At 61.5% G+C, this 57,671-nt stretch carries 51 protein-coding genes, 2 tRNA genes and 2 pseudogenes (1 of these 55 only partly in view); 20 read left to right on the plus strand and 35 right to left on the minus strand.

What is annotated here, in order from left to right:
* Position 1 precedes the first annotated feature (1 nt).
* The 9 genes from msrQ to mrcB form a co-directional block, all read right to left on the minus strand.
* A complete protein-coding gene (gene msrQ / locus IWW33_RS07455) occupies positions 2-616 on the minus strand; it encodes a protein-methionine-sulfoxide reductase heme-binding subunit MsrQ (RefSeq protein WP_174142441.1) in 615 nt (204 codons plus the stop codon).
* A complete protein-coding gene (gene msrP, locus IWW33_RS07460; protein ID WP_046788178.1) occupies positions 616-1,629 on the minus strand; it encodes a protein-methionine-sulfoxide reductase catalytic subunit MsrP in 1,014 nt (337 codons plus the stop codon). The genes msrQ and msrP overlap by 1 nt, the downstream gene beginning before the upstream one ends.
* A gap of 76 nt (positions 1,630-1,705) precedes the next feature.
* Positions 1,706-2,557 carry a CDP-diacylglycerol--serine O-phosphatidyltransferase gene (gene pssA / locus IWW33_RS07465; protein ID WP_012312687.1) on the minus strand — a complete coding sequence of 284 codons (852 nt, stop codon included), beginning with the start codon at positions 2,555-2,557 and terminating at the stop codon, positions 1,706-1,708.
* A gap of 150 nt (positions 2,558-2,707) precedes the next feature.
* Positions 2,708-3,724, minus strand: a complete 1,017-nt coding sequence (gene ilvC / locus IWW33_RS07470) for a ketol-acid reductoisomerase (protein WP_012312686.1) — start codon at positions 3,722-3,724, stop codon at positions 2,708-2,710.
* A gap of 54 nt (positions 3,725-3,778) precedes the next feature.
* The gene (gene ilvN, locus IWW33_RS07475; RefSeq protein ID WP_003250040.1) at positions 3,779-4,270 is read right to left on the minus strand and encodes an acetolactate synthase small subunit; all 492 of its coding nucleotides are present in this window, start codon (positions 4,268-4,270) and stop codon (positions 3,779-3,781) included.
* Between the two features lies 1 nt (position 4,271).
* Entirely contained in the window at positions 4,272-5,996 is a 1,725-nt protein-coding gene (locus tag IWW33_RS07480) for an acetolactate synthase 3 large subunit (protein WP_174142442.1), read from the minus strand.
* Between the two features lie 414 nt (positions 5,997-6,410).
* Complete coding sequence (locus IWW33_RS07485) at positions 6,411-6,737, minus strand: YqcC family protein (protein ID WP_012312684.1); 327 nt, start codon at positions 6,735-6,737, stop codon at positions 6,411-6,413.
* Entirely contained in the window at positions 6,737-7,525 is a 789-nt protein-coding gene (locus IWW33_RS07490; RefSeq protein WP_046788177.1) for a tetratricopeptide repeat protein, read from the minus strand. Before IWW33_RS07490 ends, IWW33_RS07485 begins: the two co-directional genes overlap by 1 nt.
* A gap of 15 nt (positions 7,526-7,540) precedes the next feature.
* On the minus strand, positions 7,541-9,862 hold the full coding sequence (gene mrcB, locus IWW33_RS07495) for a penicillin-binding protein 1B (protein WP_174142444.1): 2,322 nt from the start codon (positions 9,860-9,862) through the stop codon (positions 7,541-7,543).
* A gap of 117 nt (positions 9,863-9,979) precedes the next feature.
* Between mrcB and IWW33_RS07500 the strand changes: the two genes are divergently transcribed.
* Together IWW33_RS07500 and IWW33_RS07505 are read left to right on the plus strand one after the other, a co-directional pair.
* Positions 9,980-11,542, plus strand: coding sequence for a bifunctional aminoglycoside phosphotransferase/ATP-binding protein (locus tag IWW33_RS07500; protein WP_119688260.1), 1,563 nt, complete (start codon positions 9,980-9,982; stop codon positions 11,540-11,542).
* A 177-nt stretch (positions 11,543-11,719) separates the two neighbouring features.
* Positions 11,720-11,998, plus strand: coding sequence for a TfoX/Sxy family protein (locus IWW33_RS07505; protein WP_012312680.1), 279 nt, complete (start codon positions 11,720-11,722; stop codon positions 11,996-11,998).
* Between the two features lie 201 nt (positions 11,999-12,199).
* Here IWW33_RS07505 and IWW33_RS07510 read toward each other — a convergent pair whose 3' ends face one another.
* The 4 genes from IWW33_RS07510 to IWW33_RS07525 are packed head-to-tail and all read right to left on the minus strand — an operon-like array spanning position 12,200 to position 15,785.
* A complete protein-coding gene (locus IWW33_RS07510) occupies positions 12,200-13,087 on the minus strand; it encodes a ChaN family lipoprotein (RefSeq protein WP_174142446.1) in 888 nt (295 codons plus the stop codon).
* Positions 13,088-13,099: 12 nt separating this feature from the next.
* On the minus strand, positions 13,100-13,867 hold the full coding sequence (locus IWW33_RS07515) for a heme ABC transporter ATP-binding protein (RefSeq protein WP_174142447.1): 768 nt from the start codon (positions 13,865-13,867) through the stop codon (positions 13,100-13,102).
* Positions 13,867-14,850: an iron ABC transporter permease gene (locus tag IWW33_RS07520; protein WP_196914444.1), complete on the minus strand. Its 984-nt coding sequence runs from the start codon at positions 14,848-14,850 to the stop codon at positions 13,867-13,869. The genes IWW33_RS07515 and IWW33_RS07520 overlap by 1 nt, the downstream gene beginning before the upstream one ends.
* Before the next feature lie 50 nt (positions 14,851-14,900).
* Positions 14,901-15,785 carry an ABC transporter substrate-binding protein gene (locus IWW33_RS07525; RefSeq protein ID WP_115273552.1) on the minus strand — a complete coding sequence of 295 codons (885 nt, stop codon included), beginning with the start codon at positions 15,783-15,785 and terminating at the stop codon, positions 14,901-14,903.
* A gap of 149 nt (positions 15,786-15,934) precedes the next feature.
* Between IWW33_RS07525 and IWW33_RS07530 the strand changes: the two genes are divergently transcribed.
* A complete protein-coding gene (locus tag IWW33_RS07530) occupies positions 15,935-16,252 on the plus strand; it encodes a Rieske (2Fe-2S) protein (protein ID WP_115273551.1) in 318 nt (105 codons plus the stop codon).
* Here IWW33_RS07530 and sfsA read toward each other — a convergent pair.
* Positions 16,242-16,955: a DNA/RNA nuclease SfsA gene (gene sfsA / locus IWW33_RS07535; RefSeq protein WP_039604039.1), complete on the minus strand. Its 714-nt coding sequence runs from the start codon at positions 16,953-16,955 to the stop codon at positions 16,242-16,244. The two genes, IWW33_RS07530 and sfsA, sit on opposite strands and share 11 nt — an antisense overlap.
* On the minus strand, positions 16,955-18,127 hold the full coding sequence (locus IWW33_RS07540) for a pyridoxal phosphate-dependent aminotransferase (RefSeq protein WP_046788168.1): 1,173 nt from the start codon (positions 18,125-18,127) through the stop codon (positions 16,955-16,957). Before IWW33_RS07540 ends, sfsA begins: the two co-directional genes overlap by 1 nt.
* A 210-nt stretch (positions 18,128-18,337) precedes the next feature.
* Here IWW33_RS07540 and dksA point away from each other — a divergent pair, with 210 nt between their 5' ends.
* The 15 genes and pseudogenes from dksA (at position 18,338) to IWW33_RS07615 (ending at position 37,202) form a co-directional block, all read left to right on the plus strand.
* Positions 18,338-18,781 carry an RNA polymerase-binding protein DksA gene (dksA, locus tag IWW33_RS07545; protein WP_039604811.1) on the plus strand — a complete coding sequence of 148 codons (444 nt, stop codon included), beginning with the start codon at positions 18,338-18,340 and terminating at the stop codon, positions 18,779-18,781.
* A gap of 63 nt (positions 18,782-18,844) precedes the next feature.
* Positions 18,845-19,732 carry a tRNA glutamyl-Q(34) synthetase GluQRS gene (gluQRS, locus tag IWW33_RS07550; protein WP_119688257.1) on the plus strand — a complete coding sequence of 296 codons (888 nt, stop codon included), beginning with the start codon at positions 18,845-18,847 and terminating at the stop codon, positions 19,730-19,732.
* Positions 19,733-19,976: 244 nt separating this feature from the next.
* Entirely contained in the window at positions 19,977-20,153 is a 177-nt protein-coding gene (locus IWW33_RS07555) for a hypothetical protein (protein ID WP_003250005.1), read from the plus strand.
* Complete coding sequence (locus tag IWW33_RS07560; protein ID WP_012312670.1) at positions 20,137-23,112, plus strand: sensor histidine kinase; 2,976 nt, start codon at positions 20,137-20,139, stop codon at positions 23,110-23,112. Before IWW33_RS07555 ends, IWW33_RS07560 begins: the two co-directional genes overlap by 17 nt.
* A 4-nt stretch (positions 23,113-23,116) precedes the next feature.
* Positions 23,117-24,556: a sigma-54 dependent transcriptional regulator gene (locus tag IWW33_RS07565; RefSeq protein ID WP_174142449.1), complete on the plus strand. Its 1,440-nt coding sequence runs from the start codon at positions 23,117-23,119 to the stop codon at positions 24,554-24,556.
* Positions 24,557-25,333: 777 nt separating this feature from the next.
* Positions 25,334-26,722 carry a polynucleotide adenylyltransferase PcnB gene (locus IWW33_RS07570; protein WP_115273547.1) on the plus strand — a complete coding sequence of 463 codons (1,389 nt, stop codon included), beginning with the start codon at positions 25,334-25,336 and terminating at the stop codon, positions 26,720-26,722.
* Positions 26,719-26,799: pseudogene (locus IWW33_RS07575) on the plus strand (2-amino-4-hydroxy-6-hydroxymethyldihydropteridine diphosphokinase); the annotation flags it as partial. The gene IWW33_RS07570 and the pseudogene IWW33_RS07575, both read left to right, overlap by 4 nt.
* A gap of 2 nt (positions 26,800-26,801) precedes the next feature.
* Positions 26,802-26,996, plus strand: a pseudogene (locus tag IWW33_RS07580) (polynucleotide adenylyltransferase PcnB); the annotation flags it as partial.
* Positions 26,993-27,472: a 2-amino-4-hydroxy-6-hydroxymethyldihydropteridine diphosphokinase gene (gene folK, locus IWW33_RS07585; protein WP_012312667.1), complete on the plus strand. Its 480-nt coding sequence runs from the start codon at positions 26,993-26,995 to the stop codon at positions 27,470-27,472. The pseudogene IWW33_RS07580 and the gene folK, both read left to right, overlap by 4 nt.
* A gap of 263 nt (positions 27,473-27,735) precedes the next feature.
* Complete coding sequence (gene panB, locus IWW33_RS07590; RefSeq protein ID WP_046788164.1) at positions 27,736-28,536, plus strand: 3-methyl-2-oxobutanoate hydroxymethyltransferase; 801 nt, start codon at positions 27,736-27,738, stop codon at positions 28,534-28,536.
* Positions 28,533-29,396 (plus strand): pantoate--beta-alanine ligase, encoded by an 864-nt coding sequence (gene panC / locus IWW33_RS07595; protein WP_119688255.1) that lies wholly within the window; start codon positions 28,533-28,535, stop codon positions 29,394-29,396. Before panB ends, panC begins: the two co-directional genes overlap by 4 nt.
* Positions 29,397-29,538: 142 nt before the next feature.
* Positions 29,539-31,203, plus strand: a complete 1,665-nt coding sequence (gene pgi / locus IWW33_RS07600; protein ID WP_012312664.1) for a glucose-6-phosphate isomerase — start codon at positions 29,539-29,541, stop codon at positions 31,201-31,203.
* 135 nt (positions 31,204-31,338) lie between these two features.
* Entirely contained in the window at positions 31,339-33,273 is a 1,935-nt protein-coding gene (gene acs / locus IWW33_RS07605; RefSeq protein ID WP_174142451.1) for an acetate--CoA ligase, read from the plus strand.
* A gap of 42 nt (positions 33,274-33,315) precedes the next feature.
* Complete coding sequence (locus IWW33_RS07610) at positions 33,316-34,185, plus strand: oxygenase MpaB family protein (RefSeq protein WP_174142452.1); 870 nt, start codon at positions 33,316-33,318, stop codon at positions 34,183-34,185.
* A gap of 80 nt (positions 34,186-34,265) precedes the next feature.
* Positions 34,266-37,202 carry a DUF748 domain-containing protein gene (locus IWW33_RS07615; protein WP_174142454.1) on the plus strand — a complete coding sequence of 979 codons (2,937 nt, stop codon included), beginning with the start codon at positions 34,266-34,268 and terminating at the stop codon, positions 37,200-37,202.
* A 134-nt stretch (positions 37,203-37,336) separates the two neighbouring features.
* Here IWW33_RS07615 and IWW33_RS07620 read toward each other — a convergent pair whose 3' ends face one another.
* Positions 37,337-37,750 carry a VOC family protein gene (locus IWW33_RS07620; protein WP_046788159.1) on the minus strand — a complete coding sequence of 138 codons (414 nt, stop codon included), beginning with the start codon at positions 37,748-37,750 and terminating at the stop codon, positions 37,337-37,339.
* Positions 37,751-37,810: 60 nt separating this feature from the next.
* On the opposite strand from IWW33_RS07620, the gene IWW33_RS07625 reads away from it, so the two are divergent.
* Positions 37,811-38,113: a putative quinol monooxygenase gene (locus IWW33_RS07625; RefSeq protein ID WP_046788158.1), complete on the plus strand. Its 303-nt coding sequence runs from the start codon at positions 37,811-37,813 to the stop codon at positions 38,111-38,113.
* A 76-nt stretch (positions 38,114-38,189) separates the two neighbouring features.
* Here IWW33_RS07625 and IWW33_RS07630 read toward each other — a convergent pair whose 3' ends face one another.
* The 16 genes from IWW33_RS07630 to rlmE form a co-directional block, all read right to left on the minus strand.
* Positions 38,190-38,543: a BON domain-containing protein gene (locus IWW33_RS07630; RefSeq protein ID WP_039603841.1), complete on the minus strand. Its 354-nt coding sequence runs from the start codon at positions 38,541-38,543 to the stop codon at positions 38,190-38,192.
* Between the two features lie 264 nt (positions 38,544-38,807).
* Positions 38,808-40,913 carry a polyribonucleotide nucleotidyltransferase gene (gene pnp, locus IWW33_RS07635; RefSeq protein WP_046788156.1) on the minus strand — a complete coding sequence of 702 codons (2,106 nt, stop codon included), beginning with the start codon at positions 40,911-40,913 and terminating at the stop codon, positions 38,808-38,810.
* A 251-nt stretch (positions 40,914-41,164) separates the two neighbouring features.
* Positions 41,165-41,434: a 30S ribosomal protein S15 gene (gene rpsO, locus IWW33_RS07640; RefSeq protein ID WP_012274241.1), complete on the minus strand. Its 270-nt coding sequence runs from the start codon at positions 41,432-41,434 to the stop codon at positions 41,165-41,167.
* Between the two features lie 146 nt (positions 41,435-41,580).
* A complete protein-coding gene (gene truB, locus IWW33_RS07645; RefSeq protein WP_046788155.1) occupies positions 41,581-42,498 on the minus strand; it encodes a tRNA pseudouridine(55) synthase TruB in 918 nt (305 codons plus the stop codon).
* A 3-nt stretch (positions 42,499-42,501) separates the two neighbouring features.
* Positions 42,502-42,900 carry a 30S ribosome-binding factor RbfA gene (gene rbfA / locus IWW33_RS07650; RefSeq protein WP_012312655.1) on the minus strand — a complete coding sequence of 133 codons (399 nt, stop codon included), beginning with the start codon at positions 42,898-42,900 and terminating at the stop codon, positions 42,502-42,504.
* A gap of 116 nt (positions 42,901-43,016) precedes the next feature.
* Entirely contained in the window at positions 43,017-45,548 is a 2,532-nt protein-coding gene (gene infB / locus IWW33_RS07655; protein WP_046788154.1) for a translation initiation factor IF-2, read from the minus strand.
* 27 nt (positions 45,549-45,575) lie between these two features.
* A complete protein-coding gene (nusA, locus tag IWW33_RS07660; protein WP_046788153.1) occupies positions 45,576-47,057 on the minus strand; it encodes a transcription termination factor NusA in 1,482 nt (493 codons plus the stop codon).
* A 59-nt stretch (positions 47,058-47,116) separates the two neighbouring features.
* Positions 47,117-47,575 (minus strand): ribosome maturation factor RimP, encoded by a 459-nt coding sequence (rimP, locus tag IWW33_RS07665; RefSeq protein ID WP_042111874.1) that lies wholly within the window; start codon positions 47,573-47,575, stop codon positions 47,117-47,119.
* 130 nt (positions 47,576-47,705) lie between these two features.
* Positions 47,706-47,782, minus strand: a tRNA-Met gene (locus IWW33_RS07670).
* A 98-nt stretch (positions 47,783-47,880) separates the two neighbouring features.
* A tRNA-Leu gene (locus IWW33_RS07675) sits at positions 47,881-47,966 on the minus strand.
* A gap of 21 nt (positions 47,967-47,987) precedes the next feature.
* Positions 47,988-48,380: a preprotein translocase subunit SecG gene (gene secG / locus IWW33_RS07680; RefSeq protein WP_012312651.1), complete on the minus strand. Its 393-nt coding sequence runs from the start codon at positions 48,378-48,380 to the stop codon at positions 47,988-47,990.
* A 4-nt stretch (positions 48,381-48,384) separates the two neighbouring features.
* A complete protein-coding gene (gene tpiA / locus IWW33_RS07685; RefSeq protein ID WP_039603947.1) occupies positions 48,385-49,140 on the minus strand; it encodes a triose-phosphate isomerase in 756 nt (251 codons plus the stop codon).
* A gap of 66 nt (positions 49,141-49,206) precedes the next feature.
* Positions 49,207-50,547 carry a phosphoglucosamine mutase gene (glmM, locus tag IWW33_RS07690; RefSeq protein WP_046788152.1) on the minus strand — a complete coding sequence of 447 codons (1,341 nt, stop codon included), beginning with the start codon at positions 50,545-50,547 and terminating at the stop codon, positions 49,207-49,209.
* A gap of 16 nt (positions 50,548-50,563) precedes the next feature.
* On the minus strand, positions 50,564-51,415 hold the full coding sequence (folP, locus tag IWW33_RS07695) for a dihydropteroate synthase (RefSeq protein ID WP_046788151.1): 852 nt from the start codon (positions 51,413-51,415) through the stop codon (positions 50,564-50,566).
* An 8-nt stretch (positions 51,416-51,423) separates the two neighbouring features.
* Positions 51,424-53,328, minus strand: a complete 1,905-nt coding sequence (ftsH, locus tag IWW33_RS07700; protein ID WP_012312647.1) for an ATP-dependent zinc metalloprotease FtsH — start codon at positions 53,326-53,328, stop codon at positions 51,424-51,426.
* Between the two features lie 203 nt (positions 53,329-53,531).
* Positions 53,532-54,158: a 23S rRNA (uridine(2552)-2'-O)-methyltransferase RlmE gene (rlmE, locus tag IWW33_RS07705; protein WP_012312646.1), complete on the minus strand. Its 627-nt coding sequence runs from the start codon at positions 54,156-54,158 to the stop codon at positions 53,532-53,534.
* Between the two features lie 102 nt (positions 54,159-54,260).
* On the opposite strand from rlmE, the gene yhbY reads away from it, so the two are divergent.
* On the plus strand, positions 54,261-54,569 hold the full coding sequence (yhbY, locus tag IWW33_RS07710) for a ribosome assembly RNA-binding protein YhbY (RefSeq protein ID WP_003249945.1): 309 nt from the start codon (positions 54,261-54,263) through the stop codon (positions 54,567-54,569).
* 12 nt (positions 54,570-54,581) lie between these two features.
* On the opposite strand, the gene IWW33_RS07715 is transcribed toward yhbY, so the two are convergent.
* The 3 genes in view from IWW33_RS07715 to carB are tightly spaced (each overlapping or abutting the next) and all read right to left on the minus strand, a layout consistent with a single transcriptional unit that may run on beyond the window.
* Positions 54,582-55,031, minus strand: a complete 450-nt coding sequence (locus IWW33_RS07715; RefSeq protein WP_012312645.1) for a hypothetical protein — start codon at positions 55,029-55,031, stop codon at positions 54,582-54,584.
* The gene (greA, locus tag IWW33_RS07720) at positions 55,009-55,491 is read right to left on the minus strand and encodes a transcription elongation factor GreA (RefSeq protein ID WP_012312644.1); all 483 of its coding nucleotides are present in this window, start codon (positions 55,489-55,491) and stop codon (positions 55,009-55,011) included. Before greA ends, IWW33_RS07715 begins: the two co-directional genes overlap by 23 nt.
* On the minus strand, positions 55,488-57,671 hold the 3' portion of the coding sequence (carB, locus tag IWW33_RS07725; RefSeq protein WP_012312643.1) for a carbamoyl-phosphate synthase large subunit. 1,038 nt of this gene lie beyond the right edge of the window; 2,184 of the gene's 3,222 nt are visible here — the last part of the coding sequence; the start codon falls outside the window, past its right edge; the stop codon is at positions 55,488-55,490. Before carB ends, greA begins: the two co-directional genes overlap by 4 nt.

A 57,671-nucleotide genomic window follows, 5' to 3' on the forward strand; every position in this document is an offset into this window, starting at 1 on the left:
CCTAGGAAGCCACCCTTCCCCGACGCCCCATGATTCGAGGCACTCGCCGCGCCACCGCCGGCACCCGCAGCACCATCAACACGCCAGCAATGGCCGCGTAGATCGCCCACTCACGCAGATCGGAGCGCACAATCCACAGGAAGTGCAGCAGGCCCAAACCGAGAATCACATACACAAGCTTGTGCAGTTTCTTCCAGCGCGCGCCCAAGCGCCGCTGACTGTAACGATTGGAAGTCACCGCCAACGCCAGCAAGCAAAGAAAGCCGAGCGCCCCCACAATGATGTACGGCCGCTTGCGCAGCTCGACGGCAAACTGCCCCCAATCCAGCCCCAGGATAAAGAACAGGTAGCAAAGGAGGTGCAGCACGATATAGGCAAAACACCACAACCCCAGTTGCCGACGCACAACGATCCACCCCGACCAGCCTGTCAGCTTCTGCAGCGGCGTCATGCTCAGCGTGATCAAAAGGAAGATCAACGCCCCCAGCCCAAGCCGATCCATAAGGATCTTCCCCGGGTCCGGTCCGAGCAGGTTCATCGCCGCCTCATACAACCACCACAGCGGAAACAGACAACCCACTATAAAGATAGCCAGGCGCAGCCAGGGATAACGCATCAATAGTTCTTCCGCAGGTCGAGGCCAGCGTACAGCGACGCCACTTCATCGGCGTAGCCATTGAACATCTGTGTCTGTCGCACGTTGGGGCTGAACAGGCCACTGGGCAGGCGCCGTTCGCGCGCCTGGCTCCAGCGCGGGTGATCGACCTCGGGGTTCACGTTGGCATAGAAACCATATTCATCAGGCGCAAGACTCTCCCAGGTCGTGCGCGGCCGTTCGGCCACCAGGCTGATCCGCACGATCGACTTGATACTCTTGAACCCGTACTTCCACGGCACCACCAGGCGCAGCGGCGCACCGTTCTGGTTGGGCAACTCGCGCCCATACATGCCGACCGCCAGGATGGCCAGCGGGTTCATCGCCTCATCCAGGCGCAAGCCCTCTTCGTACGGCCAATCGATCAACGCGAAGCCCGAACGCTGCCCCGGCATGTGCTGCGGATCCTGCAGGGTCTCGAACCGTACATAACGCGCTTTTGAGGTCGGTTCAACCTGCTTGAGCACTTGCGCCAGGGGAAAGCCCAACCAGGGGATGACCATTGACCAGGCCTCCACGCAGCGTAACCGATAGATACGCTCCTCAAGCGCGTAGGGTTTGACAAAGTCTTCCAGCGCATAACGCCCGGGCTTGCCAACCTCACCATCGACCACCACCGACCAGGGTTCGGTCTTCAGGCTCCCGCCATTGGCGGCGGGGTCGCCTTTATCAGGCCCGAACTCATAGAAGTTGTTGTAATGAGTGGCATCCTTGAAGGGCGTGATCGCCTCGTCTTTTACCGTCACCGCTTGCCAACGCGTGTCAGCCAGCTTGCTGGTGAACCAGGCCGGTGCGTTACCTGCCTCGACATCTGCGTAACGCGATGTTTGGGCCGCGCGCGCCGCAAAGGGCATCGCACCCAGCGCAACGCCGGCCATGGAGCCACCCAACAGGGTACGACGGGAAAGGTAGATGCTTTCGGGAGTGATCTCCGATGCCTTGCAATCGGAAGACCTGGGAAGCTTTATAAGCATGACGGCTCCACAGCACTGGTTAACGGATGTACCAGTAAGACTATGGAGCCGCAGGGTTATTCCATCATTAAATCATTCAGGATTTACGATGGCGGCCTTTGAGCAGGAACTGGATCGGACCAGAAGCGGCGTAGGCAAGGAAAATCAGCAGCAAGATGCGCGGCGGGTCGCTGAATACCACGGCAAACACCAGCACCACCGCCAGGATCGCCACGAACGGCACGCGGCCCTTGAGGTCGAGCTCCTTGAAGCTGTTGTACTTGATGTTGCTGACCATCAACATACCGGCGGCGGCAACCAGCAGTGCCACCAAAAACGACAACTTGGAGCCCTGGATACCATAGTCGCTGAAGGCCCATACGGTACCGGCGACCACACCAGCGGCAGCCGGGCTGGCCAGGCCGATGAAGTAGCGCTTGTCGGCAGTACCAACCTGGGTATTGAAACGCGCCAGGCGCAGCGCGGCACCGGCCACATAGATGAAGGCGACCATCCAGCCGACCTTGCCCATGTCGCCCAGCGCCCAGCCAAAGGCCAGCAGGGCCGGGGCCACGCCGAAGGCGACCATGTCCGACAACGAGTCGTACTCGGCCCCGAAGGCGCTCTGGGTGTTGGTCATGCGGGCGACACGGCCATCGAGGCCGTCGAGCACCATGGCCACGAAGATGGCGATGGCGGCAAATGCAAAGTACTTGCTCGCCTCGCGCGGGTCGCCAGCACTCAGGGCGCTCTGCGCGCTCATCGAGTTGATGATGGAATAGAAACCGGCAAACAGGTTGGCGGTGGTGAACAGGTTGGGCAACAGATAGATACCGCGATGGCGCACCTTGCGCCCTTCGGCATCATGCCCTTCTTCAACGTGCTCATCGACAGGTAGCAGGCTTTCGGCGTCGGAGGGCTTGTTCGGCTCTTCGGGACGTTCGCTCATGGAGGGTACCTTGCAACAGGATGGAAAATGTTCGACACGGGCCCGCGAAACAGGTTCTGACGGCAGGCCACTGGTCTGCTTTATACCAGAAGCTGAATGCCAGAACGAAAAAACGCGGCCGAAGCCGCGTTTTTCATCATTCGATAAGACTCAGTTCTTGGTCTTGTCGACGATTTTGTTAGCCGAGATCCACGGCATCATCGAACGCAGTTGCTCGCCGATGACTTCGATACCGTGAGCGGCGTTGTTGCGACGCTTGGCGGTCATCGATGGGTAGTTGGTGGCGCCTTCGGAGATGAACATCTTCGCGTACTCGCCGTCCTGGATGCGCTTCAGAGCGTTGCGCATGGCCTTGCGGGATTCTTCGTTGATGACTTCCGGACCGGTGACGTACTCACCGTATTCGGCGTTGTTGGAGATCGAGTAGTTCATGTTGGCGATGCCGCCTTCGTACATGAGGTCGACGATCAGCTTCAGCTCGTGCAGGCACTCGAAGTAGGCCATTTCCGGCGCGTAGCCAGCTTCGACCAGGGTTTCGAAACCGGCTTTGACCAGCTCGACGGTACCGCCGCACAGAACGGCCTGCTCACCGAACAGGTCGGTTTCAGTCTCGTCCTTGAAGGTGGTTTCGATGATGCCGGTACGGCCGCCACCAACGCCGGAAGCGTAGGACAGGGCGACGTTCTTGGCGTTGCCGGAGGCGTCCTGGTAGATAGCGATCAGGTCAGGGATACCGCCGCCTTTGACGAACTCGGAACGCACGGTATGGCCCGGGGCCTTCGGCGCGATCATGATTACGTCGAGGTCGGCACGTGGAACGACCTGGTTGTAATGGATCGAGAAACCGTGGGAGAAGGCCAGGGTGGCGCCCTTCTTGATGTTCGGCTCGATTTCGTTCTTGTACAGAGCGCCCTGGAACTCGTCCGGGGTCAGGATCATGACCAGGTCGGCAGCAGCGACGGCGGTGGCAACGTCGGCCACTTTCAGGCCGTGAGCTTCAGCCTTGGCAACGGTAGCCGAACCTTTACGCAGACCGACGGTAACGTCTACACCGGAGTCCTTCAGGTTGCACGCTTGGGCGTGGCCCTGGGAACCGTAACCGATGATGGCGACTTTCTTGCCCTGGATGATGGAAAGGTCGCAGTCTTTATCGTAGAAAACTTTCATGAAATACCCCTGGTTATATCTCGGCCCCTGCGGAGCCATCGCTAATTTTTGAATTCAGATGCTGAGCACTTTGTCGCCACGGGCAATGCCGGTGACGCCACTGCGCACGGTTTCGAGAATCGATGCAGTGCCGATGGCCTGGATGAAGCTGTCCAGTTTGTCGCTGGTACCACTGAGCTGTACGGTGTACACGCTGGCGGTAACATCGACGATCTGGCCACGGAAGATGTCCGTGGTGCGCTTGATCTCGGCACGCTGGGCACCGGTGGCCTTGACCTTGACCAGCATCAGTTCACGCTCGATGTGAGCGCTTTCCGACAGGTCGACAAGCTTGACCACTTCGACCAGCTTGTTGAGGTTCTTGGTGATCTGTTCGATCACTTCGTCATGGCCAACGGTGGTCAGCGTCAGACGCGACAGGGTCGGGTCTTCGGTGGGCGCCACGGTCAGGCTTTCAATGTTGTAGTTGCGCTGGGAGAACAGGCCGACCACGCGGGACAGAGCACCGGGTTCGTTTTCCAGCAGCAGGGAAATGATGTGCCGCATATCAGGTACGCTCCGTCTTGCTCAGCCACATGTCACGCATCGAGCCATCCTTGATCTGCATCGGATAGACGTGCTCGGTACGGTCGACCGCGATGTCGATGAACACCAGGCGGTCCTTCATCGCGAAGGCTTCTTCGAGCTTCGGCTTGAGGTCCTTCAGGCTGGTGATGCGGATACCCACATGGCCATAGGCCTCGGCCAGCTTGATGAAGTCAGGCAGCGACTCGACATAGGAGTGCGAGTGACGGCCGTTGTAGGCCATGTCCTGCCACTGACGGACCATGCCCAGCACGCCGTTGTTCAGGTTGACGATCTTCACCGGCAGGCCGTACTGCATGCAGGTGGACAGCTCCTGGATGTTCATCTGGATGCTGCCTTCGCCAGTCACGCAGGCCACGTCCTGATCCGGGAAATTGAGCTTGATGCCCATGGCTGCCGGGAAACCGAAGCCCATGGTGCCCAGGCCACCGGAGTTGATCCAGCGGTTCGGCTTGTTGAAGCGGTAGTACTGTGCTGCGAACATCTGGTGCTGACCGACGTCGGAGGTGACGAAAGCATCGCCGTTGGTCACTTCGCACAAGGTCTCGATGACGGTCTGCGGCTTGATGACGCTGCCGTCGCCCTTGTTGTAGGGGAACAGGTCGCCATTACCGCGCCACTCGTCGATCTGCTTCCACCAGGCTTCGGCCGCGGCCTTGTCTGGCTGCTCGCCGATTTCCTTGAGGATGCCGAGCATCTCGCTCAGCACGCTGTCGACCGGGCCCACGATCGGCACGTCGGCCTTGATCATCTTGGAGATCGACGCCGGGTCGATGTCGATGTGAATGATCTTGGCATTCGGGCAGAACTTGGCCGGACCATTGACCACGCGGTCATCGAAGCGCGCGCCGACCGCGAAAATCACATCGGCATTGTGCATGGCCATGTTGGCGGTGTAGCTGCCGTGCATGCCGAGCATGCCGAGGAACTGGCGGTCGGTACCCGGGAAGCCGCCAAGGCCCATCAGGGTATTGGTGACTGGCAGGTTCAGCGACTTGGCAATTTCGGTCAGCGCTTCGGAGCCACCACCGAGAATCACACCGCCACCGGCATAGACGATCGGACGCTTGGCAGCCAGCAGCATCTCGGCAGCCTTGCGGATCTGGCCGGAGTGGCCACGCACTGCCGGGCTGTAGGAGCGCAGCTTGACCTTCTTCGGATAGACGTATTCGAACTTCTCGGCCGGGTTGGTCATATCTTTTGGAATGTCGACCACGACCGGGCCTGGACGGCCGGATTGCGCCAGATAGAAGGCTTTTTTCAGAACTTCAGGGATCTCGGTAGCGTGTTTGATCATGAAGCTGTGCTTCACGATCGGCCGCGAGATGCCGATCATGTCGGTTTCCTGGAAGGCATCGGTACCCACCATGGTGCTAGGCACCTGGCCGGACAGGATGACCATCGGAATCGAGTCCATGTAAGCGGTGGCAATACCGGTGATGGCATTGGTCGCGCCCGGGCCGGAGGTTACCAGCACCACACCGGCCTTGCCGGTGGCGCGGGCGTAGCCGTCCGCCATATGGGTAGCAGCCTGCTCGTGACGAACCAGGATGTGCTCGACTTCCGGTTCCTTGAACAGGGCGTCGTAAACATGCAGGAGAGCACCACCAGGGTACCCGTAGATGTGCTTAACGCCTTCGTCACGCAAGAAGCGGACGACCATCTCAGCGCCAGATAAAAGCTCCACGTTGTTCACCTCTAAAACGCCAGAATACCGTCCCTAGTGGACGGGTCTTAATAGGTTTACTGCCAAGCAGAGCATGAGCGAACGTCAGCACTGACTGAGCAAGTATTGGGAGCACCCCTGAGTGTTGCGGGGTTATCCCACCCAGCGCGAGGTAACGCGTTGCGGGGTGTAACAGGTCGGCGCGGGTGTGCGCCTCATGATCTGCTTAGCGGGTCTGCTTCTGGCAGTCCCTCTAAAGCGGAAACTGGATTCTTGTGATTTGGCGGCTACAAGTCAAGAAAAATTATTGCCAATTTTTCCTCAAGATGAATTCCTGCCACCACTAAAAACCGACACAGCAGCAGGAAAAATAACTTTTCCACAAAAAAGGGCCACAATCTGCGGCCCCTGAAGGAAAAAGAGAAGAAATCAGGCTCAAGCAGCGATCAATTGATCGAACTCTGCCAGCAGGCGCCGCAACTCACGACTCTGCTCCGGCCGGTCGACGAACACCGTCTCGGCCATCACCAGAATGCTCGAGGCGTTGGGCAGCGGTTGACCAAGCTCGATGATGATCTTCATGCGCGGCAGGAATATCCACTGCAGCCACTGCTCGAAGCTCATGCTATCGACCGCAAAAGGCACTGTGCTGGCCAGCGCCTCATCGCTTGGCGGCTCGTCAGCCCACCAGCCCTGCACGATCAACTCACGCTCGATGAGCAGCAGGTGGTCGGCGATGTCCAGAATGCGCTGCTCGATCATCAGGAGTTGACCCGCGCTTTTTGCCGGGCCAGCGCGGCGCCGGCGCTGTCACCCTGCTTCTCACGGGCCTGGGCGATGGTGTTCCACAGCTCGGCCTGAAGGTCAGGGCGACCATTGGCATAGGTCAGGGCACGGCGCGCCAATTGCTCGGCCTGCGCCGCATCGCCCTGGGACAGGCGCACCTGCGCCAGACGGAACAGTACCTGCGGCTCACGCGGGGCGATGCGCTGGGCGCGCTCCAGGCTCGAGGCCGCACCGTTGAAGTCGCCACTGCCCTGTTGCGACTGGGCGGTGGTCAACAATGCCAGCACCGGGCCATCGAGCTGCTCGTCAGCCGACAGCCCCCCGGATGCCGCACTGCTGCGCGGAATGCCGGTTGGCGCGCTGGCAGCGGCCGGGGCACTGTTCATCGACGCGATGTCGAACGGTTCGTCGGCGATCGGGTTGGGGTTGGTCGTCATCGGTGCAGATGTGCCGGGGCCAGTGGTAATCGGCGTGGTGCTGATCGGGGCCACGCCATTGCCTGCCGGGAACGTCTGGATGCCCGTGGCACCGGCACCTTGCGGAATCATCACGGTCACGCCGGAGTCCTCAGGCAGGGTCTGCGCCTGCGAGGTGCCATTGCTGATGCCGGCCGCCGAGCGGTTGGCCGTCACGCGTTCACTGTTGGACACCCGTGTGCTCGAGTCCACAACCGGGATGTTGCCACGCTGAACGCTGGAACAGCCCTGCAGCACCACCAGTGCCGTCACGGCAGGAAACCACCACTTTTTCACTTCACACCTCATCAATGCTGCCAGGGCTTAATTCATCCAGCCTTTGACCCAGTCCATGACCGATTCTGCCGGATTCTGCTCGCCGCCACAGATCGCGCCGGCGGGCGGTTCGCTCCCGCGAATATACGGCATCTGCACCGCCCCCGGACAGCTTGCGTCGGAACCCTGCCCACTGTAGGGGTCGATCCAGGCCTGTACCACGTTGTCCGGTTGCGGCATGTCCAGCGGCAGCGGGTCAGCCTTCTTCATGAAGCTGGTCCACACCTGCAGGGCACCGGTGGCGCCAGTGAACGGCGTCTTGCCGTTATCGTCACGGCCCATCCACACCACCGCCAGCAGGTCCTGGCTGAAGCCTGAGAACCAACTGTCACGCGAGTCGTTACTGGTACCGGTCTTGCCCGCCAGGGTCAGCGACCTGGGCAGCACGTTGTACACGGAGCGGCCGGTACCTTCGCGCATCACCCGCTGCATCGCGTTCTGCACCAGGTAGATGGAGCCCGGATCGAAGGTCTGCTGGATCTGGAACGGGTAACGCTTGAGCGGCTCACCTTCGGCGGTGAGCACACTGCGGATGCCGCGCATCGGCGTATTGAAACCGCCATTGGCGATGGTCTGGTACATGGTCGCCACCTGCATCGGCGACATGCCACCGGCCCCCAGCAGCATTGCCGGGAACGCAGGCCAGTCGACACTGACCCCGAGCCGGCCGATGGTCTTGATGACGTTGGGCACACCCACTTCCAGGCCGATCTTGGCGGTCGACAGGTTGTAGGAGTTGGCCAGCCCCTGGTACAGGTAAATGGTGCCATGCGGGCGGCGGTCATAGTTTTGCGGGCGCCACACCTGGCCATTGGCGCCCTTGACCGAAAACGCCTCGTCCTGCACCCAGCTGGTCAGGGTGTACTTGCTCGGCTGCTCCAGCGCGGTCAGGTACACCGCCGGCTTGACCAGCGAGCCAATCGGCCGCACGGCATCGATGGCACGGTTGAAGCCGGCGAATCCGGCCTGACGACTGCCGATAAGGGCCTGCACCTCACCGGTTTCCGGGTTGGTCACGACCATCGCCGATTCGACCTCGTCAGCGCCTTTGCGCCCCGACAGACGCTTGAAGGTCTCATTCATCGAGGTTTCGGCCTTCATCTGCAGAATCGGGTCGAAACTGGTGAAGATGCGCAGGCCCTCTTCAGTCAAGTCTTCGTCGCGATAGTCCTGGCGCAGCTGGCGCTTGACCAGGTCGAGGAAGGCCGGGAACGAACTGTCGGCCAGGCTGCCTCGTTTGGTCACGCCCAGCGGCATCTTCTTCGCCGCATCGACCGCTTCCTGGCTCGCAACGCCCTGCTCGGCCACAAGGTCCAGGACCAGGTTACGCCGCGCCAGAGCCCGCTCGGGGTGGCGACGCGGGTTGTAGTAGGACGGCCCTTTGACCATACCCACCAACAGGGCGATCTGGTGCAACTTGAGCTCCGACAGCGGTTGGCTGAAGAAGAACTGGCTGGCCAGGCCAAAGCCATGCACGGCGCGCTGGCCATCTTGGCCGACGAACACCTCGTTGAGGTAGGCCTCGAGAATTTCGCGCTTGTCGTAGTGCATCTCCAGCAGTACGGCCATCATCGCTTCGGTCAGCTTGCGGCTGAGGGTGCGCTCGCTGGTCAGGTAGAAGTTCTTCACCAACTGCTGGGTCAGGGTACTGCCACCCTGGCGCATGGAACCGGAGGAGGTGTTGATCCACATTGCGCGGGCGATGGACTTTGGCGACACGCCGAAGTGGCTGTAGAAGTCTCGGTCTTCGGTTGCCACCAGGGTTTCGAGCAAGTACGGCGGCACCTGATCGATCTTGATCAGGATGCGGTCCTCGAGGTTCTTCGGGTAGATACCCCCGATCATCAACGGCTCGAGGCGCACCACATCCAGCTTGCCATTGTTGGCGCCGGACAGCCCGGCAACGTAGTCGCCGGAGAAGCGCACACGCACGAACTGCGCGGGCTCCATACCCTCGTAGAACTGGAAGCCGCGGGTGTTGAGGTCGACGGTGTTACCGTTGACGGCCGCAGCGCCCGGGCCATTGGCCGCGCTTTCACGCCGGTAGCCGAGAGCATCGAGTTCGGTGAGGAAGTCGTTCTTGCTCAGCTTCTGGCCGACGAACAGCTCCAGCGGCCGGGCGTACACCTTGGCAGGGATGGTCCAGCGCTTGCCGGAGAACTTCTCCTGGACGACAGCATCGAGGTAAACCGCGAAGCCGGCAACGATCACCAGGCCAACCAGGCTGAGCTTCAACGCCCAGCCCAGCCAGGCGCGCGAGCGGCCGGTCGGGCGTTTCTTAGGAGTACGGGAATTTCGGGTTCGAGTCATGGCGGCGGATTATACGCACTTTGTAAAGGCTGGGCAGGCGCCCTCTGGCGGTATGCAGGGGCGGCACCATTGACCATAATGGCGCCTTCGAATTCCCTGCCCCCGGAAGGATTTCCCGTGAGCCAAGCCTTGATCAAAGCGTTGCAGAACCCTGCCCTCTACCCTCACCCCGTGGACGGGTTCCAACTCATCGAGACGCATATCTCCTGGGTCCTGCTCACTGGCGAATACGCCTACAAGATCAAGAAGCCGATGAATTTCGGCTTCCTCGACTTCACCGGGCTTGATCAGCGCCAGCATTTCTGTAACGAAGAGTTGCGCCTGAACCAGCGCCTGACCGACGGCCTGTACCTGGAAGTGCTGCCGATCACTGGCAGCGCCGAAGCCCCGCAGCTCGGCGGTGAAGGTGCGGCGATCGAGTACGCGCTGAAAATGCGCCAGTTCCCGCAGGGGCAGATGCTCAACACCCTGCAGGCCAACGGTGAACTCAATGCCGGGCACATCGACCAAATGGCCCGGCAGATCGCCGAATTCCACCTGCAAACTCCGAAAGTGCCCGCCGAGCAGCCCTATGGCTCACCTGAAAGCGTCATGGCCCCGGTCGAGCAGAACTTCGAGCAGATCCGCCCATTCCTCAGTGACAAGGCCGACCTGCAGCAGCTGGACAACCTGCAGGCCTGGGCGCGCAGCAGTTTCGAACGCCTTGAAGGCCTGTTCGCGGCGCGCAAGGCCAATGGGTTCACCCGCGAATGCCATGGCGACATTCATTTGGGTAACGCCACCGTGATCGATGGCAAGGTGGTGATCTTCGACTGCATCGAGTTCAATGAACCGTTCCGCATGACCGACGTCTGGGCCGACACCGGTTTCCTCGCCATGGACCTGGAAGACCGCGGCCTCAAATGCCTGGCGCGGCGCTTCGTCAGCCAGTACCTGGAGCTGACCGGCGACTATGAAGGCCTGGAAGTGTTGAACTTCTACAAGGCCTACCGCGCCCTGGTCCGCGCCAAGATCGCCCTGTTCAGCATGCCGGCCAATGCCGATGGCGTGCAGCGCGCCACCAGCCTGCGCACCTACCGCAACTACGCCAACCTGGCTGAAAGCTACAGCGCCATCCCTTCGCGCCTGCTGGCCATCACCCACGGCGTCTCGGCAGTGGGCAAGAGCCACGTCGCCATGCGCCTGGTCGAAGCCTTGGGCGCCGTGCGCGTGCGTTCCGATGTGGAGCGCAAGCGCCTGTTCGGTGAACAGCAGAAAGCCGAAGCAGGCCAACTGCAAGCCGGCATCTACGACAACGATGCCAGCACCGCCACCTACCAGCGCCTGCACCAGCTTGCCGCTACCATCCTGCGCGCAGGCTTCCCGGTAGTGCTCGATGCCACTTACCTCAAGCACGAACACCGCAAGGCCGCAGCCGAGGTCGCGAGCGATACCGGCGTGCCACTGCTGATCCTCGATTGCCAGGCCCCGGAGGCGGTCATCGCCAGTTGGCTGGCGCAGCGCCTGGCCCAGAATAGCGACCCGTCGGACGCCACCCTGGAAGTGGTCAAGGCACAGCAGGCCAGCCGTGAGCCATTGGATGACGTTGAACTGCAGCAGAGCACACGTGTTGATACTCAGGATGCCAGCAGCATGGACCAGGTGATCGACCAGGTCCGTCAGCGTTTGCCCGGTCTTTGATTCAACGCAATTCGGGCCGGCAATTGGCCGGCCCGCATTCCTGCACCCAGCGCAAACAGGGCATCTCGTCGCCCCCGATGGCAAAAGGCCGCGCATTTTCCAACCCCCGCTACACTCCTCTCTGACCTGCTCGCGATTTATCCCCTAATACCCGTTCAGCCATCGCAAGGAGGCTCGATGAACGATGAATTGCAGCATCTGAAGAATCTTGGAAAGACCTCCGCGCAGTGGTTGCATGCGGCCGGTATCCACAGTGCATCGGATTTGCGTCGACTCGGCGCGGTAGGTGCGTACCAGGCCGTGAAAACCCGAGGATTCCGGGCGTCGAAGGTGTTGCTGTACGCCATTGAAGGCGCGCTGCTGGACATGCACTGGAACGATTTGCCGGCCGAGCGCAAGCAAGCGCTCAATCAACAACTGGATGCGAAATGCCCTGCGCAAAAAAATGCAAAATAAACATCAGATGGGGATTGACTCGATAATGAGAATCGTTATGATTATCACAACTGGTCGCGAGACTGGTTGGATAAGCTGAAAGCCCCTGGTTCGGACTCTCAGATTATCTCCTCATCAGGCTAATCACGGTTATTGACCCGGCATTTTTGCCGGGTCTTTTTTTTGCTTGTCACTGCATTGTCAGCGCCCGCGCTTCCCCGTCTACCTACGCAACCGTGCGCAATAGTCCTGCTCCGGCATCGCAGCCGTATACCACACAAAGTCTGCCATCCCCGCCTCGACCTGCTGACCGACCTCGGCCAGCAGCAGCACTTTGCTCTGCCCGTCGGCCCCCAGGTCGGCAAGGTGCAGCGGCACGCCCAGGTCCTTGCGTGCGTGGAATGCACCGGCGAACAACAAGGCCGGCTGCGGCGCTGCCAGCAGCCGCTCGGCAATGCGCCGGTCACGTTGTTGCTGAACGGCCAGCATGGCCGGCAACTGGCTCTCGGGGAGCAAATTACAGTGCCCGGCCCTCACCTGCTCGAGCAATGCCGCCTTTACTGACGGGGCATTGGACTGCGCCCCCGGCACCGCCGCCGCCTGCCGGTAGGCTTGGCGCATTTCGCCAGGCGACAGGTTGGCGGCCAGAAGGGGAATATGGTTACCCAGTGCTTCACGTACGATCGGCCCGTACAGCTGCCAGTCCCAGCCCTCCTGCCACGCCAGGGCCTTGGGCAGGTCCTGCGGCAACCGCGCCTGGCCTTCAACCGCATCGACCCGTGACTGCTGCTGCGGTTGCAGCATTTCCAGAAGCAGGCTGCCCTGGGCACGCCGGGCCTGCATGGCGCGGATCAACCAAAGTTGCAAGGCGTGATGGTCGGCATTGTCATGCTTTTCGCCTACCAGCACTCGCGGTACGCCAGCCAGTTGCTCGACCAGCTGTTCCGGGCTGATGACCTTGCCACTGGCCAGGTCGTGGATTTGCCCCAGTTCTGCGCTGTCACGCCCCTCGCTACTCTGCCAGGCGGGTAACGGCGGCAAGCTGGCCTGGCAGCCACCCAACGCCAGCAACAAGCCCAGCAACGCGCCAGACAGTAAGGAATGATGCATCGGCAACGCCTCCTAGCGGGTGATGATCAGCGGATGCCCCCGTTCCGGATGGGCCTGCACCAATACGTCAATGCCGAACACGGCCTTGAGCGCCCTGGGCGTCAATACCTCCTGCGGCGACGCCAGAGCATGGGCACGGCCGCCTTCGAGCAACAGGATACGATCACAGTAGCGCGCCGCCAGGTTCAGGTCATGCAGGATCACCAATACCGCTGCGCCGCGATCGGCAAAACTGCGCACGGCTTGCAAGGTGGTGTGCTGGTGCAAGGGGTCGAGCATCGAGGTCGGCTCGTCAAGCAGCAGCGTAGTCCCCTGCTCACCCGGCCAAAGCTGAGCCAGTACGCGGGCCAGATGCACCCGCTGCCGCTCTCCGCCCGACAAAGCCAGGTAACTGCGACCCAGCAGGTGCCAGGCATCCGCCGCGCGCAGGGCCGCCTCAACGATCTCAGCGTCACGCACCTGGCCGCTGTCATGCGGCATTCGCCCCATGCCCACCACTTCCTCGACCCTGAACGCAAAGCCCAGGCTGGACACCTGCGGCAACACCGCCAGGCGCCTGGCCCGCGCCTGCCCAGGCCAATCGGCCAACGGCCGGCCCTGCAGCGTCACGCTTCCTTGGCCGGGCGACAGCTCGCCACACAGCACGCCCAGCAGGCTGCTCTTGCCTGCACCATTCGGCCCGAGCACGCCAATGACCTGGCCCGGGTGCAATTGCAGGTGGAGGTCTTGCAGTACTTCATTCCCACCACGACGCAGGTACAGGCCCTCGACTTGCAACATCAGCTGCGCCCTCTGATCAGCAGAACCAGGAAAAACGGCGCACCGATAAATGCCGTGACAATACCGATCGGCAACTCGGCCGGCGCCAGCGCCAAGCGCGCCACCAGGTCGGCGAGCAGCATCAGCACGCCGCCGGCCAACAACGAGGCGGGCAACACCACGCGGTGATCAGGCCCGGCCAGCAAGCGCACCAGGTGCGGTACCACCAGGCCGATGAAGCCGATAAGCCCCGCCGCCGCAACGGCCGCTCCCACACCCAAGGCCGTGCAGAACACCAACTCGCGCTTGAGCCGCTCCACCTCGATCCCCAGGTGCCGCGCCTCGGACTCGCCCAGCAGCAAGGCATTGAGCGCCCGCGCCCGGCGCGGCAACCACAGCGCGACGCCTGCGGCAACGATCAGCAACGGCCACAGCCGGTCGTAGCTGGCACCATTGAGACTGCCCAGGTTCCAGAAGGTCAGCGTGCGCAGGGTGGCATCGTCGGCCAGGTAGGAAAACAGGCCAACCGCCGCGCCCCCCAGCGCAGTCATGGCTACACCGGCCAGCAACATTGTGGCCACATTGGTCTGCCCGTCGCGCCGCCCAAGGCGATAGACCAGCGCGGTGACCCCGAGGCCGCCGGCAAAGGCGCACAGTGACAATAAGTAAGGTGCGAAAGCCTCAGGCATGCCGCCAAACCAACTACCGCCAACGATAGCCACTGCGGCGCCCATTGCGGCACCGGCGGAGACACCCACAAGCCCAGGGTCGGCCAGCGGATTGCGGAACAACCCCTGCATGGCCACACCGCACAGCGCCAGCACCGCCCCCACTGCCAAACCCAGCAGTGTGCGTGGCAGGCGAATCTGGCCCAGGATCATTTCGGCCTGCTGCAGGCATTCGCCATCGATGCGCAGCCCCGATAACCGCAGGCCCGCGCGCAAGGTATCGAACAGCGGCAAGCTCACAGGGCCCAACGCGAGGGACAGCCATACCGCCAACAGGCACAGCAGGCTCAGGCAGGTAATCAGTGTACGTGGCTGCACGCGCGGCTTCATTGCGTGAAGCTGACCTTTGCCGCCGGGTAGAGCGCAGCCGCCAGGTCTTGCAGGGCCAGCGGCAAGCGCGGGCCCAGGCCGCCAACCAGCAAGGTCGGGTCGAGTGGCACCAGGCGCCTGTCGCGTACCGCGCGGGAGGCGTTCAGGGCCGGGTTTTCCTTGAGCAGTGCCTGCAGGGCCTGGTCGCCGACCAAGGCGCGGTCGGAGAACACCACGACATCCGGGTCCAGCGCCGCCAACGCCTCATTGGAGAAGTTCTTGTATCCCTGATGCTCCGCCAGGTTTCGCCCACCTGCCTGACGCAGCAGCCAGTCACCTGCGGTGCCCTGCCCGGCAATCAGCGGTTTGGCACCGGCATGGCCGACCAGCAACAGCACACCCGGCACCTTGTGGCTGGCCTGGGCCTGCTTGACCTGCTCCTGCAATACCTCGAGCTGCTGATGATAATCGGCAACGAGTTGCGCGGCCTTCTGCTCGGCGCCGAGCAACATACCCAACTGCTCGAGGTTTGCATCCACGGCGGCGAGGTCAGCCTTGCTGGAGAGCAGCTCCACCCGAACGCCGGCTTTGCGGATTTGCGCAAGCACAGGTGGCGGCCCCATCTCTTCTGTGCCCACCAGTACATCCGGGCGCAAGCTGAGGATGCCCTCTGCGGACAACTGGCGCTGGTAACCGATACTTGGCAGGCCCTTGAGTGACTCAGGATGCTGGCTGGTGGTGTCCACACCCACCAGGCGCGGCTCGCCGCCCAGTGCGCTGATCCACTCGCTCAATGCGCCGCCAGCACTGACCCAGCGCTGTGGCAGGTCGGCGGCCAGGGCTTGGGTGCAAGCAACCAGGGCCGCACACAAGGCAAGCAAGACAGCGGGACGACGCATCATCGGATTCCTTCTGAAGGCGAGCCACACGCCTTGTGGCGAACGGCGGAACTGCGCACCATAGACAACCGGGCGCAGCGATAGCGGGCAATTTGATAATTATTCGCATTGGCGCGTCAAGCCATCACTTGTTTCACGAGTCGTTCCCGCAAATGCACTTCCTTTGTACTTCCGCAGCGCTGGCCGAGGGCCACAGCCGCGCCTTCAGCGTAGACGGCACCGAACTGTTCGGCGTGCGTCGCCAGGGCCGTGTGCACCTGTATCGTAACCGCTGCCCGCACCGGGGTATCCCCTTGAACTGGCAGGCGGACGCATTTCTCGATGACAGTGCCAGCCTGATCCACTGTGCCCATCACGGGGCGCTGTTCCTGATTGAGAATGGCGAATGCGTGGCAGGCCCCTGCGAAGGTGACGCGCTGCAGGCCCTGGACTGCCTGGAAGATAGCCAGGGCATCTGGCTCAGGGGTTGAGCAGCACCGGTAGCGGACGGTCGATGACGATGTGCCCGGCATCCAGGCGCGCGCCATAAGCCAGCACCTCTACTCCATCCGCCACGGCGGTGCGCAGTGCCCGGGCATAAGCCGCATCGATCTCGTCGGCCGGGCGCACCGCTTCGATGCCTGTCAGGTTCACACAGTACAACTGCACCGCACGTATACCTTGCCGGGCCAGCGTCGCCAGTTCGCGCAGGTGCTTGGCACCGCGCTGGGTGACAGCATCCGGGAAAGCAGCCACTGCCGTGTCCGGGTACCCCAGTGTCACACTCTTGACCTCGACGTAGGCCGGCCCGTGGTCGAACTCCAGGCGAAAGTCCACACGGCTGCCTTCTTCACCGTAGGCCACCTCACGTTTGAGTGCAGTGAAGCCCGCCAGCTCTCGGATCACGCCGGCGCGAAGCGCTTCTTCGACCAGCGCGTTGGCCCGCCCCGTGTTGACGCAGGCCAGCCGCCCCTGGGGCGTTTCACTGATTTCCCAGGTGCCCGGCAGCTTGCGCTTGGGGTCGTTGGAGCGACTGAACCAGACCTGCCCGCCCTCACGCATGCAATTGAGCATGGAGCCGGTGTTGGGGCAATGGATGGTCAGTTGCTCCCCATTGGCCAGTTCGATGTCCGCCAGGAACCGCTTGTAGCGGCGCAACAGCCGCCCCTGCTCGAGTGGAGGAAAGAACACCATCAGCCTTGCCAGCTCCGTAAGCCCCGGGCGATGCGCTGGACCGCTTCCTCCAGCCGCGGCAGGCTCTGGGTGTAGGCAAAGCGCACATGATGGCCGGCCAGGTGGCGACCAAAGTCCAGGCCCGGCGTGAACGCCAGATGCTCGGTTTCCAGAAAGTGCCGACAGAAGGCAAAGGCATCGCCACCAAAGGCACTGATGTCGGCATATAGATAGAACGCGCCCTGCGGCTCCACGGCAATGCGAAAGCCCAGTTCGCGCAGGGCGGGCAACAGGTAGTCGCGACGACGGGCAAACTCGGCGCGGCGCGCTTCGAATATTGCCAGGGTTTCAGGCTGGAAGCAGGCCAGTGCGGCGTGCTGGGCCATGCTGGGCGCGCTGATGTACAGATTTTGCGCCAGCTTTTCCAGATCGGCCACGGCGTCAGGCGGCGCAACCAGCCAGCCAAGCCGCCACCCGGTCATGCCGAAATACTTGGAAAAACTATTCAGGACGAATGCCGAATCATCCACCTCCAGGACGCTCGCAGCGTCCATGCCGTACGTCAGCCCGTGGTAGATCTCGTCCACCACCAGGTGGCCATTTCGTTCGCGGGTGGCCTTGGCCAGGCTGGCCAGCTCATCACGCTCCAGCACCGTACCGGTGGGGTTGGCTGGCGAGGCGACCAGGGCACCGACAGTGTCCTGGTTCCAGTGACGGGCCACCAGGTCGGCGGTCAGCTGGTAGTTCACCTCAGGCCCGACAGGTACCAGTTGCGCACCACCCTCGACCAGTCGCAGGAAGTGGCGGTTGCATGGATAGCCGGGGTCTGCCAACAGCCAGTGCTTGCCCGGGTCGACCAGCAGGCTGCTGGCCAACAGCAGCGCGCCAGAGCCCCCCGGGGTGATCAGGATGCGTTCAGGGTCTACCGCAACGCCATAACGCTGGTCGTAAAAACCCGCAATCGCCTCGCGCAGTGCCGGCAGGCCACGCGCGGCGGTATAGCGGGTATGCCCGGCAGCCAGCGCTGCCTGGCCTGCCTCGACGATAGGCGCGGCAGTGGTGAAGTCCGGCTCGCCGATCTCCAGGTGGATCACATCATGACCGGCCGCTTGCAGCTCGTTGGCCCGCGCCAGCAACGCCATGACGTGGAAGGGTTCGATGGCGCGGCTGCGCGCACTGTAGGGGTGAGCCATGACCTTCTCTCAATTGGGTCTAAACTGGTGATTCTACCTCTGCGCGGCACCGAACGTGCGCTTCACGGCGCTGTCAACAGCTAGGACCGGGCGGGCTAGCGCACCCCCGATCTATCTGGTAAGTTCGGCGGCTCGCAGTCGCAGGGCCGGCGGGTGCCGGAGATGGAGCATCCTGCGCATTGGATCAGATGAGTGAGAGGCGGTCTATTCATGTCCACCGTAGAAAAGCAAAAAGTCCAGACCATGTACGGTGTCGAGCCCTACGTCGAAAGCAAGGGTGAGGCGTACATGGGCGAGCCCATGAAAAAGCACTTCACCAAGCTGCTCAATGCCTGGAAAGGCGAGCTGATGGTCAGTGTGGATCGCACCGTTGATCACATGAAAGACGAAGCGGCCAACTTCCCGGACCCGGCCGACCGCGCCAGCCAGGAAGAGGAATTCGCCCTTGAGCTGCGCAACCGCGATCGCGAGCGCAAGCTGATCAAGAAAATCGACAAGACCCTGCAGAAAATTCAGGACGACGAGTACGGCTGGTGCGACTCCTGCGGTATCGAGATCGGCCTGCGCCGTCTGGAAGCCCGTCCGACTGCCGACCTGTGCTTCGACTGCAAGGAAATCGCGGAGAAAAAGGAAAAAACAGTCGGCAAAGGCTGATCCTTCTCCTACCCGAACGGGGCGCATCATGCGCCCCGTTTCATTTCATACGCACGACCACCCATGAACGACTCCCGCTACATCGGACGCTTCGCCCCCACCCCCAGCGGTTTTCTGCACTTCGGCTCGCTGGTCGCAGCCCTCGCCTCCTGGCTTGACGCCCGTGCGGTCAATGGCCGCTGGCTGCTTCGCGTGGAAGACACCGACCCGCCCCGGGAAATGCCGGGCGCCCGTGATGCAATCCTGCAGACGCTGGAGCGCTATGGGCTGGAGTGGGACGGCGAGGTTGTCTTCCAGAGCCAGCGCCACCCGGCTTATGCAGAAGTGGTCGAGCGCTTGTTCAATATGGGCCTGGCCTATGCCTGCACCTGTTCGCGCAAGCAGCTCGAAGGCTACAACGGCATCTATCCAGGGTTTTGCCGCAACGCCGGGCATGCCCGTGAAGGCGCGGCCATCCGCCTGCGGGTGCCAGAACTGCTCTACCGCTTTACCGATCGGGTGCAAGGGGCGTTCCAGCAACACCTTGGGCGCGAGGTGGGCGATTTCGTGATTCAGCGCCGCGACGGGCTGTATGCGTACCAGTTGGCCGTTGTGCTGGATGATGCCTGGCAAGGTGTTACCGACATCGTGCGCGGGGCCGACCTGCTCGACAACACGCCGCGCCAGTTGTACCTGCAGGAATTGCTGGGCTTTTCCCAGCCGCGCTACCTGCACATTCCGCTGATCGTGCAACCTGATGGGCACAAGCTGGGCAAGTCGTACCGTTCGCCGCCCCTTGAGGCTGGCCAGGCGACGCCGTTGCTGTTGCGGGCGTTGCGGGCATTGGGCCAGGAAGCTGACCCCCAGTTGTTGACGGCAACGCCGGCTGAAGTGTTGGCCGTGGCGCGCCAGCGCTGGCAGCCAGCGGCCATTGCACAGCGAACGACGGTGCCCGAGGCTGATTTGAACTGAAGCATCACCGGCCCTATCGCCGGCAAGCCGGCTTGCACAGGTACAGTGCAGTACCTATAGGTGTGGGTACTTGTGGGGGGCGGGCTTACCGACGATAGGGCCATTACAGGCAACTAACGTCTCAAAAACAAAAGCCCAATAATTTCAAACCCTTGGCGAACACCACCGATTCCCGCTAGCATCGCCCCAGCCATTTGCGCCAATAATAAGTCCAAGCCCGCAGCGCCCAACCATCGAGGCCAGCATGTACATCTATCGTTTGGTCCTGCTTCTGGTCGTGGGGATCTACCTGTTCTCCCCGGCCATCATGGACTGGTGGATCGAACCGACCGGTGCCTGGTACCGCCCTTACCTGCTCTGGCTGATCCTGATCGTCGTCACCTTCATCCTGCAGAGCCAACGAGATGCCGATGAGCTTTAGCCTGACCCAGATGATCCTGATCAGCGCCGCGTACCTGATGGTGCTGTTCGGCGTGGCCTGGATCAGCGAGCGTGGGTTGATACCCCGTTCGATCATTCGCCACCCGCTGACCTACACCCTGTCGCTGGGCGTCTACGCCAGCGCATGGGCGTTCTACGGCTCGGTGGGCCTGGCCTATCAGTATGGCTACGGCTTCCTCGCCTGTTACCTTGGGGTGTCCGGCGCCTTCCTGCTGGCACCGGTGCTGCTCTACCCGATCCTCAAGATCACCCGCACCTACCAATTGTCGTCACTGGCCGACCTGCTGGCCTTTCGCTTTCGCAGCACCTGGGCCGGTGCGCTGACGACCATTTTCATGCTGATCGGGGTACTGCCCCTGCTGGCGCTGCAAATTCAGGCAGTGGCCGACTCGATCAGCATTCTCACCGGTGAACCAGTCAAGGCCCGGGTGGCCTTTGCCTTCTGTGCGCTGATCATCCTGTTCACCATCTTCTTCGGCTCACGCCACATCGCCACGCGCGAAAAGCATGAAGGGCTGGTGTTCGCCATCGCCTTCGAGTCGGTGATCAAGCTGCTGGCCCTGGGCGGCATTGGCCTGTATGCCCTGTACGGCGTGTTTGGTGGCCCGCACGGGCTGGAAGTGTGGCTGCTGCAGAACCAGACAGCCCTGGCAGCGCTGCACACCCCCTTGCAGGAAGGCCCATGGCGCACCCTGCTGCTGGTGTTCTTCGCCTCGGCCATCGTCATGCCGCACATGTACCACATGGCCTTCACTGAAAACCTCAACCCGCGCTCGCTGGTCAGCGCCAGCTGGGGCCTGCCGCTGTTCCTGCTGTTGATGAGCCTGGCCGTGCCGCTGGTGCTGTGGGCGGGCCTGCGCCTGGGTGCCAGCACCAACCCCGAGTACTTCACACTGGGCCTTGGCATCGCCGCCAACAACAAGGCGCTGGCACTGCTGGCCTATGTCGGTGGGTTGTCTGCCGCCAGCGGCCTGATCATCGTCACCACCCTGGCGCTGTCGGGCATGGCGCTCAACCACCTGGTGCTGCCGTTGTACCAGCCACCGGCCGAAGGCAACATCTACCGCTGGCTGAAATGGACCCGCCGCGCGCTGATAGTCGCCATCATCACCGCTGGCTTCATGTTCTACCTGAACCAGAACACCCACCAGAGCCTCGCCAACCTGGGCATCGTCGCCTTCGTCGCCACCTTGCAGTTCCTGCCTGGGGTGCTGTCGGTGCTGTACTGGCCGACCGCCAACCGCCGCGGCTTCATCGCCGGCCTGCTGGCCGGCACCCTGGTATGGATGGTGACCATGCTGCTGCCCCTGCTGGGCAACCTGCAGGGCTTCTACATCCCGCTGCTGGACATGATCTATGTGCTCGACGACACCAGCTGGCACATGGCGGCAATTGCCTCGCTGGCCGCCAACGTATTGTTGTTCACGCTGATTTCACTGTTCACCAACGCCAGCAGCGAGGAAGTCAGCGCCGCTGAAGCATGCGCGGTGGACAACGTGCGCCGCCCCCAGCGCCGCGAGCTGCATGCTGCCTCACCGCAGGAATTCGCCACCCAACTGGCCAAGCCACTGGGCGCCAAGGCTGCACAGAAGGAAGTCGAACAAGCCCTGCGTGACCTCTACCTGCCGTTCGACGAGCGCCGCCCCTATGCCCTGCGCCGCCTGCGTGACCGCATCGAGGCCAACCTCTCGGGCCTGATGGGCCCGAGCGTGGCCCAGGACATGGTCGAAACCTTCCTGCCTTACAAGTCTGGCAACGAGAACTACGTCACCGAAGACATTCACTTCATCGAAAGCCGCCTGGAAGATTACCACTCGCGCCTGACGGGCCTGGCTGCTGAACTCGATGCCTTGCGCCGCTACCACCGCCAGACCCTGCAGGAGCTGCCCATGGGCGTCTGCTCGCTGGCCAAGGACCAGGAAATCCTGATGTGGAACAAGGCCATGGAAGAGCTGACCGGCATCGCCGCCAAACACGTGGTCGGGTCGCGCCTGGTAACCATCGATGAACCCTGGCGCGGCCTGCTGCAAGGTTTCATCAACGTGCCTGATGAGCACTTGCACAAGCAGCGCCTGGCACTGGACGGGCAGCCGCGCTGGCTGAACCTGCACAAGGCAGCCATCGACGAGCCCCTGGCACCCGGCAACAGCGGCCTGGTGCTGCTGGTCGAAGACCTCACCGAGACCCAGGCCCTGGAAGACAAGCTGGTGCACTCCGAGCGCCTTGCCAGCATCGGCCGCCTGGCTGCGGGCGTGGCCCACGAGATCGGCAACCCGATCACCGGCATCGCCTGCCTGGCGCAAAACCTGCGCGAGGAGCGCGAAGGGGACGGCGAGATCATCGAATTGTCGAGCCAGATACTCGAACAGACCAAACGGGTGTCGCGCATCGTGCAGTCGCTGATGAGTTTTGCCCATGCCGGCGGTAGCCACCAGAACAGCGAAGAGCCGGTGTGCCTGGCTGAAGTGGCCCAGGATGCCATCGGTCTGCTGGCGTTGAACCGGCGCAATTTCGAAGTACAGTTCTTCAACCTCTGCGACCCCGACCACTGGGCCGAGGGGGACCCCCAGCGCCTGGCCCAGGTACTGATCAACCTGCTCTCCAACGCGCGCGATGCTTCGCCGCCCGGCAGCGCCGTGCGGGTACGCACCGAAGTCAGCGAGCACACCGTCGACCTGATCGTCGAGGACGAAGGCAGTGGGATTCCGAAGAACATCATGGACCGCCTGTTCGAACCTTTCTTCACCACCAAGGACCCGGGCGAGGGAACCGGACTGGGGCTCGCTCTGGTCTATTCCATCGTGGAAGAGCATTATGGGCAAATCACCATCGACAGCCCGGCCGACATCGAACGGCAACGTGGCACACGGATCCGCGTGACCCTGCCCCGGCATGTCGTAGCGACGTCCCCTGAAATTCGAGACCGTCGAGAGAATTGAATCAATGCCGCATATTCTGATCGTCGAAGACGAAACCATCATCCGCTCGGCCTTGCGTCGCCTGCTCGAGCGGAACCAGTACCAGGTCAGCGAAGCCGGCTCGGTGCAGGAAGCCCAGGAACGCTTCAGCATTGCCACCTTCGACCTGATCGTCAGCGACCTGCGCCTGCCCGGCGCGCCGGGAACCGAGTTGATCAAGCTCGGCCAAGGCACCCCGGTGCTGATCATGACCAGTTACGCCAGCCTGCGCTCGGCGGTGGACTCGATGAAGATGGGCGCGGTGGACTACATCGCCAAGCCTTTCGACCACGACGAAATGCTCCAGGCCGTGGCGCGCATCCTGCGCGACCGGCAGAGTGCGCCGGCACCCGCCCCAGCCGCCGAGCCACGCAGCAACGGCAAGGCAGCGCCTGCCGAAAAAGGCGCCCCGGCATCGGCCAACGGCGAGATCGGCATCATTGGCTCCTGCCCCCCCATGCAGGATATGTACAGCAAGATCCGCAAGGTGGCGCCCACCGATTCCAATGTGCTCATCCAGGGTGAGTCCGGTACCGGCAAGGAACTGGTAGCCCGTGCCCTGCACAACCTGTCACGGCGCGCCAAAGCGCCGATGATCTCGGTGAACTGCGCGGCCATTCCCGAAACCTTGATCGAGTCGGAACTGTTCGGCCACGAAAAAGGTGCGTTCACCGGTGCCAGCGCCGGGCGTGCCGGCCTGGTGGAAGCGGCAGACGGCGGCACCCTGTTCCTCGATGAGATCGGTGAACTGCCACTGGAAGCCCAGGCCCGTCTGCTGCGCGTACTGCAGGAGGGCGAAATCCGCCGGGTGGGTTCGGTACAGTCGCAAAAAGTCGATGTGCGCCTGATTGCCGCGACCCACCGGGACCTGAAAAACCTGGCCAAGGCTGGGCAATTCCGTGAAGACCTTTACTATCGCCTGCATGTGATCGCCCTGAAATTGCCAGCCCTGCGCGAGCGCGGCAGTGACGTCAACGAGATCGCCAGCGCCTTCCTCGCCAGGCAGAGCGCGCGCATCGGTCGTGACGACCTGCACTTCTCGCCTGAAGCCGAGCAAGCCATTCGTCATTACAGCTGGCCGGGCAACGTGCGCGAACTGGAGAACGCCGTAGAGCGTGCGGTGATTCTGAGCGAGAGCGCGGAAATATCGGCAGAACTGCTGGGTATCGATATCGAGCTGAGCGATATGGACGATGACGACCTTCTCGACAAGGCGATGGCCGCTGGCGCTGCCAGCAACGCCAGCCATGAGCCGACCGAGGATCTGTCGCTGGAAGACTACTTCCAGCATTTCGTGCTTGAGCACCAGGACCACATGACCGAAACCGAGCTTGCCCGCAAGCTCGGGGTCAGCCGCAAGTGCCTGTGGGAGCGCCGTCAGCGCCTGGGCATACCGCGCCGCAAGAGCAACGCTACCAGCGAATGATCGACTCCGATGGTGCTCGCCGCAGCAAAGGTGGCGCCAGTCAGATCGAGCGCCGCCCGCGCGGCGCTCGATCGCATGGACGCTGAACAGCGTCGCGGCAACCCGTGGTAACACATCAGTACCCGCAAAAATCTGTTACCCAATCTTTGCGCCGTAACAGTTCCCGAGGCGTACGGTAACGAAATTCCGACATTTACCACCCGCCAGCCTTCTCAAAAACCCGCCAAACCATTGATTTCATTGGGTTTGAAAAAGTTGGCACGCCACCTGCTATATGTTCAGTACAAGAACAATAACAAGCACTGCAACTCAGAATAAGAACAAGACGAAACGGCTCACGCACAATAAAAACAAGACGGCGGAGGCGCAGCTAACTGATTCTTTTGGAGAGGATGCGTGTTTGGGGCTTGCCCCACGACCAGGCAGAGAACAACAAAAACTGCACTAAAAAGCAGCGCCTGAACTGGTTGGATCGAATGATCAGCGTGACATCAGCGGCCAAAGCAATCCGTTTGCTCTTAACCCCTGGATTGGGGGTCGTCCACAAGCTTTGAGATTTGTGGGCAGGGCACTCAACAAAAACAAGAAGCCCGGCATAAAAACAATAAGAGCACGCAACGACTTCTTGGGGAGCTTAGGCTCCCCTTGTCGTTTCTCCCTTCTGGCAGTCCATCCTGCTACCGCCTACACCATTCCCCGAGTAAATGCTAGAATCCCCGCCCATCATGCGGCCATTCTCCTATTCTTGGCCGAACATTCCTTCACACAGTGCATCCCATGCTGAAGAAGCTGTTCCAGTCTTTCCGCCCTCCCGTACCGGGCCAGCACCACAAGCGCACCACGCCTGAGGTGATCAACAAGAGCCAACACTCGCTGCAGCGCCACCAGTTCAGCCGCCATGCGGTGAATATCGTCGAGCGCCTGCAAGGCGCGGGCTACCAGGCCTACCTGGTCGGTGGTTGCGTGCGCGACCTGATGCTGGGCATCACGCCCAAGGACTTCGACGTCGCCACCAGCGCAACACCTGAGCAGGTACGTGCCGAGTTCCGCAATGCGCGCATCATCGGCCGTCGCTTCAAGCTGGTTCACGTGCATTTCGGCCGTGAAATCATCGAAGTCGCGACCTTCCGTGCCCATCACTCAGAAGACGACCAAGGTGACAGTCACCGCTCGTCGCACAATGCCAGTGGTCGCATTCTGCGTGACAACGTATATGGCAGCCTGGAAGAGGACGCGCAACGCCGCGACTTCACCATCAACGCCCTGTACTACGACCCGGTCAGCGAACGCGTCCTCGATTACGCCAACGGCGTGCACGACGTACGCAACCGCCTGTTGCGCTTGATCGGTGACCCGACGCATCGCTACCAGGAAGACCCGGTACGCATGCTGCGTGCGGTGCGTTTTGCCGCCAAACTCGACTTCGGCATCGAAAAGCACACTTTCCAGCCGATCCGCGGCCTGGCACCGCTGCTGCGCGAAATCCCGCCTGCGCGGCTGTTCGAGGAATGCCTCAAGCTGTTCCTGTCCGGCCAAGGCGCGATCGTCTTCGAGATGCTGGTCGACCTGGCATTGTTCGAGCCGCTGTTCCCGGCCAGTGCGCATGCACTGGAAGAGCGCCCGACCTACACCCATACCCTGATCAGCCAGGCGCTGAGCAACACTGACCTGCGTATCAAGCAAGGCAAACCGGTGACCCCGGCCTTCCTGTTCGCCGCCCTGCTCTGGCCAGCCCTGCCAAGCCGCGTACTGCACCTGCAAAACCAGGGTGTACCGCCGATCCCGGCCATGAATGGCGCAGCCCACGACCTGATTGCCGAACAGTGTGCGCGCATTGCCATTCCGAAGCGTTTCACCTTGCCTATCCGCGAGATCTGGGACATGCAGGAGCGCCTGCCACGACGCAGCGGCAAACGCGCCGACCTGCTGCTCGACAACCCACGCTTCCGTGCCGGCTACGATTTCCTCCTGCTGCGCGAGAGCGCAGGCGAAGAAACCGACGACCTTGGCCAGTGGTGGACCGATTACCAGGATGCCAGCGACTCCGAGCGCCGCGAGATGATCCGCGAGCTGGGCAGCCGTGATGAAGGCACCGGGGCCGGCCCACGCAAGCGCAAGCGCAGCAACAGCAAGCGCAAACGTGGTGGCGATGAGGCGTTCGAGTGACCACTCGCGCCTACATCGGCCTTGGCAGCAACCTGGATGCGCCTGCCGAGCAACTGGGCAACGCCCTGCAGGCGCTGGGCTGCGCGAGAGCGCAGGCGAAGAAACCGACGACCTTGGCCAGTGGTGGACCGATTACCAGGATGCCAGCGACTCCGAGCGCCGCGAGATGATCCGCGAGCTGGGCAGCCGTGATGAAGGCACCGGGGCCGGCCCACGCAAGCGCAAGCGCAGCAACAGCAAGCGCAAACGTGGTGGCGATGAGGCGTTCGAGTGACCACTCGCGCCTACATCGGCCTTGGCAGCAACCTGGATGCGCCTGCCGAGCAACTGGGCAACGCCCTGCAGGCGCTGGACCGGGTCGCGAGCACCCGTCTGGTGGCGGCCTCTGCCCTGTACACCAGCGACTCCCTGCTGCCTGGCCAGCCGCGTTACACCAACGCTGTCGCCGCCCTGGATACCTCTCTCGCCCCCCTGGACCTGCTGGACGCCCTGCAGGCCATCGAGAATGAACAGGGCCGTGTACGCAAGGAACGCTGGGGCCCACGCACGCTCGACCTGGACATCTTGCTGTTCGGCGACCACGTCATCGATGTGCCACGCCTGCAGGTGCCGCACTACCACATGCATGCCCGCCCCTTCGTGCTGTACCCACTGGCCGAACTGGTGGCAGACGACTTTCACCTGGCCGACGGCCGCCCGCTTGCCCAGTTGCTCCAAGCCTGCCCGTTTGTCGGCCTGGAACGCCTGTAGCCCAGGCGCTTGGGGCCTTTCTCCAAGGGCGGTAACGCCAGTAACACCCTGTTCGTAACAATGCGGTAACAGGGTGATTGACTTCCCCCACCTCGCTCACGACTATAGGCGTCCCGTGTGGCACCAAAGTGCCGCATACCCGTATTTAGGCCCGGACGGACCTGTGCCCCGAACATCACACGCGATGATGTGCCGCTCCGGAAGATGACTACACGCGTTGTTGGCGGTCGTTTTTCACAGCGCCTGAACGAGGATTTTCCTACATGCCTGAAGTAACCCTGACCACCCTGCACGGCCTCAAGGCCAAGGGTGAAAAGATCACCATGCTGACCTGCTACGACGCTACCTTTGCCAAGGCTGCAAGCCAGGCCGGCGTCGAAGTGTTGCTGGTGGGCGACTCCTTGGGGATGGTCCTGCAGGGCCATGACAGCACGCTGCCCGTCACCACGGCGGAAATGGCCTACCACACCGCCTGCGTCAAACGCGGCAACGAGGGTGCGCTGATTCTTGCCGACCTGCCCTTCATGGCCCATGCCACCCCCGAGCAGGCCTTCGCCAACTGCGCCACGCTGATGCAGGCCGGCGCCCACATGATCAAGCTTGAAGGCGCTGCCTGGCTGGGCGAGACCATTCGCCTGCTGGCCGAGCGCGGTGTGCCGGTGTGCGCTCACATGGGCCTGACCCCGCAAACCGTCAACGTTCTGGGCGGTTATAAAGTGCAGGGGCGCCAGGAAGCCCAGGCACGGCAGATGCGCGCCGATGCCATCGCCCTGGAACAGGCCGGTGCCGCCATGCTGTTGCTCGAATGCGTACCCAGCGAATTGGCCGCAGAGATTACCCAGGCCGTGAGCATCCCAGTGATCGGCATCGGAGCCGGCAACGCTACCGACGGCCAGGTGCTGGTCCTGCACGACATGCTGGGCTTGTCCCTTAGCGGTCGGGTACCAAAGTTCGTGAAGAACTTCATGGTCGGCCAACCGGACATCGCGAGCGCACTTACCGCCTACGTCAAGGCTGTCAAAGACGTCAGTTTCCCAGCGAGCGAGCACGGATTCAGCGCATGAACACAGTCAAGACCGTCCGTGAACTGCGCGCAGCCATTGCGCGCGCCCGTGGCGAGGGCAAGCGTATCGGCTTCGTGCCAACCATGGGCAACCTGCACAGCGGCCATGCTGCGCTGGTGACCACAGCGGCCCAACGTGCCGACTTCGTCGTTGCCAGCATCTTCGTCAACCCGCTGCAGTTCGGCGCCAACGAAGACCTCGACAAGTACCCACGCACCCTCGCCGCCGACCAAGAGCGCCTGCTCCAGGCTGGCTGCAATCTGCTGTTCGCTCCCACTGTCGAAGAGATGTACCCCGACGGTATGGCCGTGCAGACCCGCGTCAGCGTGCCGAACCTTTCCGAAGGCCTGTGTGGCGCAAGCCGCCCGGGGCATTTCGAGGGCGTAGCCACCGTGGTCAGCAAGCTGTTCAACATGGTGCAGCCCGATCTTGCGGTGTTCGGCGAAAAGGACTACCAGCAACTGGCGGTGATTCGCGCCATGGTGCGTGACCTGAACATGCCGATCCAGATCATCGGCGAGCCGACCGTGCGCGCCGAGGATGGCCTGGCGCTGTCGTCGCGTAATGGTTACCTGACGGCAGAACAGCGTGCTACCGCCCCGGTTGTGTACCGCACGCTACAGCAGATCGGCGACGCCATCAGCCGTGGCCAGCGCGACTTTGCAGCGCTGGTTGCCGATGGGCAGGCTCAGCTGACAGCGGCCGGCCTGCGCCCGGACTATCTGCAGGTACGCCATGCGCTGACCCTTCGCCCAGCGATGGTCGATGACCGGGACCTGGTGATTCTGGTGGCGGCCTACCTGGGTAACACGCGGCTTATCGACAACCTTTACGTGCATCTGGACGAAAAGACTGCATGATGCCGGGGGCTGCCCTGCAGCCCCAAATTCCCCTCCCCGCCCCATTCCCTGCGCGCAACCAATGCCTATAATGATGGCCAGCCTGAACCTGGCCATGACGCCCCTGTCCAAGGCCACACTACGCAACAAGGAATTCTGCGCAATGGCGTATTACCGGACACCCCATGATGTTACGGCCCTGCCAGCCTGGCAGGCCCTCCAGCAGCACCGCGACGCCATGCAGGATTTCAGCATGCGCGAAGCCTTCGCCGCCGACTCCAAGCGCTTCGACGAGTTTTCCCTGAGCTGCTGCGGCCTGTTCCTCGACTACTCGAAAAACCTGATCAACGAACAAAGCCGCGACCTGCTGGTGCAGCTGGCCGAACAAGTCGGCCTGCAGGATGCGATCAAGTCGATGTTCAGCGGCGAAATCATCAACGCCTCCGAAGGCCGTCCGGTGCTGCACACCGCCCTGCGCCGCCCGGTGGGTGACAAGCTCAGCGTCAACGGCGTCAACGTGATGCCCGAGGTGCACAAGGTACTCAACCAGATCACCGAGCTGGTGGGGCGTATTCATGACGGGCTGTGGCGTGGCTACAGTGAGAAGCCGATCACCGATGTGGTCAATATCGGCATCGGCGGTTCTTTCCTGGGCCCTGAACTGGTTTCCGAGGCGCTGCTGCCCTACGCCCAGCGCGGCGTGCGCTGCCACTACCTGGCCAACATCGATGGCAGTGAGTTCCATGAGCTGTCGGCCAACCTGCGCGCCGAAACCACCTTGTTCATCGTCTCGTCCAAGTCGTTCAACACCCTCGAGACCCTGAAAAACGCCATGGCCGCACGTACCTGGTACCTGGCCCAGGGCGGTTCGGAAGCCGAGCTGTATCGCCACTTCATCGCCGTATCCAGCAACAAGGCTGCCGCCGTAGCCTTCGGCATCCGCGAAGAGAACATCTTCCCCATGTGGGACTGGGTCGGCGGGCGCTATTCGCTGTGGTCGGCCATCGGCCTGCCGATCGCCCTGGCCATCGGTACCGCCAACTTCAAGGAACTGCTGTCGGGTGCCTACACCATGGACCAGCACTTCCAGACCGCGCCGTTCGAGAAAAACATGCCGGTGCTGCTGGCCCTGCTGGGCGTCTGGTACGGTAATTTCTGGGGTGCCCGCAGCCACGCGATCCTCCCTTACGATCATTATCTGCGCAACATCACCAAACACCTGCAGCAGCTGGACATGGAGTCCAACGGCAAGAGCGTGCTGACCGACGGTACGCCGGTGAAGACCGATACCGGCCCGGTGATCTGGGGCGGCGTCGGCTGCAACGGCCAGCACGCCTACCACCAGTTGCTGCACCAAGGCACCCAACTGATCCCGGCCGACTTCATTGTCCCGGTGGTGAGCTTCAACCCGGTTGCCGACCACCATCAGTGGCTGTACGCCAACTGCCTGTCGCAAAGCCAGGCGCTGATGCTGGGCAAAACGCGTGAGGAGGCCGAGGCCGAATTGCGCCAAAAGGGCCTGAATGAAGCCGACATCGAAAAACTCGCTCCACACAAGGTGATCCCGGGCAACCGCCCGAGCAACACCCTTGTGGTCGAACGCATCAGCCCGCGTCGCCTTGGCGCGCTGGTGGCGATGTATGAGCACAAGGTGTTCGTGCAGAGCGTGATCTGGGGCATCAACGCCTTCGACCAGTGGGGCGTGGAACTGGGCAAGGAGCTGGGCAAGGGTGTCTACCAGCGTATCGTCGGCAGCCTGGAAGACAGCGCCGAAGATGGTTCCACCCAAGGCCTGATCAACTACTTCCGCGGCCGTCACCGCGGCTGACCGATGCCGATGCCGGCGTCTTCGTGGCCAGCCCGCGAAGACGCCGGCACAGGTTGAACACCTCTTCCAGCTACACTGTCCAATCGAATAGCCGTTGCAGTCCACCGCCCCGACAAGAGCAAAGGACCACCTGCCATGTTCGATATACGCGACTACCCCCAGGCCCTGGCCGTCAGCCAGTCCGCCAGCCTTTCTACCGACGACTACAGCCGCCTCTACCGCCAGTCGGTCGAAGCCCCCGACACCTTCTGGGCCGAACAGGCCAAACGCCTGGCCTGGATCAAACCGTGGTCCAGGGTACAGCAATGCGACCTTAAGACCGGCGAAGCCCGCTGGTTCGCAGGTGCGCAGCTGAACGTCAGCTACAACTGCATCGATCGCCATCTGGCCCAGCGCGGCGAGCAGACCGCACTGCTGTGGGAAGGCGACGATCCTGCGGACTCCAAGGCCATCACCTACCAGGAGTTGCACCGCCAGGTCTGTCGCCTGGCCAATGCACTCAAGGCACGTGGCGTGAAGAAAGGCGACCGGGTATGCATCTACATGCCGATGATCCCCGAAGCCGCCTACGCCATGCTTGCCTGCACGCGGATTGGCGCGATCCACTCGGTGGTGTTCGGCGGCTTCTCCCCGGATGCGTTGCGCGACCGCATTCTCGATGCTGACTGCCGCACCGTGATCACCGCCGATGAGGGCGTGCGCGGCGGCAAACGCATCCCGCTCAAGCAGAATGTCGACAAGGCAATGGCCAGTTGCCCGGACGTCAGTAGCGTATTGGTGGTGCGCCGTACCGGTACCGATGTAGCCTGGAGCGAGGGCCGCGACCTCTGGTATGACCAGGCAACGGAAAACGCGGGTGACGACTGCCCACCTGAACCCATGGAGGCCGAAGACCCGCTGTTCATCCTCTACACCTCCGGCAGCACCGGCAAGCCCAAGGGCGTGCTGCACACCACCGCCGGTTACCTGCTGCAGGCCACCATGACCTTCAAGGTGGTGTTCGACTACCGCGACGGCGAGGTGTTCTGGTGCACCGCCGACGTGGGCTGGGTCACCGGCCACAGTTACATCGTCTATGGCCCGCTGGCCAACGGCGCGGTTTCACTGATGTTCGAGGGCGTTCCCAACTACCCGGACACCTCGCGGTTCTGGCAGGTGGTGGACAAGCACAAGGTCAATATCTTCTATACCGCGCCCACCGCACTGCGGGCGCTGATGCGTGAAGGTTCTGGCCCGTTGCAGGGTACGTCGCGCAAGAGCCTGCGCCTGCTCGGCAGCGTCGGCGAGCCGATCAACCCAGAGGCGTGGGAATGGTACTTCGAGGAGGTCGGCCAAAAACGCTGCCCCATCGTCGACACCTGGTGGCAAACCGAAACCGGCGGCATCATGCTCACCCCGCTGCCCGGCACGCAGAAGCTCAAGCCAGGTTGTGCGACACAACCGATGTTTGGCGTGCAACCGGTGCTGCTGGATGACCAAGGCAAGCCGATCGAAGGGCCCGGCGCCGGCCTGCTGGCGATAAAGGCCAGTTGGCCGGGGCAGATCCGTAGCGTCTACGGCGACCACCAACGCATGGTCGACACCTACTTCAAACCCATGCCAGGCTATTACTTCACCGGCGACGGTGCCCGCCGCGATGCCGATGGCGACTACTGGATCACCGGCCGCATCGATGATGTGATCAACGTTTCCGGCCACCGCATCGGCACCGCTGAAGTGGAAAGCGCACTGGTATTGCACGAAAGCGTCGCCGAGGCCGCAGTGGTCGGTTACCCCCATGATCTCAAGGGCCAGGGTGTGTATGCGTTCGTGACGACCATGAACGGCGTGACAGCGGACGATGCCCTGAAAGCGGAACTGTTGGCACTGGTCAGCAAGGAAATCGGCAGCTTCGCCAAACCCGAGCTGATCCAGTGGGCGCCGGCCTTGCCCAAGACCCGCTCGGGCAAGATCATGCGGCGTATACTGCGCAAGATCGCCTGCAACGAACTCGACACCCTGGGCGACACCTCGACCCTGGCTGACCCGAGCGTGGTGCAGGGGTTGATCGACAAACGCCTCAACCAATAGCCGGCGGCACCTGTTCATGGCCGCCCTGAACGACAGGTCACCATGGAAGCCCTACGCCGCCGTATCGAAACCCAGGTCATGAGCCTCACCGGGCTGGCCCTCGGCCAGCTCGACCTGGAATCCCCAAAAGGTGACCCCGGCCTGTTCGGCCCGCACAGCATGAGCTGGCGGGTGCATGGTGATTTCCCCAGCATGCTGGTTGGCGGTATCAGCGCCCTGATGCTGCAACTGCTGCACCCGCTGGCACTGGCGGGCGTTTGGGATCACTCCAACTTTCGCCAGGACCTGCTCGGCCGCTTGCGTCGCACCAGCCAATTCATTTCGGGTACGACATTCGGCTCGACCCGTGACGCCGAGTGGCTGATCGACAAGGTGCGCACCATTCACCTGCAAGTGACCGGAACTGCGCCCGATGGCCGTCCATACGCTGCCAGCGACCCCGATCTGCTGACCTGGGTACATGTGGCCGAAGTCAGCAGCTTCCTCGCGGCCCACCTGCGCTATCGCGACCCGCAGCTGTCACGCACCGAGCAGGATGCCTATTACGACGAAATCGCCCTGATCGCCGAACGCCTTGGTGCCCGCAATGTGCCCCGCTCATGCCAGCAGGTCGACGAGTACCTGCAGCGTATGCGCCCTCAATTGCACTGCGACGCGCGCAGCCTGGAAGTGATCGAGATCCTGCTTCAGGCCCCTGCGCCGAGCCGTCTTGCCCAGCCGGTTGGCAGGTTGATGCTGCAAGCGGGTATCGACCTGTTGCCGGCCTGGGCCCAGGCCATGCTCGGCCTGCATCAGGGCCCGCTGCAGCAGCGCATGATCCGTTTGGGGCTAAGCCGCACCGCCCCGGTACTGCGTTGGGCCATGCGGGACGGTTCGGCGCATCGCGCCAAAAGGCGCATGGGGATCGAGTGAGCGCAAATGCCGCGCCCCCAGCGGAACCGATTTAACCTGCCATACTCCAAGCTCTCCTGCCTGGACAGACGAAGCGACACATGTACAAAGGATTGACTCGCGCCCTCGGCGCCCTGTTGGCTCTCGTGGCCCTCTACAGCCTGCTTGGCTTCCTCATCGTTCCTGGCGTTGCCCTGCGCATCGCCAACCAGCAGTTGGCCCAATACGCCACACTGCCGGCGCACCTTCAGCGTATCGAGCTCAACCCGTTCAGCCTCGAGCTGACGCTGTGGGGCCTGCAGATCGGCGAACCGGGCAAAGAACAGGTAGGGTTTGAGCGGCTGTATGCGAACCTTGCGCTCGACAGCCTGTGGAGCGGCGCCCTGCACCTGCAGGCGATCGAACTCGACAAACCCCGCAACGAAGTGCTGTTCGCCAAGGACGGCACGCTCAACCTCACCCAGCTGTTCAAGCTGCCAGCCAGCGAACCCAAAGCTGAAGAGCCTGCATCCGATCCGTTCCCCTTGCGCATCGGCAGCATCAAGCTCAGCGCTGGCTACCTGCATTTTGCCGATGCGCGTCCAAGCGAGCCGATCGAATTCATCTACGACGACATGAACCTGGAGCTGAAAAACCTCAGCACCTTGCCGGACGACAACGCTGACATGACGTTGGTGGCATTGGGCCCTAACGGTGGGCGCATCGACTGGAACGGCACCTTGAGCCTTGCGCCTATAGCTTCAAAGGGCACTCTGAAAATCACCGACGGCAAGATGAAGCTGTTCTGGCCCTACGTTCGCGATGCCGTGCCGCTGGTGCTGGAGGACGGCGTGGTCAACCTCGACACGCACTACACGCTCAACCTGTCCAAGGAAACCGAGCTGCTGCTGGACAACACCTCGGTACGTGTCGCGCCATTCGCCATAAAGGCGCCAGATGGTCGCCCACTGGTACGCCTGGCGAGCCTCGATGTCAGCGAAACCAGCATCGACCTGGCCAAACAGCGGGTTACCGTGGGCAAGATCCGCAGTGAAAAACTGGAAACCTGGGCCGCCCTGGAGCAGGACGGCCAGCTCGACTGGCAGAAACTCTTCGCCAGCCAGCCGGCCAAGCCCACGCCGACGGAAAAGGCAGAGCCGGCCGCCGCAGAACCGGCTGCCAACGACAAGGCAGCCAAGGAACCAGGCAAGCCATGGCAAGTGCTACTCAAGGACGTTCAGCTGCGCAATTATCAGGTGCACCTGGCCGACCGTAGCCAGAAAGAGCCAGTTGCGCTGGACGTTGGGCCTCTGAACGTCGACATGCAGGGTTTCGACAGCCTCAACCATTCACCCTTCACCCTCAAGCTCGACACCGGCATTGGCAAGCAGGGCAAGTTGCAGGCCAGTGGCGAGGTCAACCTGGCGCCGGTCAGCGCCAGGCTCGATGTCAGCACACGCGACATCGACCTGCGTATTGCGCAGGCCTATATCAGTCCGTTCATCCGCCTGGAGCTGCGCAGCGGCATGCTTGCCAGCGACCTCAAGGTCGACCTCAAAGGCACCGAACCACTGGCCTTCACCGTGGCCGGCAAGGCGCAGGTCAACCAGTTGCACACCCTGGACACCATCAAGAACCGCGACTTCGTCAAATGGCAACAGGTGAATGTGGACGGCCTGGCCTATGTGCACGGTGATGCCCTGTCGATCGACAAGGTAACCCTGCTGCAGCCCTATGCCCGCTTCATCATCAACGAAGACCGCACCACCAATGTCGATGACCTGCTGATCCCGCAGCCTGCCAATGCCCCCGCGCCAAGCCAAGCCAAGCCGGCCAGCACCCAAAGCAGCAAGCCGCTGGGCATCCGCATCGGGCAGATCAGCATCAACGATGGTTCAGCCAACTTTGCCGACCTCACTCTGACACCTAACTTCGCCACGGCGGTGCAGCAGCTCAACGGCCAGATCGGCACCATCGACAACCGCAAGCCGGCGCCGGCCAAGGTCGACATCAAGGGCAAGGTCGACCGTTATGCACCGGTTACCATCAAAGGCGCGCTGAACCCGTTCAACCCGATGGCAAGCCTGGATATCGCCACCAGCTTCAAACGTGTCGAGCTGACCACGCTGACGCCCTACTCTGGCAAGTTCGCCGGCTTCCGTATCCGCAAGGGCCGCCTGAACCTCGACCTGCACTACCTGATCACCAATGGCCAATTGAAGGCCGAGAACAAGCTGGTGGTCGAGCAATTGCAGTTGGGTGAGAAGGTCGATAGCCCGGATGCGGTCGACCTGCCCATTCGCTTGGCGGTCGCGCTGCTCAAAGACACCGAAGGCAAGATTTCGATCGAGCTGCCGGTGACCGGCGACCTCAACAACCCGCAATTCAGCGTCATGCCTATCGTCTGGCAGACATTGCGCAACCTGGTGCTGCGTGCGGCTCAGGCGCCTTTCAAATTCATCGGCGGGCTGATTGCTGGCGGCGGCTCGCAAGACCTCGGCAACGTATCGTTCGCCCCAGGTTCCAGCGAGCTCAGTGGCGATGCACAATCGGCCCTGGACAAACTCGCCTCGGCCCTCAAGGAGCGCCCCGAGCTGCGCCTGGAAATCGAAGGCACCAGTGCCCAGAGCAGTGATGGCCCACTGCTCGCTCAGCAGCGCCTGGAGCGGGAGTATCAGGCCACCTGGTACAAGATCCTGCAACGCCGTGGCGACAAGGTGCCGGCCAACGCCTCCATGCTGGTGGTCGACGACAGCGACAAACCGGCCATGCTCGAAGGCATCTACCGTACCCGTCTGAAACAGCAACCGCCGGCCGACTGGGAACAGCTGAGCCGCGAGGAGCGCACCGCCAGGCTGCGCGAGGCGGTGATCAAGTCATGGGCCGAAAGCGCCGCATTGCTGCGCACCCTGGGCCAGGAGCGGGCCAGCAGTATCAAGGACTACCTAGTCGACAAGGGCAAGCTTGAGGATGACCGGGTGTATTTCATTGATACAAGCCTTGGACAGGCTGAGAAAGATGGCCGGGTGATTACGCCGATGCATCTGGATGCCGAGTAAACAATGTCTGCCCTGACGCGCCCTGTAGGGGCGGCCTTGCGTCGCGAAAGGGCCGCAAAGCGGCCCCAGGATATCAGCGGCGCCACAGCTATCCTGGGACTGCTGCGCAGCCCTTTCGCGACACAAGGCCGCTCCTACGAAAGCCGCTGCCCGGATACCGCCGGGTGGTACAGCGGCTGCACCTTGTTGCCTGCCGGGTCCAGCAAGTGGAAGCTGCGCGCGCCATCCCCATGATTGAAGGGCCGGTCCAGCAAGGTCACCCCACGAGCCTTGAAGTACTGATACCAGGCCTCCAATTCCTCCACGCTGTCGACGATGAAGCCGTAGTGATCCAGCGTCTGCAGGCCATTGGCAGCCCCTGCCCCCCGCCCCAGCGAGAGGTTGTCGTTACCACACGTCAAGTAGACCAGATCCTCGTTGGCCCGATTCAACACCTCCATGCCCAGCACATCGACATAGAAACGCTCGCACTCTTCAAGGTTGGGCACCAGCAGGGCGATATGGCGCAGGCCATTGAGACGACCGGGGCGTGCAGGTAATTCAGACATTAGCGCGACTCCATTTTTGTATACAATTCATAATAGAATTTAAAACAAAAGGAGCTTCATGTGTATAGCTTGTTCATCAAGACGCGCGTCAAGCCTGGTTGCGCCGAACGCTTTCTCACGGCCATCAAGGTAAACGCTGCCGCCTCCGTGGCCACGGAACCCGGGTGCCTGGTGTTCGATGTGTCACAGGACCGGGTCGATCCGGAGGTGATCTACCTGTACGAAATCTACCGCGACGACGAGGCATATGAAGCGCATACCCGCACTGCGCACTTTCGTGACAGCCGCCCCCTTGTAGAGCCTCTGATCGCCGAGCAGGAGTATTTCGAAAGCAACGTTATCGCGCGTAACCCAGTGAATTGAGCGGTAACGAAAAGCCCCGGCCAAGGCCGGGGCTGTTTTGAAAGGTGGCCAGATCCTTTGGCCGACGGGACATTCCTTATTCGGACTTCAGACCATCAGACATGACGCTCTTGACGCCCTTGATGTTCTTGGCAATGCGGACCGCTTCTTCTTTCTGAGAATCGGTGACCTTCACGTCAGAAGACAGCGACACGACGCCTTGGCTGGTTTCGACTTTGATGTCACTGCCTGGAACGCCTTTTTCAGTCATCAGGTCAGCTTTGACTTTGGTGGTGATCCAAGTGTCGGAGCCTTCCTGTTGCATGTTGTCCACAGTGTCGTTGGCAGCCAGCATGACTGGAGCCTGGACAGGCTCGGCGGCGAACGCACCATTAGCCATGGTCAGGGTCAGGGCGGTAGCAGTAGCGGCAGCAATGGCGAACTTCTTCATGTGAGTCACTCCTGTTTTTCGAAAGGTCTGCGCCGTATGTCCTGGCGGCAGGTATGAAGGTAGTTGCACGGGCTGTGCCAGGTTTTAATATTTAAATTTTTCCTTTCATATCAATAACTTAATAAAATCAGAACAAGTCGCCAATCGTGCAAATTGCAACCTGCGAGGTAAATCTGCGTGCAAGATGCAAGTGTGCAAAAGGTTCCGTGCAGACAATAAAAAAGGGCCCGCTAAGGGCCCTTTTTGTACAACGTTGCAGGTCGCTTAGACGCCCGAGGCCTTGGCCGCGGCAACGTCTTTGATCGACAGCTTGATACGGCCGCGGTTGTCCACGTCCAGTACCAGCACTTCGACTTCCTGACCTTCTTTCAGAATATCGGTCACTTTCTCTACGCGTGCATCGCTGAGCATGGAGATGTGTACCAGGCCGTCCTTGCCAGGCAGGATGTTGACGAAGGCGCCGAAGTCGACGATACGCTCGACCTTGCCCACGTAGATCTTGCCGATCTCGGCTTCAGCGGTGATGCCCAGAACGCGCTGACGCGCGGCTTCTGCAGCTTCTTTGGTTTCGCCGAAGATCTTGATCGAGCCATCGTCTTCGATATCGATCGAAGCTTTGGTCTCTTCGCAGATGGCACGGATGGTGGCGCCGCCTTTACCGATGACGTCACGGATCTTGTCGGTGTCGATCTTCATCGCGATCATGGTCGGGGCGTTGGCCGACAGCTCGGTACGCGACTGGCCAATGATCTGGTTCATCTGGCCGAGGATGTTCAGGCGCGCTTCCAGGGCCTGGCCCAGGGCGATTTCCATGATCTCTTCGGTGATGCCGTTGATCTTGATGTCCATCTGCAGTGCGGTAACGCCTTTGGCAGTACCGGCAACCTTGAAGTCCATGTCGCCCAGGTGGTCTTCATCACCCAGGATGTCGGTCAGGACTGCGAACTTCTCGCCTTCCTTGACCAGGCCCATGGCGATACCGGCCACCGGTGCCTTCATCGGTACACCGGCATCCATCAGTGCCAGGGAAGCACCGCAGACCGACGCCATGGAGCTGGAACCGTTGGACTCGGTGATTTCCGACACAACACGGATGGTGTACGGGAACACGTCAGCAGCAGGCAGCATGGCCTGTACCGAACGGCGGGCCAGGCGGCCGTGACCGATTTCACGACGGCCAGCACCGCCCATGCGACCACACTCGCCCACCGAGAACGGCGGGAAGTTGTAGTGCAGCATGAAGGGGTCTTTCTTCTCGCCTTCGAGGGTGTCCAGCAGCTGGGCGTCACGGGCAGTACCCAGGGTCGCGACGACCAGGGCCTGGGTTTCACCACGGGTGAACAGTGCCGAACCGTGCGTCTTCGGCAGAACGCCGACTTCGATGTTCAGCGGGCGAACGGTCTTGGTGTCACGACCATCGATACGCGGCTTGCCGTTGACGATGTTTTCGCGAACGGTGCGGTATTCGATCTCACCGAAGATTTCTTTTACTTCGCTGGCCGATGGCTGGCCTTCTTCACCGGAGAACTTGGCGATCGCCTGGTCGCGCAGCTCGCCCAGGCGCGCGTAGCGGTCGGCCTTGACGGTGATGGTGTAGCCCTGCGAAACGGCTTCGCCGAATTCAGCGCGAATGGCGTTGAACAGCTCGGTGTTGGCAACGGCAGGTTTCCAGTCCCAGGTCGGCTTGGCAGCTTCGGCAGCCAGCTCTTTGACAGCCTGGATAACGGCCTGGAATTCGTCGTGGGCGAACAGTACAGCGCCCAGCATCTGGTCTTCGGTCAGCTCTTGGGCTTCCGACTCAACCATCAGCACGGCGTCGGAAGTACCGGCAACGACCATGTCCAGGCTCGAGGCAGCCAGTTGCTCGTAAGTCGGGTTCAGCAGGTAGCCGGTGCTTTCGTGGAAGGCAACACGGGCAGCGCCGATCGGGCCTTCGAACGGGATGCCGGAGATGGCCAGCGCAGCCGAGGTACCGATCATCGCAGCGATGTCCGGATCGGTCTTCTTGCTGGTCGATACCACGGTGCAGACGACCTGGACTTCGTTCATGAAGCCTTCAGGGAACAGCGGGCGGATCGGACGGTCGATCAGGCGCGAGGTCAGCGTCTCTTTCTCGGAAGGACGGCCTTCGCGCTTGAAGAAGCCACCCGGGATCTTGCCGGCGGCGTAGGTCTTTTCCTGGTAGTGGACCGACAGAGGGAAGAAGCCCTTGCCTGGATCGGCCTGCTTGGCACCGACCACGGTCACCAGCACGGTGACATCGTTGTCGACGGTAACCAGCACGGCGCCGGTTGCCTGACGGGCAATGCGGCCCGTTTCGAGAGTAACGGTCGATTGACCGAACTGGAATTTCTTGATTACCGGGTTCACGGTTTCCTACCTTTTTTCAGTGGCTCTGGGGGAACTGGTTTCTTGCGAATTCTTGGGCAGAACGGGGAATCGGCCCCATTGACCGTCCAGATACAACACGAGGCTGGGAGCCTGGCGCCGAGCGGAAAAAACCGCTCGGCGTTGCCAGGCTGCCAACCTCGAAGATACGCGTGGCGTGTCCGACGCAAACGCTGCCAAGCAGCGCTGGCGAAGCATGCGACACGCCATGCACACCACTGACCAGGCCGCTATTAGCGACGCAGGCCCAGGCGACCGATCAGGGCGCTGTAACGAGTGGTGTCTTTGCCCTTCAGGTAGTCCAGCAGCTTACGACGCTGGTTAACCATGCGGATCAGGCCACGACGCGAGTGGTGGTCTTTACCGTTGGCCTTGAAGTGGCCTTGCAGCTTGTTGATGTTCGCGGTCAGCAGAGCGACCTGAACTTCAGGGCTACCAGTGTCACCAGCAGCTTGCTGGAAGTCGGTAACGATTTGAGCTTTTTCTTCAACGCTGAGGGCCATGTGGCTTCTCCTGATAACGGAACCCGCAAGCGGGTCCAATAGGCCAGGGACAAATCCCTGTATTAATAAAAAAGGTGTGACCGTGCCTACTGACAGCCACCCTTGTATCCGCAGGCCACAGCATGAGCCGAAGCCTGCGGTTTCGATCATTCCGACCGAATCAGTCGACGCGGCGCAATACGCCCGTCTTCGCTCACTTCACCGATACCGATGAAACGACCATTGTGATCCTGTACCCGGACCATGCCAAATTGCGGCGCGTCCGGAGCACGTACCGCCTGGCCATGCAGCCAGTAGAACGCGCTGTGTTCGGACAAGCCGATCAGCGGCCAGTCCTGCAGGCCACTGTCCGAAGGCATGAGGAAGCGATCGAGCGCTTCGTTGCCGCCTTCGGCATGGGCCTGTTCGAGTTCCTCGAGGGTCACGGTCTGGGCCAGCTCGAAGGGCCCGGCGTGGGTCCTGCGCAGCTCGGCAACATAGGCGCCACAGCCGAGGGCCTCGCCGATATCCTCCACCAGGGTGCGGATATAGGTGCCTTTGCTGCATCCTACGCTCAGCCGTGCACGGGTGCCTTCGCACTCGAGCAACTCCAAGCGGTTAATAGTAACAGAACGCGCCTCGCGCTCCACTACCTCTCCTGCACGTGCCAGCTTGTAAAGCGGCTGACCGTCACGCTTGAGCGCCGAGTACATCGGCGGTATCTGGCTGATCGGGCCGCGAAAACGTGGCAGTAGCGCCTCGATGTCGGCACGACCAACGGTCACTTCACGGGTTTGCAGGACCTCGCCTTCAGCATCGGCAGTATTGGTAGTCTGCCCCAGCTGCATGACGGTTTCGTAGCCCTTGTCGGAATCGAGCAGGTACTGCGAAAACTTGGTCGCTTCGCCGAAGCACAGCGGCAGCACGCCGGTGGCCAACGGGTCGAGGCTGCCGGTGTGGCCGGCCTTTTCCGCGTTGAGCAACCAGCGCACTTTCTGCAATGCGGCGTTGGAGGTGAACCCCAGTGGCTTGTCGAGCAAGATGATGCCGCTGACGTTGCGGCGGATACGTTTGACCTGGGCCACCGGTTACTCCTTGGTGTCCTGCTCGTCGGTATCCTTGTGCAGGCGGTCTTCGGCCACTGCACGCTCGATCAGCGCCGACAGGTGGACACCACGGCTGACGCTCTCATCGAAATGGAAGTGCAACTGCGGCACACTGCGCAGCTGCATCGAGCGGCCCAGGTGCAGGCGCAGGAAGCTGGCAGCGCTGTTCAGCGCCTTGAGCGATTGCTGCACTGCGTCCGGCGTTTCTTCACCCATGACGGTGATGAAGACCTTGGCATGGCCCAGGTCGCGACTGACGTCGACGGCGGTGATGGTCACCAGGCCGACGCGTGGGTCCTTGACTTCACGGCGGATCAGTTCTGCCAGCTCGCGCTGCATCTGATCACCGATACGTTGGGTACGGCTGTATTCTTTGGCCATTCTTGCTACCTGTAACTTAAAGCGGCAAACGCCCGGTCAGGCTGAAGCCTGACCGGGCGCTACCTACTGAGGGGCTGCCCACCGCCCTGGGGCGGGGGCCGACACCCTGCTCGCCCTTAAAGGGTACGAGCAACCTGGACTTTCTCGAAGACTTCGATCTTGTCGCCGACCTTGACGTCGTTGTAGCTCTTGACGCCAATACCGCACTCCATGCCCGAACGCACTTCTGCAGCGTCGTCCTTGAAACGACGCAGCGATTCCAGCTCGCCTTCGAAGATGACCACGTCGTCGCGCAGTACGCGGATCGGACGGTTGCGGTACACGGTACCCTCGATGACCATACAGCCAGCGATGGCGCCGAACTTCGGCGAACGGAACACGTCACGCACTTCGGCCACACCCAGGATGTTCTCGCGAACATCGCTGCCGAGCATGCCGGTCAGGGCCTTCTTGACGTCTTCGATGATGTCGTAGATCACGTTGTAGTAACGCATATCCAGACCTTCCTGCTCGACGATCTTGCGCGCACCGGCATCGGCACGCACGTTGAAGCCGAACAGCACCGCATTGGACGCCAGCGCCAGGTTGGCATCGCTCTCGGTGATACCACCGACGCCGCCACCGATCACGCGAACCTGAACTTCGTCGTTGCCCAGGCCGCCGAGCGAACCCTGCAGTGCTTCCAGGGAACCGCGCACGTCGGTCTTGAGGACGATGTTGAGGGTCTTCTTCTCTTCCTGACCCATGGTCTCGAAGATGTTTTCCAGCTTGCCGGCGTGAGCACGGGCCAGCTTGACCTCGCGGTATTTGCCCTGACGGAACAGTGCAACCTCGCGGGCCTTCTTCTCGTCGGCAACCACGGACAGCTCGTCACCGGCTTCCGGAGTGCCATCCAGGCCGAGGATTTCGACCGGGATCGACGGGCCGGCTTCCTTAACAGGCTTGCCGTTCTCGTCCAGCATGGCACGCACGCGGCCATAGTTGGAGCCGCACAGGACCATGTCGCCCTGACGCAGGGTACCGTCCTGAACCAGGATGGTCGCCACCGGGCCGCGGCCCTTGTCCAGGCGCGATTCGACAACCACACCACGACCAGGCGCGGTCGGAGTGGCCGTCAACTCGAGGACTTCGGCCTGCAGCAATACGGCTTCAAGCAGTTCGTCGACGCCCGTACCCATCTTCGCCGAAACCTTGACGAACGGCGTGTCACCACCCCATTCCTCGGAGGTCACGCCTTCGACGGACAGCTCGTTACGGATGCGATCGAGGTCAGCACCAGGCTTGTCGATCTTGTTCACCGCAACCACCAGAGGGACGCCAGCTGCCTTGGCATGCTGAACGGCTTCACGGGTCTGTGGCATCACGCCATCGTCCGCCGCCACCACCAGGATGACGATGTCGGTCGCCTTGGCACCACGGGCACGCATCTGAGTGAACGCAGCGTGGCCTGGGGTATCGAGGAAGGTGACCATGCCGCGGTCGGTTTCCACGTGGTAGGCACCGATGTGCTGGGTGATACCACCGGCTTCGCCAGCGGCAACCTTGGCACGACGGATATAGTCGAGCAGCGAGGTCTTGCCATGGTCAACGTGACCCATGACGGTAACGACCGGTGCACGCGACTCGGCCTGGCCTTCGAACTTCAGCGATTCGGCCAGGGAATCTTCCAGGGCGGTATCGCTGACCAGGGTGACCTTGTGGCCCAGCTCTTCTGCGATCAGCTGAGCGGTTTCCTGGTCGAGCACCTGGTTGATGGTGACCGGAGTGCCCATCTTGAACATGAACTTGACGACTTCAGCGGCCTTGACCGACATCTGCTGCGCAAGCTCCGAGACGGTGATGGTCTCGCCGATGGTCACGTCACGGATGACCGGACCGGTCGGGTTCTGGAAGCCATGCTGGTTACGCTTCTTCAGCTTGCCCTTGCCACCACGACCACGGCGAGCGCCATCGCTCTCTTCGTCGGTGGTGCGCGGAGCGGCACGAGGGGTCGGAGCCTTTTCTTTCTCCTTCACCTTGACCTTGATCGACACACGTGGCGCCTCGCCACGGCGACGGTCGTCATCGCGAGTACGGCTTTCGTTGCGACGGGTCTCGTCCTTCTTGCGCTCGGCAGCACGGGCTGCAGCGTCTTCGGAAGCCGGGGCGTTAGCGACGGCCGGTGCTGGTGCCGGAGCAGCAGCAGCCGGTGCCGGCTCGGCCTTGGCGGCCGGCGCAGCGGCAGCAGTAGCGGTCGCGTGGCGACGAGCCTGCTCTTCGTTACGCTGGCGAACGTCGGCGTCGACCTTGTCACGCGCGGCATTTTCAGCCGCACGGCGCTCGTCCTGCTCACGTTTCTGCTCAGCCTGAATCTCTTCAGGGCTGCGCTGAACGAATACTTTCTTCTTGCGTACTTCTACGCTGATGCTTTTGCTACCGGCGACACGCAGGGTGCTGGTGGTCTTGCGCTGCAAGGTAATCTTGCGCGGCTCTTCCGCCTTGCTCTTGTGGCTGCTCTTCAAATGGGTCAGCAGAGTCTGCTTCTCATTGTCGGTCACTACCTGACCGGCGTCGGTGTGCGGCAGACCTGCCTCACGCATCTGCTGCAGCAGGCGCTCTACCGGTGCCTCGACCTCTTGGGCCAGTTCTTTCACCGTGACTTGCGTCATGCACTTCTCTCCTCAGGCCGCGCCTAATTACTCGAACCAGTGGGCTCGGGCGGCCATGATCAACTTGCCGGCACGCTCTTGGTCGATGCCGTCGATGTCGAGCAGGTCGTCAATCGACTGCTCGGCCAGGTCTTCGCGGTTAACCACGCCGCGCACCGCCAGTTCCGCCGCCAGGTCCTTGTCCATGCCCTCAAGGGAGAGCAGGTCTTCGGCCGGATGGGCGTCTGCCAGTTTTTCTTCGGTAGCGATGGCCTTGGTCAACAAACGGTCCTTGGCTCGAGCGCGGAGCTCATTGACGATATCCTCGTCAAAGCCATCGATGTTGAGCATTTCTTCCAACGGTACGTAGGCAATTTCTTCAAGGCTGGTAAAGCCTTCGTCGACCAGCACTTGGGCCAGCTCCTCGTCGACTTCCAGTTCCTCGATGAAGTTGCGCAGGATGTCACCGGTTTCCGCCTGCTGCTTGGCCTGGATGTCCTTCTCGGTCATCACGTTCAGGGTCCAGCCGGTCAACTGACTGGCCAGGCGAACGTTCTGACCACCACGGCCAATGGCCTGGGCCAGGTTGTCCTCGGCAACGGCGATGTCCATGGCATGGGCATCTTCGTCAACGATGATCGCCGCGACTTCAGCCGGCGACATGGCGTTGATGACAAATTGCGCCGGGTTCTCGTCCCACAGGACGATATCCACACGCTCGCCACCCAGCTCGCCGGATACGGCCTGGACGCGCGAACCGCGCATGCCGATACAGGCACCCTGCGGGTCGATGCGCTTGTCCTTGGAGCGGACGGCGATCTTGGCACGCGATCCCGGATCACGGGAAGCGGCCATGACTTCAATGAGGCCTTCTGCGATTTCCGGCACTTCGATGCGGAACAGTTCGATCAGCATCTGTGGCGCGGTGCGCGACAGGATCAGCTGCGGACCGCGGTTCTCGGTGCGGATTTCCTTGAGCAGCGCACGCAAGCGCACGCCAACCCGGAAGGTCTCACGTGGAATGATGTCTTCGCGAGCCAGCAGCGCCTCGGCGTTGTTGCCCAGGTCGACGATGACGTTGTCGCGGGTAACCTTCTTGACAGTACCGGAGATGATCTCGCCAACGCGTTCGCGGTAGGCATCGACCACCTGGGCGCGCTCGGCCTCACGGACCTTCTGCACGATGACCTGCTTGGCGGTCTGGGCGGCGATACGACCGAATTCGATGGACTCGATCTTCTCCTCGATCACGTCACCCACCTTGGCTTCAGGGTGAGTCTCGTGGATCTTGGCCAGCCAGGTCTCGATTGCCGGATCGTCCAGATCGGCTTCGTCGACCACGGTCCAGCGACGGAAGGTCTCGTAGCTACCGGTGTGGCGGTTGATTTCCACACGCAGGTCGACTTCGTCTTCAAAACGTTTTTTGGTTGCAGTAGCCAAGGCCACTTCCAGCGCTTCGAAAATGACGCCGGGCGGTACACCTTTTTCGTTGGATACCGATTCAACAACCAGCAGTACTTCTTTGCTCATCGTACGCCTCGCCTTGCGCAAGCCATTGGGCCCGGATAGTCCGCCGGGCCCGGCACGTCTCAGTCAAAACTGGGAATAATATTGGCCTTGTCGATCGAGTCGATCGGCAACAGAAACTCATGACTGTCCACCTGGACCACCACATCCTGCTCCTCCACACCGCGGAGAAGGCCCTGGAAGTTACGACGACCCTCGAAGGGCGTACGCAGCTTGATCTTCACTTGTTCGCCGGCATGCGAGGCAAACTGTTCCAGCGTGAACAGCGGGCGATCCATGCCTGGAGAGGACACCTCAAGGGTATATTCACTGCTGATCGGATCTTCCACATCAAGAATGGCGCTGGCCTGACGGCTGACCGCTTCACAGTCCTCCACCAGAATGCCGCCTTCCTTGTCGATATAGATGCGCAATACCGAATGCTTACCCTGGGAAACGTACTCGATCCCCCAGCATTGATAGCCCAGACCCTCGACCACCGGGGCCAACAAGGCCTGCAACTGTTCTAGCTTGCTCGACACCTGAACCCCCTCGTGCATGCTGTGCAAATAAAAAATGGGCGAAGCGCCCATCCCTGAAAGCGCCGTTGGACAACGACGCCGTAAACTGTTCGGCTAGCAAAAAGCCCCTGAAAAGGGGCTCCGCTGAAGCTGGTTGCGGGGGCTGGATTTGAACCAACGACCTTCGGGTTATGAGCCCGACGAGCTACCAAGCTGCTCCACCCCGCGACAAAGCTGGGGCGAAAGTATAAGACTGAACCCGTCGCTGGGTCAATCTAACCTCCACCTGCAAGAAAGCCCGCTAAAGCGGGCTCTCAAGCTTTAATTGGTACCGAGAAGGGGACTCGAACCCCTACACCCTATGGGCACAACCACCTCAAGGTTGCGTGTCTACCAATTCCACCACCTCGGCAATATTACTTCTTGAAACCCGTTACTTCTGCTCTTCGGCTGGAGGAGGTACGTCACCCGCTGGGGTGGTTTCGCTCTTCTGCTCCTGGAGCACCGGTACATCATCATTTACTGCCGGCTTTGGCTGCTTTACTTCCAACACCGCTGGATCCGGAAGTCCCGCCTGACCAAGCTGGTGAGCTTGTTGCTTGGCGAAGTATCCTAACCCAAGTGCTGTCAAAAAGAAAGTGGCAGCAAGTATAGCAGTGAATTTACTCAGGAAGGTAGCAGAACCTTGGCTTCCGAACACAGTATTTGAAGCACCTGCGCCGAAAGATGCACCTGCTTCCGCACCCTTACCCTGTTGCAACAGCACCAGCACTACAAGCGACAGCGCTGCCAACAGATGAAAAACAACGATGACTGTTTCCAGCATTTGTTCAGTTTCCTGCGGCGCGACAAATTGCACCGAATTCGTCTGCGTTCAGGGATGCTCCACCAATGAGCCCCCCATCAATATCCGGCATGCCGAACAGTTCGGCCGCATTGGCCGCCTTCACGCTACCGCCGTAGAGAAGCTGCACATTTTGCGCAACTTCGGCGTCCTTCGCTGCCAACTGCTTACGGATGGCTGCATGCACATCCTGAGCTTGCTGCGGCGAGGCCGTCAAACCTGTACCGATGGCCCATACAGGCTCATAGGCAATTACTGCATTGGCAAAAGCGGCAATACCGAACGCGTCGATAACACTGCTTAGTTGACGCCCTACAACTTCAAGCGTCTTGCCTGCTTCGCGCTCTTGTAGAGTTTCCCCTATGCAGAGCACCGGCGTCAAACCACTTTTCTGAGCAGCTGCAAACTTGCGATTAAGCACTTCTTCACTTTCACCGATAACCTGGCGACGTTCGGAGTGACCAATCAACACCAACTTGCAACCCACTTCAGCCAACTGACTCGGTGCAACTTCACCAGTCAGCGCACCCTGTTCGGGCTGTACTGCAGAATTCTGTGCTCCAACGATGATTCCTTTGCCTTTCAGGCCATCAATGACTTCATTGATGAACAGGGCGGGAGGAAAAACCGCGACTTCGATACCTTCGGGAATGAGCATATTGCCCAAGCCCTGAGTCAGCTCAGCGACGCTGGCGCGGGTACCGTGCATCTTCCAGTTACCAGCTACCATGGGGCGACGCATGCTTTACCTCGTCGGTCAAAGTGGGCGCAGATCTTACCCAACCAGATCTGCGCTGGCAAGCCCAATTCAGACACAAACTTCAGCGACCAGTTTGGCCAGGGCTTCGGCATGCGTGCGCACCTGGCTTTCATCGTCACCTTCAACCATCACCCGCACCAACGGCTCGGTGCCCGACTTGCGCAACAGCACACGCCCACGCCCTGCCATGTCCTCGGTAACCTTGGCACTGGCCTCCTTGACAGCCGGATGCTCCAGGGGGTCGACCTTGCTGGCGCCGAAACGAACATTGATCAACACCTGCGGGCACTTGCGCAAGGCCTGGCGAGCCTGCGCCAGGGTCTCGCCGCGGCGCTTGAGCGCCAGCAGTACCTGCAGTGCGGCAATGATCGCATCACCGGTGGTGGTGTGGTTGCAGCACACGACATGCCCGGAGTTTTCACCCCCCACCAGCCAGCCGCGCTCCAGCAGCTCGGCCATGACGTAACGGTCGCCAACCTTGGCCCGCACGAAAGGAATGTCCAGGTCCTTGAGTGCAAGCTCCAGGCCCAGGTTACTCATCAGCGTACCGACCACCCCGCCCTGCAGCTTGCCCCGCTCGTGCAGGTCCCGGGCGATGATGAACAGCAGCTCGTCGCCATCGACGATCGCGCCGGTATGATCGACCATCAACACCCGGTCACCATCACCGTCGAAGGCGATGCCCAAGTCGGCGTGACCGACCAGCACTGCCGCCTGCAGCGACTCGATGTGGGTCGAGCCGCAGCTTTCGTTGATGTTCAGGCCGTCAGGCTGCGCATGCAGCACCGTCACTTCGGCACCCAGCTCGCGGAACACGCTCGGCGCGACTTTGTAGGTGGCGCCATGGGCGCAGTCGACCACCAGCTTGAGCCCTTCGAAGCCGGTGCTGGACGGCACACTGCTCTTGCAAAACTCGATGTAGCGGCCAGCGGCATCGTTGATACGCGAGACCTTGCCCAGCTTGCTCGAGCCGACCACCGTCATCGGCTGGTCAAGAAGCTCCTCGATCATCAGCTCGATTTCGTCGGGCAGCTTGGTGCCCTGGCCTGAGAAGAACTTGATACCGTTGTCATCGTGCGGGTTGTGCGAAGCACTGATGACGATACCCGCTTCAGCATGGAAGGTACGGGTCAGGTAGGCGATGGCCGGGGTAGGCATCGGCCCGAGCAGCAAGACGTCAGCACCTGCAGCAGAAAGGCCCGCCTCGAGCGCGGACTCGAACATGTAACCGGAAATGCGCGTGTCCTTGCCCACCAACACGCGGCAGTTACCCTGCTTGCGGAAGGCCATGCCCGCCGCCCAGCCCAGCTTCAGCATGAAGTCAGGGGTGATCGGGTATTCGCCGACGCGGCCACGGATGCCGTCGGTACCAAAGTATTTTCTGCTCATAGGGACTCCAATGTTCTTATTCGGCGTTCTGTACCGCAGCAATCATGCGCACCACATCGGCGGTCTCGGCCACATCATGGACGCGCAGAATGCTGGCACCCTTGGTCATGGCCAAAGCCGCCAGCGCCAGGCTGCCGTACAGCCGCTCACCAACCGGACGATCCAGCGTCAGGCCGATCATGCTCTTGCGTGAAACACCCACCAGCAACGGGCGCCCGAGACTGTAAAGTGCTTCCATATGCTTGAACAGGCTCAGGTTATGCGCCAGTGTCTTGGCGAACCCGAAACCCGGGTCGAGGATGATGCGTTCGGCACCGATACCCGCTGCTGCGCAAGCCGCCATCCGCTGTTCAAGATAGCGCGTTACATCGGCGGTCACATCCTCGTAATGCGGGTCGTCCTGCATGTTCCCCGGCTCACCGCGCATGTGCATCAGGCACACCGGCAGCCCGGTATCTGCAGCGGCATCGAGGGCGCCATCGCGCTCCAGCGCACGCACGTCGTTGATCAGGCCAGCACCGAGGCGAGCTGACTCACGCATGACGGCAGGCGTTGAAGTATCGACCGAAATCACCACATCAAGGCGACTGTTGATCGCCTCGACCATCGGCGCCACACGCTCGAGCTCCTCGGTCACCGAGACCGCACGGGCGCCGGGGCGCGTCGATTCGCCGCCGATGTCGATCAGCGTCGCGCCCGCCGCAACCATGGCTTCTGCATGACGCAGGGCCTCGTCGCGCTGACTGAAGCGCCCGCCATCAGAGAAGGAATCGGGGGTGATATTGAGGATACCCATGACATGGGTACGGGACAAATCAAGAACCCGGTTGCCGCAAGGCAACCGGGTCGGGTACAGCTTAGAGCTCATAGATGCCCTTAGTGTTGAGCCGCTGGGCCGCCGATCGGCGATTCAGGGCGATCATTCTGGGCAGCAGGCGTGCCCGAAGTCTTGTCGTCATCCCAGTCACGCGGTTCGCGAGGCGTACGACCGGACATGATGTCGTCGATCTGGTCGGCGTCGATGGTCTCGTACTTCATCAGCGCTTCGGCCATGGCATCGAGCTTGTCGCGGTTGTCGGTCAGCAGCTGCTTGGCAGTGGCGTAGCACTGGTCGATGATGCTGCGCACTTCCGAGTCGATCAGCTTGGCCGTTTCGCCAGAAACACTGGCGTGCTGGCTGCCGGCGCTGCGGCCGAGGAAAACCTCGCCCTCTTCTTCGGCATACATCAGCGGGCCGAGCTTCTCGGACAGGCCCCACTTGGTGACCATGTTCCGGGCAATCTGGCTGGCACGCATGATGTCGTTCGAGGCACCGGTGGTAACACCGTCGAAGCCCAAGGTCATTTCCTCGGCGATACGGCCACCGTACAGCGAGCAGATCTGGCTGATCAGTGCACGCTTGGACAGGCTGTAACGGTCTTCCTCGGGCAGGAACATGGTCACACCCAGGGCGCGACCGCGCGGGATGATCGAGACCTTGTAAACCGGGTCATGCTCAGGCACCAGGCGACCAACGATGGCGTGACCGGCCTCGTGGTAAGCGGTGTTCTGTTTTTCCTTCTCGGACATGACCATGGTCTTGCGCTCGGCGCCCATCATGATCTTGTCTTTGGCCAGTTCGAACTCTTTCATCTCGACCAGGCGCTTGTTCGAGCGCGCAGCGAACAGCGAGGCTTCGTTGACCAGGTTGGCAAGGTCAGCACCGGAGAAGCCTGGAGTACCACGGGCAATGACTGCCGGGTTGACGTTCTCGCCGATCGGAACCTTGCGCATGTGTACTTTGAGGATCTGCTCACGACCACGGATGTCTGGCAGGCCGACCACCACCTGGCGGTCGAAGCGGCCAGGACGCAGCAGGGCCGGGTCCAGTACGTCCGGACGGTTGGTGGCGGCGATGACGATGATGCCATCGTTCATTTCAAAGCCGTCCATCTCGACCAGCAACTGGTTGAGGGTCTGCTCACGCTCGTCGTGACCACCGCCCATGCCGGCGCCACGGTGGCGACCAACGGCGTCGATCTCGTCGATGAAGATAATGCACGGGGCGTGCTTCTTGGCCTGCTCGAACATGTCGCGCACACGGCTGGCACCGACACCGACGAACATCTCGACGAAGTCCGAACCGGAAATGGTGAAGAAAGGCACCTTGGCTTCGCCGGCAATGGCCTTGGCCAGCAAGGTCTTACCGGTACCCGGTGGGCCGACCATCAATACGCCACGCGGGATGCGGCCGCCCAGGCGCTGGAACTTGCCCGGGTCGCGCAGGAACTCGACCAGCTCGCCGACTTCTTCCTTGGCCTCGTCGCAACCTGCAACGTCAGCCAAAGTGGTCTTGACCTGGTCTTCGGACAACAGGCGCGCCTTGCTCTTGCCGAAACTCATCGGCCCGCCCTTGCCGCCTGCGCCGCCCTGCATCTGGCGCATGAAGAACATGAACACGGCAATGATCACCAGGATCGGGAAGCTCGCCACCAGCAGCTGAGTCCAGATGCTCTGCTGCTCGGGCTGCTTGCCTTCGACGACCACGTTATTGTCGACCAGGTCGCCGATCAGGCCGTTATCGGTAATGGCCGGGCGAACGGTCTTGAAGCTATCGCCGTCGGCGCGCTTGCCGGTAATGATGTAGCCGTCGACGGTCACACGCTCGACCTTGCCATCCTTGACCTGCTGGATGAAGTCGGAGTAGTTGAGGGTCTGCGGCTCGTTAGGGCTGGAGAAGTTGTTCATCACTGTCACCAGGACAGCTGCGATGATCAACCACAGGATCAGATTCTTTGCCATGTCGTTCAATTCGCTACCCTCTGAGGCCGGCGCACGACGCAGCCGTGCCTCGCATGATATTCATCGCCCTAACTTACTACATTACCTACGCAACCGCAGGCACCGTCTGTAACCCTTTGTGAAATCTAGACTACACGAAGTTCGGACAATCCAGACGGGGCAGCCGATTGGAAATAACTATCGACCACCCCGCGGCACGCCATTCAAGCGCCCTTGAAACCCTTACCCAACAGGTACTGTTCACGCGAGCGATCCCGTGAAGAGGACGGCTTGCGCATCTGCACCTTGTCGAACTTGGTGCGCACATCCTTCAGGTACATGTCAAAGCCTTCGCCCTGGAAAATCTTGATCAGAAAATCACCGCCGGGCTTGAGCACACGGGTTGCCAGGTCCAGGGCCAACTCACAGAGGAACATGGCGCGCGGCATGTCCACCTCAGGCGTACCACTCATATTGGGGGCCATGTCAGAAATCACAAGGTCTACGTGCGAATCACCGACCGCATCGAGGATCTGCTGCAAGACCTCATCCTGGGTGAAGTCGCCCTGAATGAAGGTAACGTCCGGGATCGAGTCCATTTCCAGGATGTCCGAAGCGATCAGACGGCCCTGGCCACCAATCAGACGACTGGTCACTTGCGACCAGCCACCCGGCGCCGCGCCCAGGTCGATCACGCTCATGCCTGGGCGGATCAGGCGGTCTTTCTCCTGGATCTCCAGCAGTTTGTAGCTCGCACGCGAGCGGTAGCCATCCTTCTGCGCCTGCTTAACAAAAGGGTCGTTAAAATGCTCTCGCAGCCAGTTAGCGCTGCTTTTGGAACGTTGTACCACGGGGCACCTCGATGATATGCGTCGTGTTTGACTGGGCGGAGCCACAGGCCCTCGGGTAAAATGCCCGTCAATTTTACAGAATCAGACGGAAAGGGTCAGATTATGCCGCTCAATAACGAGCAGAAGAAGCAATACAAATCCATTGGTCATGACCTGAAACCGGTCCTGATCGTTGCTGGCAACGGTTTGAATGAAGGCGTGATCGCCGAACTGGAGCGCGCACTGGTCGACCACGAGCTGATCAAGGTCGAAATTCGCTCGGAAGATCGCGAAGAGCGCGCCGAGACCATCGCAGAGCTGTGCAAGGCCGGCCGCGCCGAGCTGGTGCAGACCATCGGCAAGAAAGCGCTGATCTACCGCAAGAACCCACAGCCGAACAAACAGCTGTCCAACATCCACCGCTACAAGTAACGGTGGCGCCGATCAGTGGCGCGCTTGGCGCGCCCTGACCGGTACCGGTTGAGCCACCAGCACGATGCCGGAAAAACCCAGAACCAGAAAACAGAACATCTGCCAGCGCTCGCCGACCGAGATGCCATAGCGCAAGGTGTAATACCCCACGCAGGCCGCAAAGCCGAGCAACAGCATCTGGCCACGAAATTGCCGCCACCAGGCCGCCAGGCCATCGACCCTCGCCAGTACTGCCAGCTGCGTCAGCAGCCCGAGCAACGCCACGCCAATCAACCAACGGTCAATCTGCCCGGCGATATCCTGTACCAGCAAAGGTGCCAGGCCACTGACCTTGAGCGCAGGCACCAGCCCAACATGGAACACCCAAAGGCCACCGACCCAGAAAACCTGGGCCAGTTGCCAGAGGATCCCCTCAAGGGATGGCGCCCGCAGGCGCCGGTCAGATGTGCTTGACTTCGACAATCTCGTACTCGACCGAGCCGCTTGGCGTCTTGACGACGACAGTATCACCTTCTTCCTTGCCGATGATGGCACGGGCGATCGGTGCGCCGCTCGAGAGCTTGCCTTGCTTCACGTCGGCTTCATCCTCACCAACGATCTGGTAGCTCACCTCTTCATCGGTTTCAGTGTTGGCCAGCACCACAGTGGTGCCGAAAATCACTTTGCCGGTGTGAGGGATAGTGGTCACGTCGATCACTACCGAGTTCTGCAGACGGCCTTCGATGTCGCGGATACGCGCCTCGACCATACCCTGCTCCTCACGGGCGGCATGGTATTCGGCATTTTCCTTGAGGTCGCCCAGTTCGCGTGCTTCGCCAATGGCCTGGCTCAGGCGCGGGCGCTCGGTCTTGCTCAGGAACAGGTGCTCCTCTTCCAGGGCGCGAGCGCCCTGGACGGTCATCGGATACTTGGTAATGCTCATGCTTTAAGTCCTGCATGCAGATCCTGCAAGCGACGAACGGTCTTTTCAGGGCCGAATTTCAGCGCTTCGCAGATGGCTTCACCAGCCGCAATGGTCGTGGTGCAGTAAATCTTGTGCTGCAACGCATTGCGACGAATCGAATAGGAATCGGCAATCGACTGACGGCCTTCGGTGGTGTTGATGATCAACGACACTTCGTCGTTCTTGATCATGTCGACCACGTGCGGACGGCCTTCGGTCACCTTGTTCACGCGGCGCACTTTCAGGCCGGCCGCCTCGATGACCTTGGCGGTACCTGCAGTAGCGACCACTTCGAAGCCCAGGGCGATCAGGTCACGGGCAACGCCAGCCACCTGTGGCTTGTCGTCGTCACGTACGCTGATGAACGCGGTACCGCCAGTTGGCAGCACTTCGCTGGCACCCATCTGAGCCTTGGCGAACGCTTCACCGAAGCTGTCACCGACACCCATGACTTCACCGGTCGATTTCATCTCAGGGCCGAGGATCGGGTCAACCCCCGGGAACTTGGCGAACGGGAAGACGGCTTCCTTGACGCTGTAGAAGTTCGGGATGATTTCCTGGGTGAAGCCCAGCTCTTTCAGGGTTTTGCCAGCCATGACGCGGGCAGCGATCATCGCCAGGGAAGTGCCGATGCACTTGGACACGAACGGCACGGTACGCGAGGCGCGCGGGTTGACTTCGATCACGTAGATCTTGTCGCCCTGCAAGGCCAACTGCACGTTCATCAGGCCAACCACGCCCAGCTCCAGGGCCATCTTGCGTACCTGATCGCGAACCTGGTCCTGCACGTCCTTGCTCAGCGAGTAAGGCGGCAGCGAGCACGCCGAGTCACCGGAGTGAACGCCGGCCTGCTCGATGTGCTGCATGATCGCGCCGATCACCACGTCGGTGCCGTCGCAGACCGCATCCACGTCCATCTCGATGGCGCAGTTGAGGAAGTGGTCCAGCAGTACCGGGCTGTCGTTGGACACTTGCACGGCTTCACGCAGGTAGCGCTTGAGCTCGTCCAGTTCGTAGACGATCTCCATCGCACGGCCGCCCAGTACGTAGGAAGGGCGCACCACCAGCGGGTAACCGATACCGCCCGCGGCACGGATGGCTTCTTCTTCGCTGCGAACGGTAGCGTTTGGCGGCTGCAGCAGGTTCAGGCGCTGAACCATCTGCTGGAAGCGCTCACGGTCTTCGGCACGGTCGATGGCGTCCGGGCTGGTACCGATGATCGGTACGCCGGCCTCTTCCAGGGCGCGAGCCAGTTTCAGCGGGGTCTGGCCGCCGTAGTGCACGATGACACCCTTTGGTTTCTCGACGCGGCAGACTTCCAGCACGTCTTCCAGGGTCAACGGCTCGAAGTACAGGCGGTCGGAGGTGTCGTAGTCGGTGGAGACGGTTTCCGGGTTGCAGTTGACCATGATGGTCTCGTAACCGTCTTCACGCAGTGCCAGTGCCGCGTGCACGCAGCAATAGTCGAACTCGATGCCTTGACCGATACGGTTAGGGCCGCCCCCCAGAATCATGATCTTGTCGCGGGTCGACGGGTTGGCCTCGCACTCTTCCTCGTAGGTGGAGTACAGGTAGGCGGTGTCGGTGGCGAACTCGGCAGCGCAGGTGTCGACGCGCTTGTACACCGGGAACACTTCCAGCTTGTGGCGGTGACGGCGCAGGTTCTTGTCGGTGATGCCGAGCAGCTTGGCCAGACGCTGGTCCGAGAAGCCCTTGCGCTTGAGGCGCAGCATGTAGTCCTTGTCGATCGCCGACAGGGCCAGGGTCTTGACCTTCTCTTCTTCCTTGATCAGGTCTTCCATCTGAACCAGGAACCACATGTCGATGCCGGTCAGGGCGAAGATCTCTTCGCAGGTCATACCCGAACGCATGGCGTCAGCCACGTACCAGATGCGCTCGGCGCCCGGCACGGTCAGCTCGCGTTTGAGGATGCCGGCGGCTTCCGGGCTGGCCAGGTCGACTTTAGGGTCGAGACCGCAAGCACCGACTTCCAGGCCACGCAGGGCTTTCTGCAGGGATTCCTGGAAGGTACGGCCGATGGCCATGACTTCACCCACGGACTTCATCTGGGTGGTCAGGCGGGCGTCGGCTTTCGGGAATTTCTCGAAGGCGAAGCGTGGCAGCTTGGTGACGACGTAGTCGATCGACGGCTCGAAGGA

Origin of the sequence: Pseudomonas sp. M2 (genome assembly GCF_015751845.1) — a bacterium.
GTDB lineage: Bacteria > Pseudomonadota > Gammaproteobacteria > Pseudomonadales > Pseudomonadaceae > Aquipseudomonas > Aquipseudomonas putida_E.

Coding starts and splice junctions, on each gene's coding strand:
- IWW33_RS07570 (WP_115273547.1), top strand. CDS start 25,334: ATGCTGAAGAAGCTGTTCCAGTCTTTCCGCCCTCCCGTACCGGGCCAG.
- msrQ (WP_174142441.1), bottom strand. CDS start 616: ATGCGTTATCCCTGGCTGCGCCTGGCTATCTTTATAGTGGGTTGTCTG.
- IWW33_RS07490 (WP_046788177.1), bottom strand. CDS start 7,525: ATGAGGTGTGAAGTGAAAAAGTGGTGGTTTCCTGCCGTGACGGCACTG.
- mrcB (WP_174142444.1), bottom strand. CDS start 9,862: ATGACTCGAACCCGAAATTCCCGTACTCCTAAGAAACGCCCGACCGGC.
- nusA (WP_046788153.1), bottom strand. CDS start 47,057: ATGAGCAAAGAAGTACTGCTGGTTGTTGAATCGGTATCCAACGAAAAA.
- gluQRS (WP_119688257.1), top strand. CDS start 18,845: ATGAACGACTCCCGCTACATCGGACGCTTCGCCCCCACCCCCAGCGGT.
- IWW33_RS07555 (WP_003250005.1), top strand. CDS start 19,977: ATGTACATCTATCGTTTGGTCCTGCTTCTGGTCGTGGGGATCTACCTG.
- IWW33_RS07505 (WP_012312680.1), top strand. CDS start 11,720: ATGAACGATGAATTGCAGCATCTGAAGAATCTTGGAAAGACCTCCGCG.
- ilvC (WP_012312686.1), bottom strand. CDS start 3,724: ATGAAAGTTTTCTACGATAAAGACTGCGACCTTTCCATCATCCAGGGC.
- panB (WP_046788164.1), top strand. CDS start 27,736: ATGCCTGAAGTAACCCTGACCACCCTGCACGGCCTCAAGGCCAAGGGT.
- pssA (WP_012312687.1), bottom strand. CDS start 2,557: ATGAGCGAACGTCCCGAAGAGCCGAACAAGCCCTCCGACGCCGAAAGC.
- ftsH (WP_012312647.1), bottom strand. CDS start 53,328: ATGGCAAAGAATCTGATCCTGTGGTTGATCATCGCAGCTGTCCTGGTG.
- yhbY (WP_003249945.1), top strand. CDS start 54,261: ATGCCGCTCAATAACGAGCAGAAGAAGCAATACAAATCCATTGGTCAT.
- msrP (WP_046788178.1), bottom strand. CDS start 1,629: ATGCTTATAAAGCTTCCCAGGTCTTCCGATTGCAAGGCATCGGAGATC.
- IWW33_RS07565 (WP_174142449.1), top strand. CDS start 23,117: ATGCCGCATATTCTGATCGTCGAAGACGAAACCATCATCCGCTCGGCC.
- sfsA (WP_039604039.1), bottom strand. CDS start 16,955: ATGGTGTTCTTTCCTCCACTCGAGCAGGGGCGGCTGTTGCGCCGCTAC.
- glmM (WP_046788152.1), bottom strand. CDS start 50,547: ATGAGCAGAAAATACTTTGGTACCGACGGCATCCGTGGCCGCGTCGGC.
- infB (WP_046788154.1), bottom strand. CDS start 45,548: ATGACGCAAGTCACGGTGAAAGAACTGGCCCAAGAGGTCGAGGCACCG.
- IWW33_RS07540 (WP_046788168.1), bottom strand. CDS start 18,127: ATGGCTCACCCCTACAGTGCGCGCAGCCGCGCCATCGAACCCTTCCAC.
- IWW33_RS07525 (WP_115273552.1), bottom strand. CDS start 15,785: ATGATGCGTCGTCCCGCTGTCTTGCTTGCCTTGTGTGCGGCCCTGGTT.
- dksA (WP_039604811.1), top strand. CDS start 18,338: ATGTCCACCGTAGAAAAGCAAAAAGTCCAGACCATGTACGGTGTCGAG.
- pgi (WP_012312664.1), top strand. CDS start 29,539: ATGGCGTATTACCGGACACCCCATGATGTTACGGCCCTGCCAGCCTGG.
- ilvN (WP_003250040.1), bottom strand. CDS start 4,270: ATGCGGCACATCATTTCCCTGCTGCTGGAAAACGAACCCGGTGCTCTG.
- rbfA (WP_012312655.1), bottom strand. CDS start 42,900: ATGGCCAAAGAATACAGCCGTACCCAACGTATCGGTGATCAGATGCAG.
- tpiA (WP_039603947.1), bottom strand. CDS start 49,140: ATGCGTCGCCCCATGGTAGCTGGTAACTGGAAGATGCACGGTACCCGC.
- IWW33_RS07510 (WP_174142446.1), bottom strand. CDS start 13,087: ATGCATCATTCCTTACTGTCTGGCGCGTTGCTGGGCTTGTTGCTGGCG.
- secG (WP_012312651.1), bottom strand. CDS start 48,380: ATGCTGGAAACAGTCATCGTTGTTTTTCATCTGTTGGCAGCGCTGTCG.
- IWW33_RS07615 (WP_174142454.1), top strand. CDS start 34,266: ATGTACAAAGGATTGACTCGCGCCCTCGGCGCCCTGTTGGCTCTCGTG.
- IWW33_RS07530 (WP_115273551.1), top strand. CDS start 15,935: ATGCACTTCCTTTGTACTTCCGCAGCGCTGGCCGAGGGCCACAGCCGC.
- panC (WP_119688255.1), top strand. CDS start 28,533: ATGAACACAGTCAAGACCGTCCGTGAACTGCGCGCAGCCATTGCGCGC.
- acs (WP_174142451.1), top strand. CDS start 31,339: ATGTTCGATATACGCGACTACCCCCAGGCCCTGGCCGTCAGCCAGTCC.
- IWW33_RS07610 (WP_174142452.1), top strand. CDS start 33,316: ATGGAAGCCCTACGCCGCCGTATCGAAACCCAGGTCATGAGCCTCACC.
- IWW33_RS07560 (WP_012312670.1), top strand. CDS start 20,137: ATGCCGATGAGCTTTAGCCTGACCCAGATGATCCTGATCAGCGCCGCG.
- IWW33_RS07485 (WP_012312684.1), bottom strand. CDS start 6,737: ATGATCGAGCAGCGCATTCTGGACATCGCCGACCACCTGCTGCTCATC.
- IWW33_RS07620 (WP_046788159.1), bottom strand. CDS start 37,750: ATGTCTGAATTACCTGCACGCCCCGGTCGTCTCAATGGCCTGCGCCAT.
- IWW33_RS07515 (WP_174142447.1), bottom strand. CDS start 13,867: ATGTTGCAAGTCGAGGGCCTGTACCTGCGTCGTGGTGGGAATGAAGTA.
- IWW33_RS07630 (WP_039603841.1), bottom strand. CDS start 38,543: ATGAAGAAGTTCGCCATTGCTGCCGCTACTGCTACCGCCCTGACCCTG.
- rpsO (WP_012274241.1), bottom strand. CDS start 41,434: ATGGCCCTCAGCGTTGAAGAAAAAGCTCAAATCGTTACCGACTTCCAG.
- greA (WP_012312644.1), bottom strand. CDS start 55,491: ATGAGCATTACCAAGTATCCGATGACCGTCCAGGGCGCTCGCGCCCTG.
- folP (WP_046788151.1), bottom strand. CDS start 51,415: ATGAGCTCTAAGCTGTACCCGACCCGGTTGCCTTGCGGCAACCGGGTT.